The sequence below is a fragment of the Streptomyces sp. WM6386 genome (genome assembly GCF_000972385.1).
Lineage (GTDB): Bacteria > Actinomycetota > Actinomycetes > Streptomycetales > Streptomycetaceae > Streptomyces.
Window position 1 is genome coordinate 57,672 of record NZ_JXTE01000005.1, and the last position, 57,671, is coordinate 115,342.

The window sequence follows — 57,671 nt, forward strand, 5'->3', positions numbered from 1 at the left end:
CGATCGACGTGTTCGAGACCAGCTTGGTCTCGCCGTCCACCACCCGGAACCAGCCGCCGCCGGACGAACCGCCGGTCATCGTGCAGCCGATGCGGTACATCGTCGGCAGCGTCGTGCTGAGCGAGAGACGGCCCGGCTGGTCGATGCACTTGAACATCTTCAGACCGTTGTACGGCGCCGCCTGCGGGTAGCCCCAGGCGCCCATCTTGGCGACCTCGGTCGCGGACGGGGCGGAGAAGTCCACGTCCAACGCGGCTCCGACCGTCTCCTCCAGCGACTTGGCGCCGGACTCCGGCTTCACATGCAGCACCGAGTAGTCGTACGCGGCACCGGCACCGCCGGTCTCCGAGCCGCCCGCGATCCACTCGTTCGAGGTCGACGCCCAGTCCGCCCACCACTGGCCGTACGGCGCGATCTCGGAGGCGTTGGAATTCGTCAGCTGCGCCTCGGACTTGCCGTAGTCGTTGTAGGCCGGGACGAACATGATGTTGCGGTACCAGCCGCCGCCGTCGCCCGCGTGCACGCAGTGGCCGGCCGTCCACACCAGGTTCGACTTGCCCGGGTGGTTCACGTCCTTGACGACCGTGCCCGAGCAGACCGCCGCGCCCTCGGGAGTGTCGAAGAAGATCTTGCCGACCGGGGCCGCGTTCTCGTGGTACGGCGTCTTCTCGGCCGAGGCCTCGACGGGTGCCGGGTCCGGGTCGCTGACGCCCTGGTCGGCCGCCGCGTCCTTCGTCGAGTACGTCTTGTTGGCCTCCTTCGCGGACTTCATCCGCTCCGGCTTCCAGAGGCCCTCGATCACCGGGTTGACGAAGTCCTTGGCCTCACTCAGCCACTTGTCCTTGTCCCAGTCCTTCCAGGCGCCGTCCTTCCACTGGTCGACGTCGATGCCGTGCTCCTTGAGCTTGTCGGCGAGGTCGGCAGGGATCTGGACCTTGTCGTTGCCGCTGTCGGCGGCCTGGGACGTCGTGGCGCCCGCCTTGTCGCTCGCCGTGTCCGAGCCTTCGCAGGCGGTCGCGGTCAGCGCCAGGGCGGCGGCGAGGCCAGTGACGGCAAGAGCGGTGCGCCGCCTGCGACTCGGCGTCGCGGACGTACGTGTGGAACGCATGGTGCGGTAACCCCCGTTGGAGCGATTGGTGTTTCGAACTGCGGTGATGTCATGCGCGCGTCACTCGATCGAGGGGGGTCCGTGCACTGCGCGAACCCCCTTGTCACGCGACAACCCACTATGCCCGTGGAGTTGAGGGCGAACAGCGACGGGGCGGTGAAGGTTTTCGTGAGCCCGGTGAGCCCGGTGAACCGCCCCGTCGCCGCCGCCGTCGTCACTGACCGGCGAACTTCTCGCTGACCGAGTCGTACACGCCCTTGGCCACCTCACCCAGCCGCGGTCCGGCCAGCCAGCCCGCGGTCACCGGGCCGATCGAGGTGTTGGACACCAGCGCCGGCTTGCCGTCCGAACCGGTCGCGACCCAGCCGCCACCGGATGAACCGCCCGTCATGGTGCATCCGATGCGGTACATCGTCGGGTCCGAAGCGTTGAGCGACAGCCGACCCGGCTTGTCCTGGCACTGGTACAGCGTCTGGCCGTCGAACGGCTCCGCCGCCGGGTATCCGGTCGCCGTCATGCTCTGGATCTTCGTCGCGGCCGGAGCCTTGAAGTCCACCGGCAGGGCCGAACCGACCGTCTCCTCCAGCGACTTGCCGGTGCCGCCCTCCTCCGGCGTCACATGAAGCACGGAGAAGTCGTACGAGGCACCGTCACCGCCGGTCGTACCGCCCTGCTCGATCCACTGGTCCGAGGTCTGCGCCCAGTCACTCCACCACACACCGTACGGAGCGACCTCCTCCCGGGAGGCGCCCTCCAGCTCCGCGGTCGACAGGCCCTTGTCGTTGTACGACGGCACGAACGCGATGTTGCGGTACCAGCCGCCGCTCTTGCCCGCGTGGACACAGTGGCCCGCCGTCCACACCATGTTGGATTTGCCGGGGTTGGCCGGGTCCTGCACGACCGTTGCCGAGCAGACCATCTGTCCTTCGGGGGAGTCGAAGAACACCTTGCCCGCCTCGGGGACACTGTCGTGATACGTAGGCGATACGGCCTTCGCGTCCACCGGCGCAGGCTCCGGGTCGGTCACTCCCTGGTCACCGTCGAGGTCGCTGTCGTCGACTTCCTGGTCCGGCTCCTCGGCCTCCCGCATCCGGTCCGGGTCCCACAGGCCCTCGATGATCGGGTTGATGTAGTCCCCGGCCTCGCGCAGCCAGTCGTCCTTGCTCCAGTCCTTCCAGGCGCCGTCCTTCCACTCGTCGACGTCGATCCCGTGCTCCTTGAGCCGGTCCTTGATGTCGTCCGGGATGGTGATCTTCCCGTCGCCCGACGTGGCGGAGGCGGAGGACTCGCCGCCCGCCTCGGCGTCGCCCGAGTCGCAGGCGGTCGCCGTGAGCGCGAGCGCCGAGGCGAGAGCAACGGCGGCCAGCACGGGGGAGGTTCTGCGGCGCGCCCCCCCTTCCCGGCGGACGGTGGACAACGGCCGTATGGATCGCATGATCTGACTCCCCCTGAGGTGAACGAACTAGGCGCTGCGGCCGTGACCCCCACATCGACACCCCGGCGGCTCTGGTCCGTCCGGTGCCGTTCTCCTGTGTGCGCACGGCCTCTTGGAACGGCAACACACACTATGCGCTCGCTGTGGGGGACTCCCGACGGAACGGCAACGGTTCCGTCACGGCAAGGATCTTGAGGCAACCCGTAACCGGGTGAACCGTCCGGGGTTGGTAGCCGTGGGGGCCTGCTGTCTCTGAGCGGTCCCCTGTGCCCGTGGTGCGACTTCGGCTCGCCCGTGGGCGTGGGACGACGGCGGGAGGACGGCGAGACGTGGCCGAGTCTTCGTACGGCGGGTGCGTGTCCGCGGGGGCCCCGCGCCGACAGTCGGCACGCGAGTCGGCGGCGCGCACCTATGCGCGTGCCCTGCCGATCGTGCCCGTGCGGGCGCGTGGACTCACCATCGAGGGCGCGGACGGCCGCCGCTACCTGGACTGTCTCTCCGGCGCGGGGGCCCTGGCGCTCGGGCACAACCATCCCGTGGTGCTGGAGGCCATCCGCAAGGTCCTCGACTCGGGCGCGCCCCTGCACGCTCTCGACCTCGCGACCCCCGCCGAGGACGGCTTCGTCACCGAGCTGTTCCGCACTCTGCCGGCCGGTCTCGTCGACCACGCGCGCGTGCAGTTCTGCGGACCGGGTGGCACGGACGCGGTGGAGGCCGCCTTCAAGCTCGTCCGGGCGGCAACCGGGCGCACCGGCATGCTGGCCTTCACCGGCTCCCGCCACGCCATGAGCACCACGGCACTCGAAACGTCCCAGGAGGCGGCCGACGTCCGCGTCACGAGGCTGCCCTATCCGCAGGACTACCGCTGCCCGTTCGGCGTCTGCGGCACTTGCGGCGCCGAACTCGCCGCCCGCTGGACCGAGTCCCTCCTCGACGACCTCGATTCGGGTGCCGCCGGACCCGCCGGACTGATCGTCGAACCCGTACAGAGCGAGGGCGGAGTCATCCCCGCGCCGGACTCCTGGATGCGGCGCATACGGCAGATCACGGCAGCCCGCTCCATCCCCCTGATCGCCGACGAGGTCCACACCGGCGTCGGTCGCACCGGCGCCTTCTGGGCGGTGGAGCACAGTGGGATCGCCCCCGACGTGATGATCCTCTCCAAGGCCATCGGGGGCAGCCTGCCACTGGCCGTCCTGGTCTACCGCGACGACCTCGACCTCTTCGAACGCGGCGCCCCCACCGACACGTTCCGCGGCAACCAACTCGCCCTGGCCGCGGGCACCGCGACGCTCACGTACGCCCGCGAGAACGGACTCGCCGAGCGCGCGGCGGTGCTGGGGGCGCGGATGCTGTGCCGACTTCGGGATCTGGGGCAGCGGCTTTCGTGTGTGGGGGAGGTGCGCGGCAGGGGGTTGATGCTCGGGGTTGAGTTGGTGGATCCCGAGGTGGGGTTTCGGCAAGCTGAGGCTGAGGCCTGCCGGTGCGGGGCTGCCGAGAGCGCGGCCACCGATGCCCACCCTGCTGCTCCTGAACTCGCCGCCGCGGTCCAGCGGGAGTGTCTGCGACGCGGCCTCATCGTCGAACTCAGTGCCCGCCACGCGAGCGTCGTGCGCCTCCTGCCACCCCTGACCATCAGCGACGAGCAGGCGGACGCGGTGCTCGACAGGCTGTCCGACGCGGTGGAGGCGGTGGCTCGCGGCCACACCTCCCACGGCCAGACGGACACATCGGGACACGCACACCACCGTCACGGCAATCGCTCCGCACGCGTGGGACAGCCCGCCGGCCGATGACACGGATCGCCCGAACGCCCATACGCGCACCGCGGCTTGGACCAACCCCGACCCGCCGCTCCAGCTCCGAAAAGACATCACACCCCCACTCGACTCACCACCGACCAAGACGCCACAGACCGACGCACTCCCACCACCCGACATGACCCCGGCCCGCTCTCACGACCCAGAGCCCGCTCACGAGGAACAGCCTTGAACAGCACCTCCGCACCCGACGGCCCGGTCCACACACCCACCCGAGGCTCCTCCGTCACGGAGACTTCCCGGCAGCCCGAGCCCGGACCGACGGCCGCCGCGGCCCCTCGCCCGCACGAACGGGTTCCGGAACAGGGACGGGGTCCTCAGGAAAGGAAGGCCTCCAGCCGCGGCGATGGCCCTGGTCAGGAACGGGTTGCGGGACAGGTTCCTGGACAGGGCAGGCCCCCCGAGCCGGGAAGCCGTCAGAGCGTCGACCGGCTGCGGGGCACCCTCACGGAACCCCTGGACCATCCCGACCCGCACACCGTGGCCCAAGCCGCAGCCGTGGAGAACCTCCTGCGCTGCTGGGTGCGCGAAACCGACCTCCCCGCCCCCGCCGACGGCACCCTCCGCATCCCCCTGCCCGCCAGCGGCACCGCTCTGCTGGTCCCCGTCCACTACTGGTCCCCGACGGGATGGCACCGCTTCGGCCCTCCCCGCCTGGCTGACGTTCCCCCACAGGCCCCGACCGTCGACGCCGTCACGGTCGCGGCACTGCTCACCAGGGAGACGTCGAACGGGAGCCCCGACGCCCGAGCCCTGGCCGCGGTCTCCAGCCCGGCCCCCGTCACCGAGCCGGCCGCCGTCTGCGCCCCGGCGGGCCAAGCCACTTGCACACGTCTGGACGCCACCGCCGGCACCGACCTTGTCGCACGCGTAGCCGACTCCGTGCGCCGCACCGTCACCTTCATCGACGAGCGCAGAAGGCATCCCTCCGACGAGCCCGATCTCTTCCTCGCCGGCGAACAGGCCCTGGTGCTCGGACACCCCCTGCACCCCGCTCCGAAGAGCCGTGAGGGCCTCTCCGAGACTGAAGCACCTCTCTGCTCACCTGAGTTGCGCGGTTCCTTCCCCCTCCACTGGATCGCTGTCGCTCCCTCCGTACTCGCCACCGACTCGGCCTGGACCGAGCGTGGACGCCCCATCCCGGCGGCACAACTCACGGCACGCCTCGCCGAAACCGCAATGCCCCTGCCCGACGGCCATGCGGCCCTGCCGCTCCACCCCTGGCAGTTGCGGGAAGTCCGGCACCACCCCTCGACCGCGGCCCTGCTCGACGCCGGACTGCTCAGGGATCTCGGAGCACACGGCTCCGCGTGGTACCCCACCTCCTCCGTCCGCACGGTGTATCGCTCCGGTGCCCCCGCCATGCTCAAGCTCTCGCTGGGACTGCGCATCACCAACTCCCGCCGCGAAAACCTCCGTAAGGAACTTCACCGAGGCGTCGAGGTCCACCGTCTTCTGCGCAGCGGGCTCGCCGAGCACTGGCAGGCCTTTCACCCCGGCTTCGACATCGTCCGCGACCCGGCCTGGCTGGCCGTCGACGGGCTGGACGGCAACTCTGTGCCGGGACTCAATGTGATGATCCGGCACAACCCTTTCCGCCCCACGGACGACGTCTCCTGCGTCGCCGGGCTCGTCTCGCCCAGGCCCTACCCCCGGTCGGACAGCACCACGGGCGGTGGGACAGCCGACCCGTCGGCCACACGGTCCCGTCTCGCCGACGTCCTCGCACGCCTCGCCGACCGGACCGGTCGACCGCTGGGTGCCGTCGCCGCCGAGTGGTTCCTGCGCTATCTGGAGCAGGTCGTTCGTCCGGTGCTGTGGCTCGACGCGGAGGCGGGCATCGCCCTGGAGGCGCATCAGCAGAACACGCTGGTTCACGTGGACGGCGACGGTTGGCCCGTGGGAGGCCGTTACCGGGACAACCAGGGCTACTACTTCCGAGAGTCCCGACGCGCGGAACTCGACGCCAGGCTCCCCGGAATCGGCAAGGACAGCGACACATTCGTCTCCGACGAGGTCACCGACGAGCGATTTGCGTACTACCTCGGCATCAACAACGTCCTCGGTCTCATCGGTGCGTTCGGCTCCCAGCGCCTCGCCGACGAACGGCTGCTGCTCGCCGCCTTCCGCCGTTTCCTGAGCGAGGTCGCCTCCGGACCTTCCCGGCTGCGCACCTCACTGCCTGCCCGCCTGCTCGACTCCCCCGTTCTTCGTTGCAAGGCCAACCTCCTGACCCGACTGCATGGTCTCGACGAACTCGTCGGCCCGGTCGACACCCAGTCCGTGTACGTCACCATCGCCAACCCCCTGCACTCGTGATCACCGTCAACCCCCTTCATTCCTGAGGAACATGCCCCGACCCGTCTCCTGAGAGGAGCGTCGCCGTGCCTCCCACCGACGCGAGTGCCGACGCCGGTACCGTCCCCGCCGGCACCGATGCCGCAACCTGCACCAACCCCGGCCCGGCCGACGGCCACACCGCCTTCGGGGCCGGCCCGGGCGTCGCCGATGCCGATCCCCTCCGGGGTATCGACGCCGATCGAGCTTGGGGCTCCGACAGCGAGGACACCCTCGATCTGCGCCTGCCCGACGAACTTCTCGCGCTCATCGCGAACGAATCCTCCGACAACGGTGAGAAACGACGCGGCGCGCACGGCACGGCAGGGCCCGGCTCGACCACCCGGGCCCATGGCGATCTCCTCGACTGCGTGTCCTACTGGGGATCTGTGGCCACGCCCGTGGGGGTGTTCCACCTCGTCCCTGTCCAGGGCGAGCAAGACCTTGCGCTCATCAGCCGCTGGATGAACGACCCCGCCGTCGCGGAGTTCTGGCAGCTGTCAGGCCCCCGGAACCTGGCTGCGAACCACGTGCACGCCCAAGTCGCCGGAGATGGCCGAAGCGTCCCCTGCCTCGGCATGCTGGACGGTACGCCGATGAGCTACTGGGAGATCTACCGGGCCGACCTCGATCCCTTGGCCCGCCACTATCCCGCCCGACCTCATGACACGGGTATCCACCTCCTCATCGGTGCGGCCACGGACCGCGGACGAGGTCTCGGCAGCGCACTGCTCCGAGCCGTCGCCGACCTCGCGCTCGACAAGCGCCCTGCCTGCACCCGTGTCATCGCCGAACCCGCCATGCGAAACACCCCTTCTGTCTCCGCCTTCCTCAGCGCCGGCTTCCGGTTCTCCGCCGAAGTCGACCTGCCCGACAAGCGGGCCGCCCTCATGGTCCGAGACCGATGCCTGCGCGATCTGATGTGACACAACGTCGCATTGGTGTCACTTTTGGTACACCGCTCGTCCCGGCTCGGTTCCCACTCGCGCCGCACCTTTTTCACACTGGGGCGACATCGCCGTGCAGGGCCGGTGCAGGGCTCCGACCGGGCACCCCTGGACCAGCACTGGCCGTCTGTGCGCCGGTGCGCGCCTTCGACCGACACCGCTCGACCGGTCGGCACCCGGTAAGTCCGCGCTCAGCCGGTCCGCGCTTGAGTGTCCGACGGGCCCGCGCACAGCCGACCGATCCCATCCGTAATTGACCGATTCGGAACGAGCCTGACGTACTCCTCTCACATCCGAACCGATCTCAGCTCCGCACAGACTGAGAGTGACCCTGAATCGCCCAATCCCGGCCTCAAGCGAACCCATCCGATCCCCAGCCCCTCCCGCACCCGGCCTTGATCCCGCCCCTCGTCCCCCCTTGGCCTCTCGTTTGTCAGTGGTGGGCCGTAGGGTTGTCGCGCTATGACGAAGCCCTCACTCCCCGAACTCCTGGATGCCGCCGTCGCTGCCGTCGGCGGCATGGAGCGCCCAGGTCAGGTGACCATGGCCGAAGCCGTCGCGGAGGCGATCGACGACGGCTCCCATCTGCTGGTCCAGGCCGGCACCGGCACCGGAAAGTCGCTGGGCTATCTCGTGCCCGCGCTCGCGCACGGGGAGAGAGTCGTCGTGGCCACTGCCACGCTGGCCCTGCAGCGCCAGCTCGTGGAGCGGGACCTGCCACGGACGGTCGACGCGCTGCACCCTCAGCTCCGCCGCCGCCCGGAGTTCGCGATGCTCAAGGGCAGGTCGAACTACCTGTGTCTGCACCGCCTGCATGAGGGCATGCCGCAGGACGAGGAAGAGGGCCTCTTCGACCAGTTCGAGGCGGCCGCGCCCACCAGCAAGCTGGGCCAGGACCTGCTGCGACTTCGCGAGTGGTCGGACCGGACGGAGAACGGCGACCGCGACGACCTCACCCCGGGCGTCTCCGACCGGGCCTGGGCCCAGGTGTCGGTGTCGTCCCGGGAGTGCCTGGGTGCCACGAAGTGCGCGTACGGCGCGGAGTGCTTCGCCGAGATGGCCCGTGAGCGCGCCAAGCTCGCCGAGGTGGTCGTCACCAACCACGCGCTCCTCGCCATCGACGCCATCGAGGGCGCCCCGGTGCTCCCGCAGCACGAGGTACTGATCGTCGACGAGGCGCACGAACTGGTCTCTCGGGTCACCGGAGTCGCCACCGGCGAGCTCACCCCTGGGCAGGTCAACCGCGCGGTGCGCCGGGCGGCGAAGCTCGTCAACGAGAAGGCCGCCGACCAGCTACAGACCGCCGCCGAGGGCTTCGAGCGGCTGATGGAACTCGCGCTGCCGGGCCGCCTCGAGGAGATCCCGGAAGACCTCGGCTACGCCCTCATGGCTCTGCGCGACGCCGCCCGTACCGTCATCTCCGCCATCGGCGCCACCCGCGACAAGTCCGTCCAGGACGAGGACTCCGTACGCAAGCAGGCTCTGGCTTCTGTCGAGAGCGTGCACGACGTGGCGGAGCGGATCACCAACGGCTCCGAGTGGGACGTCGTCTGGTACGAACGTCACGACCGCTTCGGCGCCTCCCTGCGCGTGGCCCCCATGTCCGTGTCGGGCCTGCTGAGGGAGAAGCTCTTCGCGGACCGCTCCGTCGTCCTGACTTCGGCGACCCTGAAGCTGGGCGGCGACTTCAACGGCGTCGGCGCCTCCCTGGGACTGTCCCCCGAGGGCACCGAAGGAGACGACCTCCCGCAGTGGAAGGGCGTCGACGTCGGCTCGCCCTTCGACTACCCGAAGCAGGGCATCCTCTATGTCGCCAAGCACCTTTCGCGCCCCGCGCGGGACGGCGACCGCGCGGACATGCTCGACGAGCTCACGGAACTGATCCAGGCGGCCGGCGGTCGCACCCTGGGCCTGTTCTCCTCGATGCGGGCGGCCCAGCTCGCCGCTGAGGAACTACGCTCCCGCATCCCTGAGTTCCCGATCCTTCTCCAGGGCGAGGAGACCCTCGGTGAGCTGATCAAGAACTTCGCGGCAGACCCGAAGACATGCCTGTTCGGCACGCTGTCGCTCTGGCAGGGCGTCGACGTCCCCGGCCCCAGCTGCCAGCTGGTCGTCATGGACAAGATCCCGTTCCCGCGCCCCGACGACCCGCTCATGAGCGCCCGGCAGAAGGCGGTGGAGGACGCAGGCGGCAACGGCTTCATGGCGGTCGCCGCCACGCACGCGGCGCTGCTCATGGCGCAGGGCGCCGGCCGTCTCGTGCGGGCGTCGGGGGACCGAGGTGTGGTTGCCGTACTGGATCAGCGGCTCGCCACCGCGCGGTACGGGAGCTATCTGAAGGCGTCGCTGCCCGACTTCTGGTACACGACGGACCGTAACCAGGTCCGGAAGTCGCTGGCCGCGATCGACGCGGCGGCGAAGCCGGGCGAAGCGGAATAAGAGCTGGCGTGGCCTGACCAGCGCCGGTCTGGCCACCCACGCCCTGGGAAGACACCGGTCGCCTGGACCGCCGCAGGGCGCCCGCACAGCACTGGGCCCCGGAACCGGCGCAGAGGTCCCGGGGCCCGGTCAGAAGGCGGACCTCGAAGTGGTCCGCCCGCCGCAGCCGTCACACGCGGCGCAGAACTGCCACCACCTTGCCGAGGATGGTCGCGTCATCGCCGGGGATCGGCTCGTACGCGGCGTTGTGCGGGAGCAGCCAGACATGGCCGTCCTCGCGCTTGAAGCGCTTGACGGTGGCCTCGCCGTCGAGCATCGCGGCCACGATGTCGCCGTTCTCGGCGACAGGCTGACGGCGGACCGTGACCCAGTCGCCGTCGCAGATCGCAGCCTCGATCATGGAGTCGCCGACGACCTTCAGGACGAACAACTCGCCGTCACCGACGAGCTGTCGGGGGAGCGGGAACACGTCCTCGACGGACTCCTCCGCGAGGATCGGGCCACCGGCGGCGATACGGCCCACCAGCGGGACGTAGGACGCTGCGGGCTTGCCGGCGGTGTCTGTGGGCTGCGCGGAGGCGGCCTGGTCGGAACCGCGCACCTCGTATGCGCGCGGGCGGTGCGGGTCGCGGCGCAGGAAGCCCTTGCGCTCCAGTGCCATCAGTTGGTGTGCGACCGAGGAGGTGCTGGAGAGGCCGACGGCCTGTCCGATCTCCCGCATCGACGGCGGGTAGCCCCGCCGCTGCACGGAGTCCCTGATGACCTCGATCACCCGGCGCTGCCGGTCGGTGAGCCCCGAGCTGTCCGCCCGGATGCCTGGCGGTCGGCCCGGCAAGGAGCGCTTGTGCCCCTCGGGATTCGTGGCTTCGTTCATCGCATGCACCGGCTCGAGTCGGCCCTGGGAGCGGTCCTGGGCAGTGATGGTGGCACTGTCTGCGGTGGTGGTCACGTCGGCCCCTCTCGATGGTCTCCCTGCTGGACAACGGTAGTTGCTTTCGAAAGGTTGCGCCAAACACACGTTCGAGTGAAAAATCGCGGATTGCCTGCCGCGATCATGTGTCTGGGTGTATGGCTAACGTGATGTCCAGCGGACAAAAGGGCCCTTTGTTGTACTCTTCGCCGCCGAGGTGGGGACCTCATGGGTTGTTGCCCCAGTCTGCCATCCGGTGCTCCGGCGACAGGGCCCCGGTCCTCATCTGCGCGGGAGTCCCACGTCCCCTCCGTGCGGTGCCCACGCTATCTCCGCATGCGCCGCAGCGGTACGCCTGTGCACGAGCGTCCCCGGCGTGGCGGCGTGGTCGTGCGGCACATGCCAATACGGGCGGGACGCGCGCGTACGGCGTGTTTGTGGAGCCGATCCCTACATCTAGTGCTTGGATTGCTACAGCAGCCCAGAAGTTGTGGTCCCCCGGGTCTTCGGGCCCTCGGCGATCGCCTATGCTTGGGGCTGCTTCGAGGGGCCCAAGAGGCCCAGCGAGGCTATTGATTCTGCTGTGAGGAGGGTTGGGACTTCATGCACTGCCCCTTCTGCAGGCACCCCGACAGCCGCGTCGTCGACAGTCGTACGACCGACGACGGCACGTCGATCCGCAGGCGCCGCCAGTGTCCGGACTGCTCCCGTCGTTTCACGACCGTGGAGACGTGTTCGCTCATGGTGGTCAAGCGGTCCGGGGTCACCGAGCCTTTCAGTCGTACCAAGGTCATCAACGGCGTGCGCAAGGCATGCCAGGGACGACCTGTCACCGAGGACGCGCTCGCTCAACTCGGCCAACGGGTCGAGGAGGCGGTGCGGGCCACCGGGAGCGCCGAGCTGACCACCCATGACGTGGGTCTGGCCATACTCGGCCCGTTGCAGGAGCTCGACCTGGTCGCCTATCTGCGATTCGCCTCCGTCTACCGGGCGTTCGACTCGCTCGAGGACTTCGAGGCCGCCATCGTGGAGCTCAGGCAATCGGCGGGACGCCCCGTTGCGGACGACGAGGACCGCGAAGGTGCTGTCACGGGGAGCCAGGAAGACGACCGCGGGTCGGGAGAGGCCGCTCAGGTCCCCGAGCCCGCAGGCGCCGCCGACTGATCGGCGGGTCGGCCCGGTCGCAGACACCGGGGCCGGCCGGACGGCGGCGAACTTAGACCTGTTGCGGGCGGCAGCGAGAGGGTGCCCGCAACACCAGACAGAACACCGTGCCACGGGAACATCGGGGCACTTCAGGGCGTTTTAGCCCGTAGAGGGAGGCGGCATGACAGAGACGGCGAGCGGTCCGGCACGGAGTTCCCGTGCCAAGGGCACCAAGGCGACCAAGGGGCTGCGTATCGAGCGCATCCACACCACCCCCGGCGTGCACCCGTACGACGAGGTGGCCTGGGAGCGCCGTGACGTCGTCATGACCAACTGGCGCGACGGCTCGGTCAACTTCGAGCAGCGTGGCGTCGAGTTCCCCGACTTCTGGTCGGTGAACGCGGTCAACATCGTCACCAGCAAGTACTTCCGCGGTGCCGTGGGCACCCCGCAGCGCGAGACCGGCCTCAGGCAGCTGATCGACCGCATCGTGAAGACGTATCGGAAGGCCGGCGAGGACTACAAGTACTTCGCCTCGCCCGCCGACGCCGAGATCTTCGAGCACGAGTTGGCGTACGCGCTCCTGCACCAGATCTTCAGCTTCAACTCCCCGGTGTGGTTCAACGTCGGTACGCCCCAGCCGCAGCAGGTCTCGGCCTGCTTCATCCTGGCCGTCGACGACTCCATGGAGTCGATCCTCGACTGGTACAAGGAAGAAGGCATGATCTTCAAGGGCGGCTCCGGTGCCGGCCTGAACCTCTCCCGGATCCGCTCCTCCAAGGAGCTGCTGTCCTCCGGCGGCAACGCCTCGGGTCCCGTCTCCTTCATGCGCGGTGCCGACGCCTCCGCAGGAACGATCAAGTCCGGTGGTGCCACCCGTCGCGCCGCCAAGATGGTCATCCTCGACGTCGACCACCCCGACATCGAGGACTTCATCGAGACCAAGGTGAAGGAAGAGGAGAAGATCCGCGCCCTGCGTGACGCGGGCTTCGACATGGACCTGGGCGGCGACGACATCACGTCGGTCCAGTACCAGAACGCCAACAACTCGGTCCGTGTGAACGACACGTTCATGAAGGCCGTGGAGACGGGCGGCAAGTTCGGCCTGACGTCCCGTATGACCGGCGAGGTCATCGAAGAGGTCGACGCCAAGAGCCTGTTCCGCAAGATGGCCGAGGCGGCCTGGGCCTGCGCCGACCCGGGCATCCAGTACGACGACACCATCAACCACTGGCACACCTGCCCGGAGTCCGGCCGTATCAACGGCTCGAACCCCTGCAGCGAGTACATGCACCTGGACAACACGTCCTGCAACCTCGCCTCGCTGAACCTGATGAAGTTCCTCAAGGACGACGGCAAGGGCCACCAGTCCTTCGAGGTCGAGCGCTTCGCCAAGGTCGTCGAGCTCGTCATCACCGCGATGGACATCTCCATCTGCTTCGCGGACTTCCCGACGCAGAAGATCGGTGAGAACACACGCGCGTTCCGCCAGCTCGGCATCGGCTACGCCAACCTCGGCGCCCTGCTGATGGCGACCGGCCACGCGTACGACTCGGACGGCGGCCGCGCCCTCGCCGGTGCCATCACCTCCCTGATGACCGGCACGTCGTACAAGCGTTCCGCCGAACTCGCCGCGGTCGTCGGCCCGTACGACGGCTACGCCCGCAACGCGCAGCCGCACCTGCGGGTCATGAAGCAGCACGCGGACGAGAACACCAAGGCCGTCCGCGTGGACGACCTGGACACGCCGATCTGGGCCGCCGCCACGGAGTCCTGGCAGGACGTGCTGCGTGTCGGTGAGAAGAACGGTTTCCGTAACGCCCAGGCGTCCGTCATCGCGCCGACCGGCACCATCGGTCTCGCGATGTCCTGCGACACCACCGGCCTCGAGCCCGACCTCGCCCTGGTCAAGTTCAAGAAGCTGGTCGGCGGCGGCTCGATGCAGATCGTCAACGGCACCGTCCCCCAGGCCCTGCGCCGCCTGGGTTACCAGGAGGAGCAGATCGAGGCGATCGTCGCCCACATCGCCGAGAACGGCAATGTCGTCGACGCTCCGGGCCTCAAGCACGAGCACTACGAGGTCTTCGACTGCGCGATGGGCGAGCGCTCCATCTCCGCGATGGGCCACGTCCGGATGATGGCCGCGATCCAGCCCTGGATCTCCGGCGCGCTCTCCAAGACGGTCAACCTGCCGGAGACGGCGACCGTCGAAGACGTCGAAGAGGTCTACTTCGAGGCCTGGAAGATGGGCGTCAAGGCGCTCGCCATCTACCGCGACAACTGCAAGGTCGGCCAGCCTCTCTCCGCGAAGACCAAGGAGAAGGAGAAGGTCGAGGTCACGGCGAAGGCCGAGGCGACCATCCGCGAGACGGTCGAGAAGGTCGTCGAGTACCGCCCGGTCCGCAAGCGCCTCCCCAAGGGCCGTCCCGGCATCACGACGTCCTTCACGGTCGGCGGCGCCGAGGGCTACATGACCGCCAACTCCTACCCGGACGACGGTCTCGGCGAGGTCTTCCTGAAGATGTCCAAGCAGGGCTCCACCCTCGCGGGCATGATGGACGCCTTCTCCATCGCGGTGTCCGTCGGCCTCCAGTACGGCGTGCCGCTGGAGACGTACGTCTCCAAGTTCACCAACATGCGCTTCGAGCCGGCCGGTATGACGGACGACCCGGACGTGCGGATGGCGCAGTCGATCGTCGACTACATCTTCCGCCGCCTGGCGCTCGACTTCCTGCCCTTCGAGACGCGCTCCGCGCTCGGCATCCACTCCGCAGAGGAGCGTCAGCGCCACCTGGAGACCGGTTCGTACGAGCCGTCCGACGACGAGATGGACGTCGAGGGGCTGGCCCAGTCGGCTCCGCGCGCCCAGGAACTGAAGGCCGTCGTCACCCCCAAGGCCGAGGTCGAGGCGGCCAAGCCCGCCCCGAAGCAGGCCCACACCAGCGCCGAGCTGGTGGAGATGCAGCTGGGCATCCAGGCCGACGCCCCGCTCTGCTTCTCCTGCGGTACGAAGATGCAGCGGGCCGGTTCCTGCTACATCTGCGAGGGCTGCGGCTCGACCAGCGGTTGCAGCTGATCCGGAGCACATGACCAGGTGAGGGCGGTGGAGCCGGAACCGGCTCCACCGCCCCTTGCCGTTCAGGGGGCCGCGATGCCAGGCCCCTCGGCGTGATCAAGAGAACGGCAGGCACCCGACGTCGATGTGGTGTACCACGTCGGGCGGCGTTGCGTCGCGCATATCTCGTGCTGCTCGACCGTGCGGACTGGTGCGAGACTGCCCGAGCCGGACTCGTTGCCGGTGACGGGGGGTTGACGTGGCTCGCGAGGGTCGCGGCGGACTGGAGCTCAAGGGGTGGGAACTCAGGAGTCCGGGCACCGGCACCCCTTGATCAGGGCCGGTGCGCCTGCCCCATGACCCGCGTGTACCCCGCCGGGTCGTCCTCGAAGCCATGGATGCCGGGGCGCAGCTCCCACGTTCCGGACCCGTCCCGCACGAACTCCGCCACCGTCGCCGCGGTCGCCCCGAGGACACTGCCGAAGTCGTCTTCGGTGAGCACGGTGTATCCCTCGCGGATCCGCAGCGCCGGGTTGAGCACACCGACGAACGTCCGGTCCGCGGAGCGCTGTTGGATGACGACACCGACGACCACGCGCGCGTACCGGCTGTCGAGCCGGTCGAGCTCCAGGGTCATGACCTCGTCCCAGCCGAAGCCCTTGCCGTCCTTGCTGTCCCGATTGAGGGTGATGGTGCCGTCCGGGGAGCGACTGTCGAAGTGCACCGCATAGGCGGGATCGCCGTACGGATCCGCCTCCAGGTAGGTTGCGGCGACGATGTCCAGATCGGTGGCAGCGCTCCCCACCGGACTCGGATCCCACTTCAGCGAGACCTCGACCTTGCGGATCCCCTTGTTGAGGGCGTTCACCAGGTTTCCCCTTCCCCGTGTCCACGGTCCGAACTGCCAGGCAGCCGGAGCCGGTTGTCCATCCTGCCACGCGCGCGTACCGCTCGCGGGAGAGATCTCTGTCGGAGCGTGACCTGGGCCACGCTGCGTGGCCTTACGATGGCGCGGTGCTGGTCAAGTGGATTCGCTGCACCGTGGTGGACCGCCGCGGCTTCGAGCGCGGGCAGCGGAAATGGGCGGGGCTTCTGGGGGAGCCGGGGTTTCGGGGACAGGGCGGAGGCTGGAGCCGGGGGCGGCCCGGAGTGGCGCACATCTTCTCCTTCTGGGAGAGCCGTTCCTTCTACGACTCCTTCATGGCCCGTTCCCACGACCGGCTTGCGTCCACGCAGTCGGGCACGTTCAAGGACGCGCAGGTCAAGCTCTTCGACTACCGCTTCGACGTGAAGACCGGCTTCGAACCGCGCTTCACGGACACCGACCTGGTACGGGTCGCCCACTGCCGGGTCCACGGGGAGCGAGCCGAGCACTTCTCGCTGATGCAGGAGAAGGTCTGGAATCCCGCCATGGCAGGCTCGCCCGGAATGATCCGCGGCTTGTTCGGTGAGGCGCCGGGCCACGAGTTCCTGGTGCTGTCGATGTGGCAGTCGGCCGCCGAGCACGGCAAGTACCGCACGGAGCGAGTCGAGCGCCTCGCACTGCGCGCCCAGACGGAGGCGGACGTGGCGTCGTTGACGGGCGACATCGTGGAGCTGGAGCCGAGCTGGACGGTTTGAAAACCGGACTGTTAATCGTGCGCCCTGGTGTGGCCCATGGTGCAGGAAATGTGTGACCTACGCCGTATGGAGGCCGTACGGGTGCTCGATCGGCCCTCACTCGATCTAGGGTCTTGGCATGGCACGACCACGGCGCATCGTCCTTGTCCGGCACGGCGAGTCAACGGGCAATGTTGATGACACCGTGTACGAACGCGAGCCAGACCACGCTCTGGCGCTGACCGAGCGGGGCTGGCAACAGGCCGAGGAGACCGGCAAACGGCTGCGCGAGGTGTTCGGCCGCGAGCGGATCAGCGTGTACGTCTCCCCGTACCGCCGCACCCACGAGACGTTCCGCGCCTTCCACCTCGATCCCGAACTCGTACGCGTGCGTGAGGAGCCCCGGCTGCGTGAGCAGGACTGGGGGAACTGGCAGGACGGTGACGACGTACGCCTGCAGAAGGCCTACCGGGACGCCTACGGCCACTTCTTCTACCGCTTCGCCCAGGGAGAGTCCGGGGCCGACGTGTACGACCGGGTCGGCGGCTTCCTGGAGAGCCTGTTCCGCAGCTTCGAGGCCCCCGACCATCCACCGAACGTCCTGCTGGTCACCCACGGCCTCGCGATGCGCCTGTTCTGCATGCGCTGGTTCCACTGGACCGTCGCGGAATTCGAGTCCCTGTCGAATCCGGGGAACGCGGAGATGCGGATGCTCGTTCTCGGGGACGACGGCAAGTACGCGATTGACCGGCCCTTTGAACGTTGGCGTGACCCGGAGCCCTACGGGATCAGCGGATAGAGTGGCAGAGCGATGACCGCTGACTCCTCTTCCGACGGGCGCCTGGACCGCGCCCTGTCCAGCCTGCGCGGACTCGCGGTCGGGGACGCGCTGGGCTCACAGTTCTTCGTGCCGGTGAACTATCCGCTGCTGAAGCGCCGAGAGTTGCCGCCCGAGCCCTGGCAGTGGACGGACGACACCGAGATGGCCTGCTCCGTGGTGGCCGTCCTGGGCGCCCACCACCGGATCGATCAGGACGCGCTGGCCCACTCCTTCGCCCACCACCACGACTTCGACCGTGGCTACGGTCCCGCCGTCAACCGTCTGCTGCGACTGGTCCGGGAGGGCGGCGACTGGCGTGAGCTCGCCGCCGCGCTCTTCAACGGGCAGGGGTCCTGGGGCAACGGCGCCGCGATGCGGATCGCCCCCCTGGGAGCCTGGTACGCGGACGACCCGGAGCAGGCGGTCCACCAGGCTGAGATCTCCGCCTACCCCACGCATCAGCATCGCGAGGCGGTGGTGGGCGCCATGGCCGTCGCCGCGGCGGCCTCGTTGGCTGCGGCCCCCGGAGGACCGCCCAGCCCTGAGGCCCTCCTCGACGGAGTCATCGCGCTCGTCCCGAAGAGCGCCGTCGGAGCGGGCCTGCGACGCGCCCGCGACATGCTCGACTACGGCGACGCGGGGACGGTCGCGGCCGTGCTGGGCTGCGGACGGCGCACGACGGCTCATGACACGGTGCCTTTCGCCCTCTGGTCGGCAGCCCGGTCCCTCGGGGACTACGAGGAGGCGTTCTGGTCGACCGCTCAGGTGGGCGGCGACGTGGACACGACCTGCGCCATCGTGGGCGGGGTGATCGCCGGGGGCAAGGCGGGGACACCGCCTGCCGCATGGGTGGAGCGCACCGAGGCGCTGCCGGAGTGGGTGCCGGCCGCTGTCTGAGGCCTCACTGCATCCACCTGCATTAAACTCTCTGTGCGTGTCGGGAACTCTGCGTGACCGTGTGCTCGTTGTCGTGACATCCGCTGTGTGAGCCATGGGGGCGCGCAGGCAGGTGACACACGAGGGGCGCAGGGGGTGATCATGCGGTTCATGTCGTTCATGCCGGGCTCGCGGTCCTCCAGGCCGCGGTGGCCATCGTGACCGGGGCGTGGGCCGTACGGCGGCGCGCCGCCTGCGTCTCGTCGCGTCCCGTGTGCGGAGTGCGGATGACCGGAGCGTCGTCCTCGCCGTCGGCTCACTGGACGAGGTCCGGCCATCCGCGCCCCTGCGCGGGCCCGGTGGAGTCAGCCGACTCCGGGGCCCGCCGTGCCCGCGAGGGCCTCCAGGTCGCTCTTGCGGACCCGGATGACCAACCAGGCGGTGGCCAGGGCGAGTACGGCCATCGAGGCCGCGGCGACGAACCCTGTCGAGATGCCCTGGGTGAGCACTTCGTGTCCCCAGGGAGCGGGCAACTCGTGGGTCTTGGCGAACTCCGCCTTCTGCTCAGGCGAAGCGTCGGCCATGAACTGAGGCAGTTGCTTCTCGGCCTCGTTCTTGCTGGCCGTGCCGAACACCGTCGTCAGGATGGACAGCCCGAGCGACCCGCCCACCTGCTGCGTGGCGTTGAGCAGTCCGGATGCCGCGCCCGCCTCGTGCTGGGCGACCCCGGAGACGGCGGTGATCGTCAACGTGACGAAGTTCAGGCCCATGCCGAAACCGAAGACCAGCATTGGACCGAGCACCCCGCCGGCGTACGAACTGTCGGAGCTGATGAAGGTCTGCCAGAACAGTCCGACCATCGAGAGCGCCGAACCGACGATCATGAACGGCTTGGGTCCGAGCACCGGCAGGAACCGCTGGGAAAGGCCCGCTCCGAGGGCGATCACGACCGTCACAGGCAGGAACGCGAGACCTGCCTCGATCGGGGTGTACCCCAGCACGTTCTGCACGAAGAGCACGATGTAGAAGAACATGCCGAACATCGCCGCGGCCAGGCTCAGCATGATCACGTACGTGCCCGAGCGATTGCGGTCGGCGAACATCCTCAGCGGTGTGATCGGCTCCTTCGCCCGGGTCTCGATGAAGAGGAAGGCGACGAGCAGCACGATCGCCGCGCCGAACGACCCGATGGCCAGACTGTCCCGCCAGCCCTGGTCCGCGGCGCGGATGAAACCGTAGACGAGGGACGCCATGCCCGCAGTCGAGGTCAGTGCGCCGGCGATGTCGAAGCGGCCGGTGTGCCGTTCGGACTCGCTGATGTACAGCGGCGTGAGGACGGCGATCAGGACACCGATCGGTACATTGACGAAGAGCACCCAGCGCCAGTCGAGCCACTCGGTGAGCATGCCGCCCGCGAGCAGGCCGATCGCGCCGCCGCCCGCGGAGACCGCTGCGAACACTCCGAACGCCCTGTTCCGTTCCGGGCCTTCGGGGAACGTGGTGGTGATGAGGGCCAGCGAGGTGGGCGACGCGATCGCGCCACCGACACCCTGCAGGACGCGCGCGGCCAGCAACTGCCAGGGCTCCTGGGCGAGTCCGCCGAGCAGCGAGGCGAAGGTGAACAGCAGGATGCCGGCCATGAAGACCCGGCGTCGGCCGAGGATGTCACCGGCTCGGCCGCCCAGGAGCAGCAGCCCGCCGAAGGTGAGTGTGTACGCGCTGACGACCCAGGTGAGGTCGGTGGTGCTGAACTTGAGAGCGTCTTGAATGTGCGGGAGGGCGATGTTCACAATCGTCGCGTCGAGGACCACCATGAGTTGGCAGGCTGCGATGACGGCGAGCGCGATGCCGGGGTGTCCTTCCCGGCGGGCCGCACCTGGCTTCTGTTCCTTGATCAACTGAGAGGTTGTCACTATGGGTCCCCCACAAGTGCGTTAGTGAACGCTCGCGTTCACTGTCGCGTCAACCGTAGTGAGTCCTTCATAGTGAACGCAAGCGTTCACTTACGTTCTCGTCATGCGGCGTATCCCCCGTTGTCGCCGCGCACCGTCCCCGTATCCCCGGAATCCCCGCCTCCTCTGCTCGCTGGAGTCACTCAGATGGTTACCTCGCGCTGGACGGCCGCCCCCGTTCAGGCGGCCTCCCTCCGTCGGCGCGGCGCCGTGCTCGAACGCGCGATCCTCGATGCCGCACTGGAACAGCTAAGTACGGTCGGCTGGAAGGGCCTCACGATGGAGGGCGTCGCCGCCGGCGCCCAGACCGGCAAGGCCGCGGTCTACCGGCGCTGGCCGTCCAAGGAGGACCTCGTCGCCGATGCCCTGCAGGCCGCGCTGCCGATCATCGAGACGGCTCCCGATCTTGGCGGCGTGCGCGAGGACCTCCTCGAGCTGTGCCGGCAGGCGCGTGAGGCGATGTACTCGCGCCCCGGCTTCGCGATCCGTGCCGTGATTCACGAATGCGATCCCATCCAGGCGGAGCGTTTTCATGGCGTGATCTTCGACGGGGTCGTCGAGCCGACCATCAGGTTGCTCCGTGAGGTCATCACCCGTGGAATCAAGCGACAAGAGGTCCGCTCCGACGCGGCGAACAGCTATGTCTTCGATGCCATACCGGCGATGATGATGTACCGATCAAAGATGTGCGGAAGCGAATGGAATGATCGGGATCTCGAGGAGATGATCGACCAGCTGATGGTTCCCCTGCTGCGGACGAGTGACGGTTGAACGTGGCTCGGGCCGGGGGTGAAAGGGCTCGGGTAAACCAGGGTGTCGCCGGGAGATCCAGGCGGCGTACGCTAAGGGCGCCATGCCGTACGAACCACCTACACACACTGTTGAGCGCTCCCTCCGTGCCACGACCGGAGCGAAGGTCATTGCCGGTGTCGACGAGGTGGGGCGCGGCGCGTGGGCCGGCCCCGTCACCGTCTGCGCGGCGATCACCGGTCTGCGCCGCCCCCCCGAAGGCCTCACCGACTCCAAGCTGCTCACCGTCAAACGGCGCACCGCGCTCGACGTGGAGCTCCGAAAGTGGGTGACGTCGTACGCCCTCGGGCACGCCTCCCCGGAGGAGATCGACACCCTGGGCATGACGGCCGCTTTGCGACTGGCGGCGGTCCGGGCCCTGGAGGTCCTGCCGGTCCGGCCGGACGCCGTGATCCTCGACGGCAAGCACGACTATCTCGGGGTCCCCTGGAAGGTCCGCATGGTGATCAAGGGTGACCAGTCGTGCGTGGCTGTCGCGGCGGCCTCGGTGATCGCCAAGGTTCAGCGCGACAAAATGATGGCCGAACTGGGTATCGACCATGCAGACTTCGGATTTGCGGACAATGCCGGGTATCCGTCGCCCGTGCACAAGGCCGCGCTGGAGGAGCGGGGACCCACCCCGTACCACCGGATGTCGTGGGCGTATCTTGATGCGCTGCCCCAGTGGCGGCACCTCAAGAAGGCCCGCAGCTGGGCGGACGGGCGCGTTCCGGAGATCGAGGGCCAACTCGGATTCGATTTCTGACCGTTCCGCTCGTACCTATGTGCCACCCGCCGACGCGAGTCGCACCAACGTTTGATAGAAGTCAGCCATGCCTCTCCCTCCCGAGGAGCCTCAGATTCACGAGAGTGCCCAGGGTCCCCGCGCCACTTCGGCCAGTGGCCGTACCGCGCCGACCCCCCGTCCCGTACCCGGCCCCCGGCCCGCGGCGCATCCGCGTCCCGGCCGTCCCGGCCCCCTCCGGCCCTCGCCTCCGGTGCAACGCACGCCGCATGACGTGGCCGCCAAGCCCGGACCGTCGGGTCCGGCTGCCCACACCGCCGCCGCTCCCGCTCCGGCATCCCCGCAGATCCAGCTGATCCCGGCCTCCGCCGAAGGCGCGCTCGACGCAGCCGAGGAAGCCGTGGACCTGCTGCTGGATTCAGGTCGTGCCCCCGGCGAGGTGCTGGTGATCACCACCGGCGAGCAGCACCCGTGGGCCACCCACGAGCTGACCTTCGGCGAAGCCTCCTACTGGGCCCAGCACGACGCTGGCGACGACGTCTTCTACGCCGACGCCTCCGCAGTGGGCCGTGCCACCACACGCCCCGTGGTCGTGGTCGCCGTCAACAGCGGTCCCGACTCCTCTGCCGCGACCGTTCTGCCCCTGGCGCTTGGCCGGGCCGGCGCCCTGCTGATCGTCTGCGGCGACCCGCAGCAGATCAACTCGGTGCTGGGCGCGGGCGTCTGAGCCCGTTCGCGCACGTCCCGGGGACGCGGGGTGACGCAGGCGCCGCTTCGGCGGCACCTGCGCAGCGGGGGTTTTGTCGTGCGCGGACGATCGTGGGGATGGTCCGCGCACGTCTCGTCCGCCCTCGCTCGAGTGCACCCTGAGGCTGTGGGGGAGTTGTGCCGTCGGCCCGCAGCGCAGGATCGGGGTGGGCCCGGCGATCGCTGGGCGCGCCGCCCGATGCTCCTCGCGTCCGCCCGTCGTACGCCGTACCAAGGCGCGTGCCGTTCGAAGCCGTATGCCGTGCGCGGCTGATCGCGAAGCGAACCGGAGCGATCCGTAGGCATGCTCAACCGGACCGCTCCATAGGCTCGGGACCGGAGCGTTCCCCGACCTCTGATCCGCAAGGGTCGGTCGGGGTGCTCCGGTGGTTCTTCAGCGGGCTGCCGCGCGGCGCAGGACTTCCGAGGCGGCACCGCCGGTGCGGGGCAGCGCGGGCGGCGCCTGGGAGAGGGCGAAGGGCTCCGGTATCGAGTCGGAGTTGGGCCGGCGGCCGCCGCGGCCCTCGCCGAGAACCTGCCAGCCGTCACGGGTCAGCGTGATGTACGCGCCACAGCGCAGCCCGTGCAGCGTGCAGGCGTCCCGCAGGCCCCACATCCACGCGCCGTCCTCTTGCGTCCAACGCGCGTCGCCATCCCGGCAGTAGAGCAGCACGGCGGTGCGCACCGGAGTGCGGCGCCGCAGGTCGTGCGGGATGACCCGGCGCAGCTGTGCGAGCAGCGTGTTGCGGAACATCCAGCCGTCGGCAGGGGCCGGGCGTCGGGTGAACGAGGCACTCGCGCACAGCCGCTCGTCCGGATCGAGCACGGCCACGATCGCGGTCGCCGGCTTCGGGCGATGCCGGGAGTGCAGTCCGCTGACGACCTCCCGGGGGTTGCGCAGCAGGGGAATTCCGGCTGCGGCCCACTCCGCGGGTTCGAGCATGCGGGTCAGCGGGTTGTTGGATGCGGCGGACAGGTCGGCAGACGTCGACGTGGATGCCGCGGAGGACGGAGCGAATCCGAAGGTCACGGTCCTCCCTTCGGCTACGCGCCCACACTGCGGGCGGGGTCGGATTCGGGGGAACGCACGCCGCAGCAGAGCCCTACCGGACCACGGGCGAGCCGTGCGGGGAGCGGACCTCAATTCTTCCTGTCGAACTTGGTTGCGGCAACGAGCAATTGGGGCCACCGACCGGAATCTGCCGGTGTGTGGTTTATATCCCTACCCGGCGAAGTGCCGTGTGACGCCCGGGACATCCGCGCACCTCAGAGAGGTGCGGACTCCTGAGGTACCAGGCAGATGGTGTGTGCCGCCGGAGGCCGGGTTCCGCGACGCGGTGTCATCAACCCTGTACGGCCAGCACCAGCGGCAACACCCCCTGCGCACCGGCCCGCCGGAGCATCCGGGCGACCACCGCGAGGGTCCAGCCCGTCTCGGTGAAGTCGTCCACGAGGAGGACGGGACCCCCGGCTTCGGCCAGCGCGGCGGACAGGGCGGCCGGCACAACGAGGGCTCCGTCGAGTGCCTTGAGGCGCTGGGCGCTGTTGCTCCGGGACAGCGGGGGCGCCTCGCCCGCGTACTCCACCGACCCCAGAAGTGGCAGTCGACCGACCTCCGCGATGCGCGCACCGAGGGAGTTGATCAGCTGAGGCCGGGTGCGCGAGGGGATGGTGACGACACCGACGGGCCGTGACTGGGCGTCCGGTGTCCCCGGAGCCCAGCCGCCCGGGCCCCTGGCCCAGTCGGTCAGCACGCCCACGACCGCCTTCGCGATGTCGTCGGGCACCGGACCGTCCGGGGCCTGGGGGGCGAACATCGGTCGTAGCCTGTTTCCCCATCCGATGTCCGACAGGCGGCCCAACGCCCGTCCGGGTGAGGTCTGTTCGCCTGCGGGAATGCGACCCTTCAGCTCGACACCGATCGCCGGCAGCCCGGTCGGCCACATGCGGCGCGGCTCGACCTCGACACCCGCCCGGCCCAGGTCGACGCGTGCGGCGTCCAGTGCGGCCGTCGACGTGTCCGCGGTGAAGCGCGTGCCCGCGCAGTTGTCGCAGCGTCCGCACGGCTTGGCCCCCTCGTCGTCCAGTTGGCGCTGCAGGAACTCCATCCGGCAGCCCGTCGTGGACGCGTACTCGCGCATCGCCTGCTGTTCGGCCTTGCGCTGCCGGGCGACCCATTCGTACCGCCCCGCGTCGTAGGCCCACGGCTCCCCGGTGGCGACCCAGCCGCCCTTGACCCGGTGCACCGCCCCGTCCACGTCCAGGACCTTGAGCATGGTCTCCAGCCGGGAACGGCGCAGCTCCACCAGCGGCTCCAGCGCGGGCAGCGACATCGGTCCGGTCGCGCGGGTGAGGACGTCGAGCGTGCGGCGCACGAGGTCCTCAGAGGGGAAGGCGAGAGAGGCGAAGTACTCCCAGATCGCCTCGTCCTCCTTGCCCGGCAGGAGGAGCACCTCGGCGTGTTCGACGCCGCGTCCGGCGCGGCCCACCTGCTGGTAATAGGCGATGGGGGAGGAGGGCGAGCCCAGGTGGACCACGAAGCCGAGATCGGGCTTGTCGAAGCCCATGCCCAGGGCGGAGGTGGCGACCAGGGCCTTGACCCGGTTGGCCAGCAGGTCGTCCTCGGCCTGCTGACGGTCGGCGTTCTCCGTCTTGCCCGTGTACGAGGTGACGGTGTGGCCCCGTTGCCGGAGGAAGGCGGTGACCTCCTCGGCGGCGGCCACGGTGAGGGTGTAGATGATGCCGGAGCCCGGCAGTTGGTCCAGGTGGTCGGCCAGCCAGGCCATCCGGTGCGCGGCATCCGGTAGCGGCAGGACGGCCAGACTCAGGCTCTCGCGGTCCAGCGGGCCGCGCAGGACCAGGGCGTCCGAGGTGGCCCCGGTGCCGAGCTGCTCGGCCACGTCGGCGGTCACGCGCGCGTTGGCGGTGGCGGTCGTCGCCAGCACGGGGACGCCGGGCGGGAGGTCGGCGAGCATGGTGCGCAGCCGCCGGTAGTCCGGGCGGAAGTCGTGGCCCCAGTCGGAGATGCAGTGGGCCTCGTCCACCACGAGGAGTCCGGTCGCGGCGGCCAGCTTGGGCAACACCTGGTCGCGGAAGTCAGGGTTGTTCAGCCGCTCGGGGCTGACGAGCAGGACGTCGACCTCGCCGGCCGCGATCTCTGCTTGGACCGTGTCCCACTCCTCTGTGTTGGAGGAGTTGATGGTCCGTGCGTGGATGCCGGCGCGGGCCGCGGCGTCGACCTGGTTGCGCATCAGCGCGAGAAGCGGCGAGACGATCACGGTGGGGCCGCTGCCCCGGGAGCGCAGCAGCGACGTCGCCACGAAGTACACCGCGGACTTGCCCCAGCCCGTGCGTTGTACGACGAGGGCCCGCCGTCCGTCGGCCACCAGCGCCTCGATCGCCCGCCACTGGTCCTCCCGCAGCCTGGCCGTGCCCGTGGGGTCCCCGACGAGACGGGCGAGAACCGCGTCGGCGGCCACTCGGAGATCGGCGTTGCTCGTGTGCTCCATGCGTCCATACAACAGGACGCCACTGACAATCCGGGCCCGGACGGCTCGGGGCGGGGGTGCTGGGTGGAGGCGCCTGTGGACGGGGTGTCGCGGTCGAGACCGAATTGACGTGTCCCTGGTCGGGGTTATCCACAGGGCGAAGCGGAACTTCATGATCCGCGAGATTGTCTGCGCATGACGAACCACAGCGAAACGACTGGATCCCCCGAAAACGGCGACGCGGCGGGACAGGAGCCGCGCGCACCCCACGGTGCGCAGGGCGGGCATGCGACGCCCATGGGCCACCTCGACTGCACCACGTACGACGGCCACGGCGCCGAGCATCAGGTGACGCTGCGCACCCCGGCCGAACTGGCCGACGCCCTGCCGTATCTGCTCGGATACCGCCCCGAGGACAGCATCGTCCTGGTCGCCCTCCATGACAGGGGCGGACGGGGCCGCTTCGGGGGCCGGGCCCGGCTCGGCATCCCCGGCAGCGCCGACGACTGGCCCGCCGTGGCGCGACAGCTGGCCCACGGGCTGGTCACCGGCAGTGAACGCAGGGGAGCCCGGCCCGAGCAGATGGTCGCCTACCTCTGTCAGGAGCCCGGGAAGGGCGAGTCCGGCAGGCAGGTGATGGAGCGCCTGAGGGGCCTCGCCCAGAAGCTGCGCGTCGAGTGCGGCCTCCTCGACGTACCGGTGATCGAGGCGCTGTGCATTTCGGACGGCCGCTTCTGGTCCTACTGCTGCGGAAGCGAGGAATGCTGCCCGCCCGAGGGGGAGGCGATGGGCCTGCCCGGTACGTCCGTCCTGGCGGCAGCCGCCACCTACGCCGGGCTCCAGGTGCGCGGCACCCTCAGGGAGTTGCGGGGCAGGCTGCTGCCCTGGGAAAATGCTTCCGCCCTGGCTCAGGAGATCGCCCTGGACACGGGCAGTATGGCGATCGTCCCGAGGATCCTCGACGGCGCGAGCCGTACGGGCGTGGCAGAGGAGACGCTGCAGCTGGCGAGGCAGCTCATGCAGCGTTACGCGCTGGCTCCGGCCGTGTCCGGCACGCTCACGGAGGATCTCCGCGACGATCAATTGCTCGACCACGACGAGGCCGCCACGCTCATTCTCGGTCTGCAGGACCGCACCACTCGCGACCGCGCGGCCGAGTGGATGGAGGGCGACGAGGCCGTCCTCGCACTCCGGCTGTGGCGGGCACTGGCCCGGCGCTGTGTCGGCCCGTACGGCGAACACGCCGCCGCACCGCTCACCCTTGCCGGGTGGGTCGCCTGGTCCACCGGCGACGACCTGGAGGCCAGGGAGGCCTTGGCCATGGCGCTCGGCGCGGACCCCGACTACCTCTTCGCGCGGTTGCTGCACCAGGCCTGCAACGAGGGCCTGGACCCGGAGTCGATCCGCCGCTGTCTGCGCGCGGAACGGGGGGACAGGGAACAGCCGGACTCCGGAAGTCCGGAGGGCCTGGACGCGGACGACGTGGACGGACCTGCATCCTGCGCCCCACCGGCTACCGGACGCCGACGCAGGACGCGATCCGGTGACGCCGCGGACGCCGGCGGGCAGGGACCCGGAGTGAACGGTTCCCGTCCTCGTGCGTCGGCGGCGGGAGGCGCGAGGCCGCTGGCCGCGCGGGTGAACCGCACGCGGAAGAGGGCGGTGCGGAGTCGGGGCGGTGACACCGACGGGGACGTGTGAGCGGGTGCAACTGGTGGGCAGGTCTATGCCGGTGCCCAAGGTTCTCGGGATGTCCGGACCTGAGCCCTCGGTACGTCCGCACGCCCGCCCACGTTGCTGGCCAGGGGCCTTGGCGGACCCGGACACCGCCCTTCAGCACGTCAGCCCACATCGGCGTCCAAGGGCCGTGGCCGACCGGACCCCCGACTTCTGGATGCGGCCGACCTGACACCCGCCGCCAATCGGTCGGCTCGGCCCGTCACAGGCGTGACCCCGAGGAGGCCTGCTCCGTTCACCTGAGTGGCGGAACGCCTGGACGGGCCTTGCCGGTGTGCCGCTCAGGCCGTTCAGGAACCTCCATGCCGACGCCGACCACGCCCGAGGCGCACAGAGCGCAGAAGAAGCCGCCCATGTATCAGCCGACTCCGCCCTCCACCGTCGACGACAACCGCTCCGCCGCGGGCGGGCCAGGGCCGCAGACCGGCCTGCCACCGCACGTGGACGCCGCCGACCGGCACGAACGGGAAGGTCCGAGTGGCCCCTCTGCCTCCTCCGGCCAGGACCGATACGCGTCCACGTCGTCCGAGGGGGTGCCTTCCGCCTGGCCGACGGGACGGGTCGCACGTCCTCGTCCGATGACGGCTCCGAGCCAACTCCACTCATCGGAGGCGCACCCGGACGGCCACCCGGGTTCTGCGATGCCTCCGGCCTCGGTGCTCTCCTGGGAGGCGAACCCTGACGGCCGCCCTGGTCCTGCGATGCCCTCGGCCACACGCCCCTCGTGGGAGGCCGACCCGGCCGATCGCCCCAGCCAGGCGAGGGAGCCGGGCCCGCCCGCCTTGAGGGAGGAGAACCCGTCCTTTCTGTCAGGCTCGTCCCCCGCCCGATCGGCAGGTCGGCCGCACCACTCAGGTCCGTCGGCCGGCGAAAGGCCCACCTCTCCGCCTCCCACGGGTCACCGCTCGGCACCACTCCAGCCCACCGGCCAGTCAGGTGGCCCGCCCGCTTCACCTGGTCGTGGCAGCCCCCTTCCACCCCGCCGCCCCGTCGACCTGCCGGCCACCCACACCGCCCTCATCTGCGTCGCTCTCCCGGGCCTCGCGATCTCCACGGAACAGGGGCAGTTGACCGGGCGGGGGCTGGAGGGGTTCTACCGAGCCGGTCGACGCGTGCTGTCCCGTTGCCAGGTCCGAGTGGCCGGACGCGAACCCGTCGCGGTCCAGTCGCGCATGACCACGGCCGACAGCGCCCGTTTCCTGGGAACCGTTCGGACCTCCGCGCACACGGGCCCGGACCCGGACGTCGTCGTCGAGCGCGTCCGTCACGCGGACGGCACGGAGCGGATCACTCTGTACAGCGCGGCCCTGCGCCCGCTGCGCCTACCGGTCGAGGTGGCTCTCGGAACGGACCTGGCCGACCTGGGGGCGATCGCGAGCGGCACCCCCGGACCCGAACTGCCCGCGAGCGTCCACGACTCCGGCCTGCGCTGGTCCTCTCCCGCCGGCAACTCGTCGATCACGGCGAACCCGCAGCCCACCGACGCGCTGGCCTCGGCCGGGTTACTGCGCTGGGAGTTCGTCCTGCCCCCGGGAGGCAGTACGAGCGTGGAACTGCGGGTCCGACCGGACAGTGCGGGGCCGGTGCGGGCCGTGGGCCGGGCGGTGACGAGTCCCCTCGCTCCCGCACGGGCGGCGGGCGACGATCCCCGAGTCCGGGAACTGCTCCGGACGAGCATCGAGGACCTCCAGGCGCTGCTCCTGCGGGACCCCGCACATCCCACCGACACATACCTGGCCGCCGGAGCCCCCTGGCGCTGCGGCCTGGCCCCGGCCGAGGCGCTTGCCGCGGCCCGAATGCTCCTGCCACTCGGTACCCGGCTCGCCGCGGGCACCCTGCGCACCCTTGCCCGCACCCAACTCCGGGGCCCGGGAGAGCAGTCCGGCATGATTCCCGGGCCCAGACGCGACGCGGGCACTCACCTCCCGCCGAGCTGTACCGGTACGGAAGCCACGCTGCTCTTCCCGGTGCTCCTCGCGGAGGCCCGCCGCTGGGGACTTCCCGATCCCGACACGGAAGAACTGCTGCCCACGGCCGAACGCTGTCTGACCTGGCTGCGGACCACCGTGGGCGACGCCCCCTACCTGAGCGACCCCCAGCCCGCCGGCCCGGTCCGTTGCGAGACACAGGCTCATGCCCATCGCGCCGCGCTGCTCGGCGCCGATCTGTTGGACGCCTGCGGCAGACCGGGCGGTGCCGGGCTGCGGCAATGGGCCCAGGAACAGCGGACCGCCTTCCGGGAGGAGTTCTGGATCGACGACCTGGGCGGTGGCCGGCCCGCGGCCGCCCGCGCTCCGGACGGCCGACTCGTGCCACACCTGGGCGCGGCAGCCGTCCACCTCCTCGACACGGGTCTGCTGGGCGGGGGTGAGCGGGCGTCCGGGCTGCTCGACAAGGTGCAGACCGAACAGCTGGCCCGGCTGCTCGGCGGCCCCGCCATGGACTCGGGCTGGGGATTACGCGGTCTGGGTGCAAAAGAGACGGGGTACAACCCGTTCGGCCACCGCGGGGGAGCCGTGCGCACCCACGAGACGGCCGTAGCCTGCGCCGGTCTGGCCGCCGCCGGCTACGAGAAGGAGGCGGCCTCTCTGCTGCGGGGCACACTGGCGGCGGCCGAGGCCTTCGGCCACCGGCTGCCCGACATGTACGCGGGGGAGCAGCGAACCGACGGGAGCGCCCCCGTCCCGCATCCGGCGGCGTGCCGGCCCGCGGCCACGGCGGCGGCAGCGGGCGTGCTGCTGCTGACCACACTCGCGGGCATCCGGCCCGACGCCCCTGCCGGGACCGTCACCCTGCGCCCGGTGCGCAGTGCACCGCTGGGCGAGATCGTCCTGACCGGACTGCGGATCGCGGGTGCCCCGTTCTCCGTACGGGTCGGCCGCCTGGGCCTCGCCATGGTCGAGGAGGCTGCCGACGGGCTGCAACTAGGCGTGTGACCTCGTACGACGTGCCGCCGCGCGGCGGCAGGGAGGACGGTGGCACCCGCTCGAGCCGCAGTGGATCAGACATCGATGCGGCCAACGAAGGGAGTGTTTATCGTCAGGCAGACGACTATGATCGCCGCATGCCCTACGACCCGTCAGCCTTTCCGCCCTTCGCCGTCACCGTGGACCTGGTCGTGCTGACCGTGCGCCGCCATGCCCTGTGCGCGCTGGCGGTGCGCAGGGGCGAGCCGCCATTCCAGGGACGTTGGGCGCTCCCCGGCGGTTTCGTACGGGCCGACGAGGACCTGTCGCAGGCCGCGGCCCGCGAGCTGGCCGAGGAGACCGGGCTGCGCGCCCACGAGCCGGCCGTCCCCGTGCAGGACAACGGCGCCCACCTGGAGCAGCTCGCGACGTACGGCGACCCCAAGCGGGACCCCCGGATGCGGGTGGTCAGCGTCGCCCACCTCGCGCTCGCCCCCGACCTGCCCGCGCCCCGCGCGGGCGGCGACGCCAGCAACGCCCGCTGGGCGCCGGTCGAGGAGTTGCTGCAGCAGGGCGGTTACGGGCGCGACGGCGAACCGGTCGCGCCGCTCGCCTTCGATCATGCCCAGATCCTGGCCGACGGCGTGGAGCGCGCCCGTTCCAAGATCGAGTACTCGTCGCTGGCGACGGCGTTCTGTCCCACCGAGTTCACCGTCGGCGAGCTGCGCCGTGTTTACGAAGCGGTGTGGGGAGTGGCGCTGGACCCGCGCAACTTCCACCGCAAGGTGACGGGTACACCGGGCTTCCTCGTCCCCACCGGCGGCACCACCACCCGTCAGGGCGGACGCCCTGCCCAACTCTTCCGGGCCGGCGGCGCCACGCTGCTCAACCCGCCGATGCTGCGCCCCGAAGTGTGACGACCGCTCAATCTCCTTGCCGACGCCGCGAGACGTGACGCCACCGCCGCGGCCCAGACCGACCGGCCTCGCCGGCAGCCGCCGAACACGGGTCCGGCCGGGCCGGATTTCCGCTTGCGGAGCGAGCCTTGCGATGCCCGCAAAACTGGACATAGCGCGCTATCTTGCTACGGGTGATCCAGGCCTTCGGACTGACCAGCAACCCCCGCAAGGAGCTTCCGCCCGCCGTCGACGACGTCTCCTTCGAGGCACGCGCGGGCCGCGTCACCGCGCTGCTCGGCGCTCCGGGGTCGGGCAAGACGACAGCACTCAGACTCATGCTCGAACTCCAACAAGGCCGCGGGATCACCTACTTCAGAGGACGCCCCCTGCGCCGGATCGCCCACCCGTCACGCGAGGTCGGCGTGGTCCTCGGCGATGTGCCGGGGCACCCCGCCCGCACGGTTCGAGGCCATCTGCGCATGCTGTGCGCCGCCGCGGGCGTCCCGGTGCGCCGCGCCGACGAAGTGCTCGAGGTCGTCGGTCTCGTCAGCCTGCGCGAGGAACGCCTCGGCACTCTCTCGCGCGGAATGGACCGTCGCCTCGGTCTGGCCTGCGCCCTGCTGTCCGACCCGCACACACTCGTCCTCGACGATCCCGCCGACGGGCTCTCCGTCCGTGAGGGCCGCTGGCTGTACGGCACGCTGCGCGCCCACGCGTCCCAGGGCGGCACGGTCCTGATCACCGCGACCGACCCCAAGGAGGCCGCCCGCACCGCCGACCGGATCGTCACGCTCGAGGAAGGCCGCCTCGTCGCCGATCAGGAGTCCGCCGATTTCTCCCGCACCCGACTGCGCCCACGCGTCGCCGTCAGGACCCCGCACGCCGCCCGCCTCGCGACCCTGCTCACCAAGGAGGCCCGCACGGCACAACGCTCCGTCGAGGTCGTACGGGAGGGCGGCAGCCGCCTCTCCGTGTACGGCAGTACCTGCGCCGACGTCGGCGAGACAGCGTTCCGCCACGGCATCCTCGTACACCAACTCGCCGACGAGGTGGGCGACATGGGTCCCGGAGCTGGAGTGGCCCCGCCGGACGCACCGCAGGCGGCCCAGGGCGGGCACCGGCTCGAAGCGATCCGGGAGCCCGACACCGCCGCACACGGTCCGGCCTCAGTCACTGCACCCGGAACAGCGGAAGCCCAGCCGAAACCGTCTGCCGACGAGCCGCGATCCGGCGCGGCAGCATTCAGTCCCGAAGTCCAGGCCGGGGCCGACCGGTCGCCGTCGACCGTCGTTCGCGAGGGTCACCTCGATCCGTGTGGAGCACGGGAGGCGCCGCCGTCGTTCGCACAGGACGGTCAGGCCGGCCAGGGGGGAGCCGATGAGGCGCCGTTCGTCGCCGCGGCCGAGCACTCGGGAGCCCACGGAACTGACGGTGCGGGGGCAGCCGATGTCAGCGACCGGCCGGCGACGTCCGCGCATGCCTCAGGCGACGACGTGACCGCTCGGCAATCCTCCGCCTGTGCCGCACCCCACCCGGCCAAGGGCGTCTCACCTCAGCGCCCCACGCGACCTGGAGCCGCTGCCGGAGTCACCACCCTCAACGCCCTCTCCGAACTCCCGCCCCCCATCTCCGTCCGCCCCGCTCCCAGCCCGTTGCGCCCGCTGCGGTACGAGTTGCGCCGTGCCGCCGGTGTCGGGACCGGGTTCCTCGCCGGGGCCGCCGTGCTCGTCGTCTCCGCTCTGACCGCCGTACTCCTCGCCCGTGTCGGCCATACCCCGCACCACCGCCTGCTGGCCGCGTGGCCGCAGGAGCTGCCGTTGCCGCCCGCGGCGCTGGGCGCGGGGCTGCTCGGGGCGTTCGCCTTCGGCGACGAGTTCCGCCACCCCGCCCTGGCGGCGGACCGCGGCACCGTGCCCCGTCGACTGGGGCTGCTCGCTGCCAAACTCGTCGTCTCCGCGGCCACCGCGCTGCTGCTGGCCTTTCTCACGCTGGGCTGCGACGCCGAAGTGCTCTATCTCCTCTACGGACGAGAGCTCGCGCAGGTTCCCGCCGATTGGCTGCCGCTGAGCGCGAGTTGGTTCGGGCTCGTGGTCGGGTGCGCCTGGGCCGGTGTGCTGGCCGCCGGGATTTTCCGGTCCACCACGGCCGGGCTGGCGGCGGTGGTCGCGGTCCCCGTCCTGGTCGTACCTCTCGTACAAAAGGCCTTGGAAGGACCGGCTGTGCGGACGGCGGCCGGGTTTCCAGTGCGGCTGCGCGAAGGGCTCCTGCTGCAGTGGCCCTTCGGTGGAGAGCGCTATCTTTCCGCTGCGGCGCGCATGATCGCCCAACCCGTGGGTGGTGCGCTCACGTTGTCGTTGATGGCTCTGCTCTGCGCATATGTGCTCACGACCCTGCGAAGCAGGGTCCGATGACGACCGTCCGTGCCCGTCCGGTCCTGCTCTGCGCACAACTCCCCGTGGAAAGCCCATTTCTTTCCGATAAGGCGTCAATTGCGACGGGGTGAGCGATCACCCTTTCGTGTGCTTTTCACCAAAGACCTCAAGGCAGTTGAGGACGGCGCCGACAAAGGATCCGTGAGTACCCTTGCGCACACCATGATGACCGCCGCCCGCTCCGCAGACTCCGGCCTCGCCGGCCCGGGCGAACTCGACCGCTACCCCTATACCGAGGCGCCTGCCGCCGACCGTCTCGGGGTGTCCGCCTGGGACGCCGCGGACCCCGAGCTGGGCCGGGTGGGCCGACGCGCCGCGGGCAGCCGTGGACGCGGACTGCACGGCCAACTCGTCCAGCAGCTGGGCCAGATGATCGTCTCGGGCGACCTGGGTGCCGACCGCCCGCTGGTGCCCGAGGAGATCGGCCAGCGTTTCGAGGTCTCCCGCACCGTCGTCCGTGAGTCCCTCCGCGTCCTGGAGGCCAAGGGCCTGGTCAGTGCCCGTCCGAACGTCGGCACGCGCGTGCGCCCCGTCAGCGACTGGAACCTGCTAGACCCGGACATCATCGAGTGGCGGGCCTTCGGGCCCCAGCGCGACGACCAGCGCCGCGAGCTGAGCGAGCTGCGCTGGACGATCGAACCGCTCGCCGCGCGTCTCGCCGCCGGGCATGGACGTGACGACGTCCAGCAGCGGCTCTCCGACATGGTCGAGATCATGGGGCACGCCATGGGCCAGGGTGACGGGCTCACCTTCTCCCGTGCGGACGCCGAGTTCCACTCCCTGCTCATCCAGGTCGCGGGCAACCGCATGCTGGAGCACCTTTCGGGAATCGTCTCGTCGGCCCTTCAGGTCTCCGGCGGCCCGGTCACGGGATGTGAGCGGCCGAACGAGGCGTCGCTGGTGCAGCACGGCAGGATCGTCGACGCCCTCGCCACCGGCGACGGGACGGCGGCCGAGGCGGCCGTACGGCAGCTGCTCACCATTCATCCTGAGGTCGAGCGCGTGGTGCCGGCGCCGCGCGAGCACTGACCACACACCGCGGGCGGTACGGCCGGAGGGTGTCTCCCCCTCCTGGGCATCGTTCGGCCGGTGAACCGTCCCCCCGTCGGACCCCGCAGGATCCTTCGGAATCCTGCGGGGTCCGACGGTGTGACAGGGCAGTTTCTTCCGTGAAGCGCCCACTGGTGACCTCGTCTGTCCGTGTCTGACCGTTTTTGAACGCTTACGGGGTGTGACTCGGGCCACGCAGATTGGGCGTAACGCTTGTGGAAACAACGCGATGACCTAAGAGGTGACAGCCGCGGAGGGAATACGGACGCCGTAAAAGGCGCTGTGCATCTTCCCGGCCCCCGCCCGCACCGTCGGCCCATCCACACGGCCGGTGGTCGGTTCCTGTCCATCCTGGACGGGGCCGGAAGCCGTTTTCCAACGTTCCGAGAGGTTGTTCGTGTCGGCCAGCACATCCCGTACGCTCCCGCCGGAGATCGCCGAGTCCGTCTCTGTCATGGCTCTCATTGAGCGGGGAAAGGCTGAGGGGCAGATCGCCGGCGATGACGTGCGTCGGGCCTTCGAAGCTGACCAGATTCCGGCCACTCAGTGGAAGAACGTACTGCGCAGCCTCAACCAGATCCTCGAGGAAGAGGGTGTGACGCTGATGGTCAGTGCCGCGGAGCCCAAGCGCACCCGAAAGAGCGTCGCAGCGAAGAGTCCGGCCAAGCGCACCGCCACCAAGACGGTCGCCGCGAAGACGGTGACCACGAAGAAGGCCACCGCCACCGCCACCCCGGCGGCGCCCGCCGCCGAGGCCTCCGTCGAGGACGAGGCGCCCGTGAAGAAGGCCGCCGCCAAGAAGACGACGACCGCCAAGAAGGCGGCCGCGAAGAAGACCGTCGCCAAGAAGACGGCGGCGAAGAAGACGACCGCCGGCAAGGACGACGCCGAGGCCACCGAGGACGAGGCCCTCGAGGAGGTCAAGCCCGGCGAAGAGGAAGAGGAGGGCGGCGAGACCAAGGGTTTCGTCCTCTCCGACGACGACGAGGACGACGCGCCTGCCCAGCAGGTCGCCGTGGCCGGTGCCACCGCCGACCCCGTCAAGGACTACCTCAAGCAGATCGGCAAGGTCCCGCTGCTCAACGCCGAGCAGGAGGTCGAGCTCGCCAAGCGCATCGAGGCCGGTCTGTTCGCCGAGGACAAGCTGTCCAACGCCGACAAGCTGGCTCCGAAGCTCAAGCGTGAGCTGGAGATCATCGCCGAGGACGGCCGTCGCGCCAAGAACCACCTCCTGGAGGCCAACCTCCGTCTGGTGGTCTCCCTGGCCAAGCGCTACACCGGTCGCGGCATGCTCTTCCTGGACCTGATCCAGGAGGGCAACCTCGGTCTGATCCGCGCGGTCGAGAAGTTCGATTACACCAAGGGCTACAAGTTCTCCACGTACGCCACCTGGTGGATCCGTCAGGCGATCACCCGCGCCATGGCCGACCAGGCCCGCACCATCCGTATCCCGGTGCACATGGTCGAGGTCATCAACAAGCTCGCGCGCGTGCAGCGCCAGATGCTCCAGGACCTGGGCCGCGAGCCCACCCCGGAGGAGCTGGCCAAGGAACTCGACATGACCCCCGAGAAGGTCATCGAGGTTCAGAAGTACGGCCGCGAGCCCATCTCGCTGCACACCCCGCTCGGCGAGGACGGCGACAGCGAGTTCGGTGACCTCATCGAGGACTCCGAGGCCGTCGTCCCGGCCGACGCGGTCAGCTTCACGCTGCTGCAGGAGCAACTGCACTCCGTGCTGGACACCCTGTCCGAGCGCGAGGCCGGCGTGGTCTCGATGCGCTTCGGTCTCACCGACGGTCAGCCGAAGACCCTCGACGAGATCGGCAAGGTGTACGGCGTGACGCGCGAGCGTATCCGCCAGATCGAGTCCAAGACCATGTCGAAGCTGCGCCACCCGTCGCGTTCGCAGGTGCTGCGCGACTACCTCGACTAGGTCGCGGTCGTACGACGTCGAAGGCCCGGTTCTCCTGGTGGGAGCCGGGCCTTCGCGCTGAGCGGGTGCGCGTCGCGCCGACGTGGATCACTCTGGGTGTCCCATGACCACCCCAGAGTGAGGATCATGCATGCGTCGTCCATTTGCCCGGGCACTGAACGGGTCGCTGGTCCTGGCGGCCGCGGTGGGTGCCATACCGCTGGTGTCAGCCGCCCCTGTTGCCGCCGACAGCGTCGTCGTCGGCGGGTTTCCCGTCGACATTTCCGAGGGGCCGTGGACCGTGGCGCTGTCCAGCCGTGACCGCTTCGGAGGTACTCGCGCGGGGCAGTTCTGCGGCGGTGTGGCCGTCAGCAGGACCGTCGTGCTCACCGCGGCACACTGTCTGAGTGGGGACGTGCTGGGGGCGCCGCCGAACCGGGTGCGCGATCTCAAGGTCATCGCGGGCCGTACGGACCTGCTCTCGGACCAGGGGCAGGAGATCCCCGTCCGCGACACCTGGGTGAACCCCGGATACGACACGAGCACCAACGCCGGGGACTTCGCGGTCCTCAGACTCGCCGAGCCCCTGGCGAGCAACTCCGTCGTCACGATGGCGCCCGCCGGAGACGCGGCCTACGAGCCAGGGACGGCCGCCATCGTCTACGGCTGGGGTGACGCCACGGGAGGTGGTGACTATGCGCACAGTCTGCGGGCGGCACACGTGCATGTGCTGGCCGACGCCCTCTGTGAGCGGGCCTACCCGGGCGACACCGATGGCACCTATACCGCCGACGCGATGTTGTGCGCCGGGGAGGAGGAGGGTGGTGTCGACGCCTGCCAGGGGGACAGCGGCGGGCCGCTGGTCGCGCAGGGGAAGTTGGTCGGGCTGGTGTCCTGGGGGAGTGGCTGCGGTCGCCCGGGCAGTCCAGGCGTCTATACGCGCTTGTCCGACGTCGTACGGACGCTGGGGTGGGGCAGCGGCCTGCGGGGGCCGCACACGGCCCCCTGACGGAGCCTGAGAGCCATCTGCCGGATACGCGGCGCGGGCGGCCGCCCCTGTTTCAGGGGCGGCCGCCCGCGTGCCGGCCTGTGCCGACGCTGGCTCGTCGTGGACGCGAGGTGTCAGCGTTCTTCTTCGTTGGAGGATGCCGGAACGGTAGTCAGCCGCTCCGTCTCGTCCTGTATCTCAGCGGCGATCTTCTTGAGTTCCGGCTCGAACTTGCGGCCATGGTGGGCGCAGAAGAGCAGTTCACCGCCACTGAGCAGGACGACGCGCAGGTATGCCTGGGCGCCGCAGCGGTCGCAGCGATCGGCGGCCGTCAACGGGCTCGCGGGGGTCAGAACAGTAGTCACGTCGCCTCTTCTCTAGCTCGACGAGCTGTCGTACCAGGGTCAACATCCAACCAGCCCCAAAACGTTCCCGCTCAGGGCTTCTCCTCGAAAAAAATCTTCGAGTCCGGCTGTCTGCTGCCGGTTGGCGGCGAATGTGCCGTATTGCGTGTCTATGTGTCTTACGGGTTCGCTCTTGTTGTCAATGTCCGTCCTCCCGGCTGGGTTGCCGGTTGTTCATGAGGACGTGCCCGGAGCCTAAATGGTTCATGCCTCGAAGGGAACGTGATATGTACTTCACTCCATCGAGGGATCGAACACGTATGCGACTCTGGACTATCGTGAGTTCAGGTGAGGGTGGCGTTACAACGGCTCTACCAGGCCTCGGTACCCTCTTGGCGGCGACCGAAGCCGCGCCCTTACCCACAAGGGCCACATCTGAAATTCAGCGAGGAGCGAACCGCGTGACCGCCGAGACGTCCGTGCCGTCCACAGCGCTGCTGGCAGGAGCAGACCGGGACGGTTCCAACTACACCGCGCGGCACCTCCTCGTCCTCGAGGGGCTCGAGGCCGTGCGCAAGCGCCCGGGTATGTATATCGGCTCGACCGACAGTCGAGGCCTGATGCACTGCCTCTGGGAGATCATCGACAACTCCGTGGACGAGGCCCTCGGGGGCTACTGCGACCACATCGAGGTCATCCTGCACGATGACGCCTCGGTGGAGGTCCGGGACAACGGCCGGGGCATCCCGGTCGATGTCGAGCCCAAGACCGGCCTGTCCGGCGTCGAGGTCGTCATGACCAAGCTGCACGCCGGCGGCAAGTTCGGCGGAGGGTCGTACGCGGCCTCCGGCGGCCTGCACGGCGTCGGTGCCTCCGTGGTGAACGCCCTGTCCGCGCGGCTGGACGTCGAGGTGGACCGCGCCGGGAACACGCACGCGATCAGCTTCCGGCGCGGCGTACCCGGTGCCTTCGCCGCAGTCGGTCCCGACGCCAAGTTCGAGACCGGCGGACTGCGCAAGACCAAGCGGGTCCCCAAGACCCGCACCGGTACGCGCGTGCGGTACTGGGCCGACCGGCAGATCTTCCTCAAGGACGCCAAGCTGTCCTTGGAGAACCTCCACCAGCGTGCCCGTCAGACCGCGTTCCTGGTGCCGGGGCTGACCATCGTCGTCCGTGACGAGTTCGGTCTCGGCGAGGGCGGCAGCAAGGGAGAGGAGTCCTTCCGCTTCGACGGCGGCATCAGCGAGTTCTGCGAATACCTCGCCACCGACAAGGCGGTTTGCGACGTCCTCCGTTTCTCCGGCCAGGGCACCTTCAAGGAGACCGTGCCGGTCCTGGACGAGCATGGACAGATGACGCCCACCCAGGTCACCCGGGAGCTCGACGTCGACGTCGCCATGCGCTGGGGCACGGGCTACGACACGACCCTCAAGTCGTTCGTGAACATCATCGCCACCCCCAAGGGCGGCACTCACGTCGCGGGCTTCGAGACCGCCGTGGCCAGCACAATGAACGAGGTGCTGCGCGGCAAGAAACTGCTCCGCGTCGCCGAGGACGACATCGTCAAGGACGACGCCCTGGAGGGCCTTACGGCGGTGGTGACGGTGCGACTGGCCGAACCGCAGTTCGAGGGTCAGACGAAGGAGGTCCTCGGCACCTCGGCGGCCCGCCGCATCGTGAACACCGTGATCGCCAAGGAGCTCAAGGCGTTCCTGACGTCCACGAAGCGGGACGCGGCGGCACAGGCCCGGGTCGTCATGGAGAAGGCGGTCGCTGCCGCACGCACGCGTATCGCGGCCCGCCAGCACAAGGACGCGCAGCGCCGGAAGACGGCCCTGGAGTCCTCGTCGCTGCCTGCCAAGCTCGCCGACTGCCGCAGCGACGACGTCGACCGCAGCGAGCTGTTCATCGTCGAGGGAGACTCCGCGCTCGGTACGGCGAAGCTGGCCCGGAACTCCGAGTTCCAGGCGCTGCTGCCGATCCGCGGCAAGATCCTCAACGTCCAGAAGTCGTCCGTGACCGACATGCTCAAGAACGCCGAGTGCGGTGCGATCATCCAGGTCATAGGAGCGGGGTCGGGCCGGACCTTCGACATCGACGCGGCCCGCTACGGCAAGATCATCATGATGACCGACGCCGATGTGGACGGCTCGCACATCCGGACCCTGCTGCTGACGCTGTTCCAGCGCTACATGCGGCCGATGATCGAGGCGGGCCGGGTGTTCGCGGCGGTGCCGCCGCTGCACCGCGTCGAGCTCGTCCAGCCCAAGAAGGGGCAGGACAAGTACGTCTACACGTACTCGGACCGAGAGCTGCGCGACAAGCTCATGGAGTTCCAGACGAAGGGCGTTCGGTACAAGGACTCCATCCAGCGGTACAAGGGCCTCGGTGAGATGGACGCCGACCAGCTGGCCGAGACGACGATGGACCCTCGCCACCGCACTCTGCGACGCATCACCCTCTCCGACCTGGAGGCCGCCGAGCAGGTCTTCGACCTCCTGATGGGCAATGATGTGGCGCCGCGCAAGGAGTTCATCTCCAGCTCGGCGGCGACGCTGGACCGCTCGCGCATCGACGCGTAACGCTGGGCTTGGGCCGGGAACCCGGACCGGCGATGCCGGAGCGGGCCCCGGCCGGGCTTGGCGAGGCCGGGCCGAGGGGCGCGGCTGCGCTGGGAGTGGTCGCCCAGGGCTGGCGACGTCGCCGAGCTCGGTCTGGGTGTGTCCGAGGTGTGCCTTTGGTTCATCGAGAGGCGCACGGGCGCTTCCGGCTGGGCGCGAGGCGACGGGAACGGTCGGTGTCGGCCGACGTCGGGTCGCCCGCCTACGAATGGCTCGCGGCAGCGTCTCTCCACCCGTGGGTGGACGCCGCCGCTCTCGCGGATCCACCCACGATCCACCCCTGATCCGATCTTCTGACCTGCGAATTTCCGTAGCTTCGAAGGCGTCGGCAGCGCCCGCTGCCGGCACTGACCTTCTTTGCTCACGGAGGCTCTGATGTCCGGGCTGGTCGACGCGTTTCTGATCGTGGCCGTGGTCGCCCTGGTGATCGCGCGCCAGTTCCGCGCGCAGCAGATCGACGCGGGTCGGCGCTGGTGGCTGCTGCCCGTCGTTCTGGGCGTCGTGGCGCTGCGCGAGCCCGGCATCGTCGATGCCCATCACCACACGGCGTCGGTCGTCCTGCTCACCGCCGAGCTGCTCATCGGTCTGGCCACCGGAGCCGCCTGGGCCTGGACCACCCGCATATGGACGGAGCCGGACGGAGCCGTGTGGAGCAAGAGCACCAAGGCGAGCGGCATGGTCTGGTTCGTCGGCATAGCCCTCCGCGTCGGCCTCTACGCCCTGGGTGCCGCACTGGGCGTCCACCAGGAGTCGTCCGCCCTGCTCCTCGCCCTGGCAGCCACGCTGCTCGTCCGCTCGGGGATCCTCGCCCTTCGTGCTCAGTCCCTGCACACGGCTCCCGCACAAGGCGCGGCGTACGGTGACGGCATGCCCCGGCCCGCATGGAAGGAGCGTGTGTGACGGAGAACGCCTGGACACGCTGGCCTTCCCGGGAGGCGCTGGGCCGTGACGGCGCCGCGCGATCCCGACGGCTGATCGGCCGGGTCGTGCGGCTGTTGGTGATCGGCATGCTGCTGTGGGGTGCGTACGACAGGACTCACGTCCATGGATGGGGCGTGGTCGGGGCCGTTGCGGGAGTTCTGCTGACCGCCTTCGTCGCCTGGGCGTTCTGGCGCGCCACGCTCGCGCACCGGCTCCTGCCGTCGCTCGCGCTCATCGCCGTGCTGGTGGGGATCGCGGTCGTGTGGCAGGCCGCCGACTTCACAACGGTGGCTCTCGTCATCTGGTGCGGTTGTGCCATCAGCGCCCTGGAGCGGCTGACCCTCGTTGCCGCGCTGCCCGTGACGGCGGTCTCCCTCGCGGCCTTCGCCGCGATGAACAACGACGTGTGGCTGACGACCGCGGTGACGGCGGCCGGACTGGCGCTCGCCGGCTATACCCTGCGCCTCGACGCCGAAGCCCGTGGCAACGCCCAGCGGCTGCTGGCGCAGGAGCGGGCCGCGCGGGTGGCGGAGGCGGAGTCGGCGGCCCTCGCGGAACGGGCCCGCATCGCACGGGAGATCCACGACGTGCTGGCGCACAGCCTCTCGGCGCAGCTCGTGCATCTGGAGGCCGCCCGGCTTCTGATCGAGCGGGGCGTCGACCGGGAGCAGATCCTCGAGCGGGTCGTGGCGGCACGGGGGATGGCGCGGGACGGGCTTGCCGAGACCCGGCAGGCTCTCTCGGCGCTGCGCGGTGATCTGACGCCGCTGGAGGACTTCCTGGCCCAGCTCGTGGAGACGACCGCCGATGCCGAGGTCACCATTACGGGTGAGCGCAGGGGCCTGTCGGCCGAAGCCTCGCAGGCTGTCCGCAGGGTGGCCCAGGAGGCGCTGACCAATGTCCGCAAGCACGCTCCGGGCGCCAAGGTGCGGCTGAGGCTGGACTACGGCGAACATCAAGTGACCCTGGGCGTACAGGACTCGGGAGGATCGCCGGGTGAACTCACCGCTGTGGGGGCCGGGTACGGTCTGCTGGGTATGCGGGAGCGTGCCGAACTGCTCGGCGGTTCGCTGGAGGCCGGGCCGGACGAGGAGGGGTTCGTGGTGACGCTGAAGGTGCCCGTATGACGGAGGAGGTCCAGGGCAGGACCGCGCGGGTGGTGGTCGCTGACGACCAGACCGTCGTCCGGGAGGGCATCGTGATGCTGCTCGGATTGCTGCCCGGCGTCGAGGTCGTCGGCGCGGCAGGAGACGGGCACGAGGCGGTGCGGCTCGTGGCCGAACTCGCCCCGGACGTGGTGCTGATGGACCTGCGTATGCCCCGTTGTGACGGCGTGGAGGCGACCCGGCGGATCCGGACCGAGCACCCCGGTACCCAGGTGGCGGTGCTCACCACGTACGCGGACGACGAGTCGCTGTTCCCGGCGCTGCGAGCCGGTGCGCGCGGCTATCTGACGAAGGACGCGGGAGGGGACGAGATCGTCAGGGCGGTGCACAGTGTGCTGTCCGGGGACGCCGGGCTGTCGCCGAGCATCCAGCGGCGGTTGCTGGAGCGGTTGTCGGACCCCGTGCCGCAGTCGGCCGAGCCGGTGGAGGCGCCGGACGGGCTCACGGGGCGGGAGACCGAGGTGCTGGTGCTGATCGCCGATGGGCTCAGCAACCAGGAGATCGCCAGAAGACTTCATGTCTCCACCGCGACCGTGAAGACGCACATCAACAACCTGTTCGCCAAGACAGGGCTCAAGGACCGGGCGCAGGCGGTGCGTTACGCGTATGCGAAGGGACTTGTGCGGCCTCCGGCGGGTTGAGTCACCTGATGGGGTGAAGCGCGAGGGGAAGAAGAGTCGGGGATCTTCCCGTTCTGTCCATCCTTGGGCATGCAGTCAAGCAACGGTCGTCCCCGCGACGGCGGGGGTGGTCCCGAAAGTGCGGCCGAACACCACGACGGTCGTGACCCGGCACTCGCCGAGGCGCCCGAAGCCGTGAGGTACGAGGACCCCTGGTACGACGCACTCGCCTCCGGCTGGGGCGAGTTGGGCGGTGCCGGTGCGCCTGTGCCGTTGCCCGTTGCTCAGGCCGGGCGGGCGCAGCGGGAGGAGGAGGCGGCGGCTGCGGACGTGTACCTCCAGGTGCAGGGCAGTGCGGCCTTCCAGGAGGTGCGCGGCCGGTACCGGAGGTTCGTCGTGCCGGCGTGCGTCGTGTTCTTCGGCTGGTATGTGGGGTACGTCGTGACCGCGACGACCGCGCCCGGGTTGATGGCACGGCCGGTGGCGGGTGCGGTGAACGTGGCGATGGTCGCTGGGCTGGGGCAGTTCCTCACCACCTTCCTGCTGACGTGGGCGTACGCCCGGCACGCGCGGCTGCGCAGGGATCGGGCGGCACTGGAGCTGCGTTGGGACACCCAGGAGCTGACACGGGGCATCCGGGGCGGTGCTTCGTGACGGGCAATCATCAGACGCTGGCGTTACTGCTGTTCAGCGCGTTCGTCGCGGTCACGCTGGCGATCACGACGTGGGTGAGCCGCAACCGGCATGGTTCGGCGGAGGAGTTCTACGCGGGGGGTCGCCTTTTCTCACCGATGGAGAATGGTTTTGCCATCGCGGGCGACTACATGTCGGCGGCATCCTTCCTGGGCATCTCCGGTCTCATCGCGCTCTTCGGGTACGACGGGATGCTGTACTCGGTGGGCTTTCTCGTGGCGTGGCTGGTGGTGCTGTTCCTGGTCGCCGAACTGGTGCGCAACTGCGGGCGGTTCACGCTGGCCGACGTGGTGGCGGCGCGGATGCGTGAGCGGCCGGTGCGGATCGCGGCGGGAACTTCCTCGGTCACGGTGTCCGTTCTGTATCTGGTGGCGCAGATGGTGGGCGCGGGGAGTCTGGTCGCCCTGCTGCTCGGTGGTACCAGCGAGGCCGCGCAGACCTGGACGGTCATCGGGGTCGGCGCGCTCATGGTGATCTATGTGTCGTTGGGAGGGATGCGGGCCACCACATGGATTCAGATCGTGAAGGCGGTCCTGCTCCTCAGCGGCACGATCGTGTTGACCGTGCTCGTTCTGGTGCGGTTCCACGGCAATTTCGACCAGCTGTTGCTCACCGCGGCCGAACGCAGCGGGCACGGCGAGAAGTTCCTGGCACCCGGGCTCAAGTACGGCGAGGACTGGACCGCACGCTTCGACTTCATGAGCCTGGGACTCGCGCTCGTCCTGGGCACGGCGGGGCTGCCGCACATCCTCTCGCGCTTCTACACCGTGCCCACGGCGCGGGCCGCACGCCGTTCGGTGGTCTGGTCGATCGGGCTCATCGGCGGCTTCTATCTGATGACGATCGTCCTCGGTTTCGGGGCGGCCGCGATCGTGGGGCCGGAAGCCGTGCGCGGGTCCAACGCGGCCGGGAACACGGCCGTACCCCTGCTCGCCCTCGACCTGGGCGGAGGCACGGACTCCACAGGCGGAACGGTTCTGTTCGCGATCGTCGCCGCCATCGCCTTCGCCACGATCCTCGCGGTCGTCGCCGGGGTCACCCTCGCCTCCTCCGCATCCGTGGCTCACGACCTGTACGCGTCGCTGCGGCGGCCGAACGCGAAGCCCCGCAGCGAGGTCGCCGTGGCGCGCGTCGCCGCCGTCGGTATCGGCGTGGTGGCGATCGGGCTCGGCCTCCTGGCCCGCGACCTCAACGTCGCCTTCCTGGTCGGGCTCGCCTTCGCGGTCGCCGCGTCCGCCAATCTGCCTGTGCTGCTCTACTCGCTGTTCTGGCGCGGCTTCACCACTCGGGGCGCGGTGTGGGCGGTGTACGGCGGGCTGATCCCGGCCGTGGTGCTCGTGCTGCTGTCGCCGGTGGTGTCGGGAAGCCCCGCGTCCCTGTTCCCGGGGGTCGACTTCCAGGTCTTCCCGTTGCAGAACCCCGGCCTCGTCTCGATCCCGCTGGGCTTCGTCGCCGGCTGGCTCGGGACGGTCACCTCGGCGGAGGTGGCGGACGAGGCCAAGCACGCGGAGACCGAGGTGCGGTCGCTCACGGGGGCGGGAGCCGCCTAGGTCGTCGAGACGACGACGGGGTGACATCCGTAAGAGGGGAGGGCACGGTTCCCTTCCCCCGCCCCCACGGGCCGTGCCCTCAGGCGCGGGTCGCCCACACGTAACGGTGTTCCGGGCGGCCCGCGTCGCCGTATTTGAGGGTGAGACGGGCGCGTCCCGTGCGTTCCAGGAGCTTCAGATAACGCTGTGCGGTCTGGCGGCTCACTCCGGTCCGTTCGGCGATCTCCTGGGCCGACAGGGGCCCTTCGGCGTTCATCAGGGACTGCCGTACGAGCTCCGCGGTCGTGGGGGAGTGGCCCTTGGGCAGGTCCGGCTCCGACGGCGCCGACAGGGCGCCGAAGATGCGGTCCACCTCGGCCTGTTCCGCCTCGCCGCCGCCGTCGAGGGTGCGGCGCAGCTCCGCGTACGCCTCCAGCTTGGCGCGCAGTCCCGCGAAGGCGAACGGCTTGACCAGGTACTGCAGCGCGCCCTGCCGCATCGCAGCCTGCACGGTGGTGATGTCCCGGGCCGCCGTCACCATGATCACGTCGGTCTGGTGGCCGCGGCGGCGCATCTCCTGGACGACCGACAGACCCGTCTCGTCGGGCAGGTAGTGGTCCATGAGGACCAGGTCGAGCCGGGGCAGCAGCTCCACCTGGCGCAGCGCCTCCGCCGCGCTGTGCGCCTCGCCCGCCACATGGAAGCCCGGCACCTTCTCCACATAGGCGGCGTTGACTCGCGCAACACGTGTGTCGTCGTCCACGACAAGGACCTCGATCATCACGACTCCTCCTCGACGACTGTGGGTACGGTGAGCGCCGGTTCCAGGTCGGGGCCCGCCAGTGCCTCCGGCAGGACGACGGTGAACTCCGCACCCCCGCCGTCGGCCTCGGTCACGGTCGCGCTGCCGCCCTGGCGCTCGGCCAGCCTGCGCACCAGTGAGAGCCCGATGCCGCGCTTGCCGTGTGCCGGCGGCTTCTTCGTGGACCAGCCCTCGGTGAAGACCAGTTCACGGTGTTCCGCGGGGATCCCCGGCCCCGTGTCACGCACTCTGAGGACGGCGGTACGTCCCTCGGCGCGCAACTCGACCTCCACGCGCGCGTGCGGTTTGCCCGCGACGGCGTCCAGCGCGTTGTCCACCAGGTTGCCGACGACCGTGACGATGCCGCGGGGATCGATCAGCTGATCGGGAAGCCAGGTCCGGTCCGAGATCCACAGCGCGACCGCGCGCTCCGCCGCGACGGTCGCCTTGCCGACCAGCAGGGCCGCGAGCAGCGGGTCCCTGATCTTCTCGGTGACCTGCTCCGCGGTGGCGCGATGGTCGCCGACCACCTCTCCGACGAACTCCACGGCGTCGTCGTACATCTCCAGTTCGAGCAGGCCGAGGACCGTGTGCATCCGGTTGGCGTGCTCGTGGTCCTGGGCGCGCAGGGCGTCGATCAGACCGCGCGTCGAATCGAGCTCCCGGCCCAACTGCTCCAGTTCGGTACGGTCGCGCAGGGTGGCGACGGCGCCGCCGTCGTCGGTGGGCATGCGGTTGGCGATCAGGACCCGCTGGCCGCGCACAGTGAGCAGATCGGTGCCGGTCACCCGGCCGGCCAGTACGTCGGTCGTACGGCCCTCGCCGAGCGCCTCGTCCAGAGAGCGGCCGACGGCCTCGTCGCCGATGCCGAGCAGGCGTCGCGCCTCGTCGTTGAGGAGGCGGATACGACCGCTGCGGTCCAGAGCGACGACGCCCTCCCTGATGCCGTGCAGCATCGCCTCGCGCTCCGCGAGCAGCGCCGAGATGTCGGAGAAGGCCAGGTCACGGGTCTGCCGCTGGACCCGCCGGGAGATGAGCCAGGCGGCAAGCGCGCCGACGGCCAGGGCACCGCCCGCGTAGGCGAGCAGCCCCGGGATCGCGTGGATCAGCCGGGCCCGCACGCTGTCGTACGCGATGCCCACCGAGACCGCGCCGATGATGTCGCCGTCGCTGTCGCGCAACGGCACCTTGCCGCGGGCCGAGCGGCCCAGGGTGCCGTCGTCGATCTCCATGACCTGCTCGCCGGCCAGCGCCCGCGCGGGGTCGGTGGAAACGATCCCGCCGATCTGCTGCCGGTCGGTGTGCGACCAGCGCACGCCCCTGGTGTTCATGATCACGACGTACTCGGCCTCGGTGGCCTTCCGGATCCGCTCGGCCTCCACCTGCACCGGTCCGTTCACCGACGGCGAGGTGCTCTGCAGGTCCTTCGCGATCTGCGGCTGCTCGGCGGTTGTCTGCGCGATCGCGAGGGCCCTGCGCATCGCCTGGTCGTCCAGCTGGTCGCTCAGCGGCGCGAGGAAGAGCCCGGTCGCGAGCACCGTGACCCCCGCGGCGATCGCGAGCTGCATCAGCAGCAGCTGCGAGAACATCCGCCGCGGCAGACCGAGGCGGAGGCGTCGTGCGGGGGGAGTGGGGCTCATACCCATGACGGTACGCGGACGGGTACGAGCTGCCGTAGGGGTGTGGCGTGGATCTCTTGATCAATACATGGAGGCCGTACGACCGTCACCGCACGGAAGCCGTACGCCCAGGTCAGCTCGCGAGCGCTGTCGACGTTGACAGCTCGCGCACCGCCACCACGTCCATCCGCGCGGGCGAGCCCAGCACCGACGTCCCGCAGCTCTCCGCGCGGGGCGGCTGGGACGCGCTCTGGGCCACGGCGACCCGCCAGTGGCGCCCGTCGACGTGCGCGACGGTCACCTCCCAGCGCGGTGCCGCGCCATCCATCCGTACGACGCTCAGCGCGTCCGCCGTGTACTCGCCCGCCACCGTGCGCACCGCCAGCTCCGCCGCCTGGCCGGGCCGCTCCCAGGCCGAGCCTCCGCGGCAGCCCTCCACGACGATCCGTCCGTCCTGGACGCTGTGCAGGATCTCCTTGACGGCATGGGCCCCGACCCGGCCGTACGCGTAGCCGTACGGCAGGACGAGCAGCGTCGGCGAGAAGCGATGTCCACCCAGATGGGTGACCTCCCAGACCCCCTCGACCCCGGACGCGGACAGCTCGGCGGCCAGGGGCCGGCCGAGGAGCGCGCAGCAGCGGTCACGCTTGCCGTTCGTGCAGACGAGCGTGAGCGGGTCACCTGTGTGGGGCCGTCCGTCGAGCGCCGAGCCGAAGCTCTGGTGGTCACCGGCGCCCAGTGCGGCGAAGTCGAGATCGAGCAGGCGCCGCGGGTCGCCGACCTCGGCGCTGTGCAGCCAGACGTGCCCGGGAGCCGTGTGGGACGCGTACACCCGGCGCACGGACGGCGTACCGCAGTCCGCGTGCCGCCCGGGGCGGCGGATGAGCGCGATCCGTACGCCCGTGCCCTTCGCCGCCCGCTCCAGGGCGCGGCCGAGCGAGGGGTCCAGATGACTCGAGGTGAGCGCATGAGCGCCCCACGGACCGGGCTGTTCGAGGAGCAGCCAGGTCTTCGCGGTCGCCGCGGTCCCGGAAATGGGCTCGTCGAGGTCGCGGGAGACGGATACACACGTACTCACAGAGGTGAGCCTAACCTGACTTGGCTCGGGGCGACTTCCGGCGGGTGCCGGTGTCCCGCTATGGCAGCGCTTGAGGTGGCTTGGTGCCTACGTAGAGACCGCTCGGTCGCATGCGCAGCGGGCGCTCCCCGTACTCCTCCAGGGTGTGGGCGATCCAGCCCGCCGTACGGGCGACAGCGAAGATCGTCTCGCCGGCCGTGGCGGGCATCCCGGAGGAAACGGTGAGCACGGCGAGGGCCAGGTCCACGTTGGCGTGCAGCGGGGTGTGGCGGGCGGTGGTGGCCACCACGTCGCGGGCCGCGGCGAGGGCGGGCGCGGCGCGGGGGATCTCCTCCAGGAGGTCGAACAGGGCACGCGCGCGTGGATCCTCGCCCGGGTAGAGGCGGTGGCCCAGTCCCGGAATGCGGCGTCCGGCCCGCAGCTCGTCCGCGATCACGGGGCCCGCGTCGCCGCGGTCGAGCACGTCCAGCAGCAGCCGGTGGGCGAGCCCGCTGGCCGCGCCGTGCAGCGGGCCCTCGAGCACGCCGAGTCCGGCGGAGACGGCCGCGTAGGCGTGTGCGCGGGCCGAGGCGGCGACCCGCACGGCGAGGGTGGAGGCGGCCAGGTCGTGGTCGACGAGCAGGCCCAGGGCGGTGTCCAGGGCGCGCAGGGACGCCTCGTCGGGCTTGCGCGCGCTGAGCCGCGCCCAGAGGCGCTCGGCCAGCGAGCCCTCGTCACGGTGGCCGATCCGCACCGGTGGCAGGGCGGCGACGAGGGTGGGGATGAGGATGCGCGCGGTGCCCAGCACAGCGCTCTCGGACAGGTCGAAGCGCAGCGGGTCCGCGGTCGCGGCGGCGATCGCCGCGACCCGCAACCGGTCGGTGGGCGAGGTGTGTTCGGGCAGTGCGTCGACGGCTCGTCGAGCGACGGAGACGGAGGTGTCGGGGGCCGTGAAGGCCGCGCCGGGAAGCATCCGCCCCGTCCACAGCCACTCGGCGATCTCCTCGTAGGAATGGCGCGCGGCCAGTTCAGTCGCGTCGACGCCCCGGAAGTAGTACCGGTCCGTGTCGATGAGCGTGATGCGGGTCCGCACGGACAGCTCGCCGCCGGAGCCCGAACTCCCGCCGCTGTCCCGCCTGTTGCGCCGGGCGAGCGCCTGTACCTCCTTGGCGTCGAAGGTGCTGCCGCGGCCGCCGGGCACACGTCGGCTGCCGAGCTGACCGCGGCTCACATAGGCGTAGACGGTCTCGGGCTTCACGCCGAGCAGCTCGGCGGCCTCCTTGGTGGTCAGCCGCCGTCCCTCGAGGTCGGGAACGGGTTCGTGATCGCTCATGAGGTCACCGTATCGGCGTTGAGTTCATATTGATTCAATCAATATTGACAGTAGTTAAGTCAATCATGGACAGTTGAATCAAGTCCAGGGAGGAAACATGTCCGTCAACAGGACCGCAGCCACCCTCGTCGACGTACCGCGAGGACTCGCGGGTGTCGTCGTCACCGACACGGAGATCGGTGATGTCCGGGGGCTCGAGGGCTTCTATCACTACCGCCAGTACTCGGCCGTCGAACTCGCGCAGACCCGCGGCTTCGAGGACGTCTGGCATCTCCTGGTCCACGGCGAACTGCCGGACGCCGAACGTGGCGCCGCCTTCGCCGCCGAGACCGCCGCGCTGCGCCGGCTGCCCGACGAGGTACGGGCGGCGCTGCCCGCCGTCGCGGCGGCGAGCGCGGTCTCCGGCCCGCTCGCCGGGATGCGCACGGCGCTGTCGCTGCTGGGCGCGGCGAAGGGATTTCGCCCGGTGTACGACATCGACGCGGACGAACGTCGGCGGGACACAGTCGTGGCGGCCGCGGCCGTGCCGACCCTGCTCACCGCGCTGCACCGGCTGGGGCAGGGGCTGGAACCCGTGGAGCCGCGCGAGGACCTGTCCTACGCGGCCAACTACCTCTCCATGTTGACGGGTTCGGAGCCGGATCCACGCTCCGCCCGGGCGATCGAGCAATACTTGATCTCAACCATTGATCACGGCTTCAATGCATCAACCTTCACGGCGCGCGTCATCACCTCGACGGGTGCGGATGTCGCGGCGTGTCTCGTGGGTGCGGTCGGGGCGCTGTCGGGGCCGTTGCACGGCGGTGCGCCCAGTCGTGCGCTGGACACCCTCGATGCGATCGGTACGCCTGACCGTATCGATCCCTGGATTCGCGAACGAGTCCTCGCCGGCGAGCGCATCATGGGCTTCGGCCACGCCATCTACCGCACCGAGGACCCGCGCTCCCGCATGCTGCGCGAGGTCGCCGAGCGGTTCGGCGGCCCGCGCGTCGCCTTCGCCGTCGAGGTCGAGCGTCAGATCGAGGCCATCCTGGCCGAACTGAAGCCCGGTCGCGAACTCCACACCAACGTCGAGTTCTACGCGGGCGTGGTCATGGAACTCTGCGGCCTGCCCCGCGAGATGTTCACCCCGACCTTCGCGGCGGGGCGGGTGGTGGGCTGGAGTGCCAACATCCTGGAGCAGGCGCAGGATTCGAAGATCATCAGGCCGGTGGCGCGGTATGTGGGGCCGGGGGCGCCGGTGGCGGTGCCGTTGACGGCCTGATCCGAGGTGGTGTTACGTGTCCGCCCCGGAGGCAGGCGGTCATGTCGTGCGGTACAGGTTGGCGTGGGCCCGCTCGAATACGTCGGGACACTGGCGCCGATGGTGCTGCCCCAGAGCTGGGGTGCGCGTCCACGGCCGTGTCATGACAAGGCCCGGCGTCGTGTCGATGCCGGGCCGCAGATGTTTCGGCCGGTGCTGGGGCCGACGGTGCCCCGGCTGACTGGATCGCCGTGCTGCTGTCCTTAAGCGTCCGGGATGTCGTTTTTCGCCCGCACCAAGGTCTCGCGCGTGATGATCACGATCCGCTCGTAGTCGGCCCGGGCGGCGTCGGCGGGAAGCTCGGGGTCGAGCTCCTCGGTTGCTTCTCGCCCGATGACGGCGAAGCTGCCGTCGCTCAGTTCGAAGATGTCCGGGCATGTCTGGCCCGAACCACTGCCACGTTCGCGAGGCGAAGCGCCGACTCGACGTACGATCTTCAAGTCCGTTCCTATATCGGTCTAGGGACGGGCCGGCACACGCGCAGGGCGACGCGCGGGCTGATGACCTCTCCAGCGTCCATGTAGCTCATGTGGTGGGGCCCACGGATGCCAGAGAGCCGCATCCTTGTGGGGTTGGCGGCCCTACGCAGCACAATGGGAGCCCGTGCGGGATGTTTACCTCGCGCAGGCTCTGGGTAGAGTAGCGGCTCAGCCGGTCACGCGTCTTCTGTACACGCGGCATCGACGAGCAACCGCTTAGTCCTCGGGTGCTTCGCCGATCACCCACCACTCGTCGAAATCGCCGTCGTTCTGGTCCTGGCTCAGCCGGTCCATCTCCTCCACCAGTCCGTCCATCATGCGGCCCAGCTCGGCTTCCTTCGATGCCTCGGGCAGGCTCTTGCGGTGGTGACGGGTCGCTGACCAGTACTCCCTGAAGACATCGTTCCGGCATATCACCCGAAGGTGTCCATAGAGTTCCGTGATGCTCCATGCGCCGATGCGGTGGTAGTAGAGCGCGTTGACGTACAGGACGTTCGCGAACAGGTACTGGCGCTGCCTCTCCGGCGGGATGTCGGTCTCGTACGTGTCCAGCACTGAGGCCAGGGCCGGATCGTCCATGGCCTTGCACAGCAGGTCGAAGTGGAGACGGTGCTGCTCGGTGAGTGCGGCATGCTTGCGATGACGTGAGCTCCGTTCCGCGACGGCGTTCGCGGCGCTCGCCAGCTTCGCCTTCGTTACGGAACCGAACTCCCGTATCCCAAATTTCTGTGTGGCCATGTCAACAACCCCCGAATCAGGCGGCCGTCCGCCGGTCGTCGGGGTGCGGGTCGACGGGAGGGGACCGGCGAGCGATGGGCGGCGCTTGCCGTCTCCCAGAATGCCGAGCGGCTCTGATCGGCGGGGAGGCGGAGAGGAGGCGCACGGAAGGAAGCGAGGGTCGCACGCACCGGCGCCTTGCCCAACGTCTGCCCCGCAAGTGCTGCTAACAATCGTTCACTTCACGGTCATTCTTCCGGCTCGTATCCTGGTCCGGCATTCAATCCTCGTACGTGCGCCGGGCCCACGATCCGGTGCACGCATCGGTGTCAGAGAGGTCGCACGTTGAGTCAGCCGAGCCTCAGCCGTCGGCAGATCCCGGTCGTCGTCCTTGCCGGATTCCTCGGTTCCGGCAAGACCACCCTCCTCAACCACCTCCTGCACCGCAGCGGAGGCAGTCGTATCGGTGCGATCGTCAACGACTTCGGGGCCATCGAGATCGACGCCATGGCCGTCGCGGGCGCCCTGGGCGACTCCACCGTCTCCCTCGGCAACGGCTGCCTGTGCTGCGCCGTCGACGCCGAGGAACTGGACGTGTACCTCGAACGGCTTGCCCGTCCGGACACCGGCATCGACGTGATCGTCATCGAGGCCAGCGGGCTCGCCGAACCCCAGGAACTCGTGCGCATGGTGCTCGCGAGTGAGCATCCGGGGATCGTCTACGGCGGACTCGTCGAGGTCGTCGACGCCGCCGAGTTCGACGACACCCGCGCCAAGCACCCCGAGATCGACCGGCATCTCGCCCTCGCCGACCTCGTCGTGGTCAACAAGCTCGACCGGGCGGCCGACGGCGAGCGCGTCCTGGGACTCGTACGGTCCCTCGTCGACCGTGCCGCCGTGGTGCCCGCCGCCTACGGCCGCATCGACCCCGAGTTCCTCTTCGACTGCCGGCCCGGCGAGGAGCGGATCGGTCAGCTCTCCTTCGACGACCTGCACCATCACGGGGACGAGATGCACGAGGGGCATCTGCACTCCGCGTACGAGAGCCTCTCCTTCGTCTCCGAGACGCCGGTGGATCCGCGCCGGCTGATGCGGTTCCTCGACAGTCGGCCCGAGGGGCTGTACCGGATCAAGGGGTACGTCGACTTCGGCGCGTACGACACCCGGAACCGTTACGCCGTCCATGCCGTCGGGCGGTTCCTGCGCTTCTACCCGGAGCCCTGGCCCGCGGACGCCGGGCGCCTCAGCCAGCTGGTCCTCATCGGCTCCGGTATCGACGTGCCCGCGCTCGGCAAGGAACTGGAGGAGTGCGGGAGCGACGCCCCGCACACCGCCGACGAGCACGGAATGTGGGGCGTCCTGCGCTACGTACAGGATCCCGAAGAAGACCTTCAGGACCCCGCGTTCTAGACCGGTCCCGCCACCACCGACACCGTCTTCGCCAGCGACACCCCTGAACCGTCACGGCGCGGGTCGATCTCCGGCAGGTCCGCCGGTGTGCCGTTCTTCTGCGCGGCGCGGGCCGGTACGGCACCCGCCCAGGCCAGGGACAGACAGTCCTCGCCCTTAAGGAACCGCTGGCAGCGGACACCGCCGGTGGCGCGGCCCTTGCGCGGATACTGGTCGAACGGGGTCAGCTTGGCCGTCGTCTGGACGGAGTCGTCCAGCGTGCCGCGCGAGCCCGCGACCGTGAAGACGACCGCGTCCACGGCCGGGTCCACCGCGGTGAAGCAGATGACCTTTGCGCCGTCCGTGAGCTTGACGCCCGCCATGCCTCCCGCGGGCCGGCCCTGCGGGCGGACCTGCGCGGCCTGGTAGCGCAGCAACTGCGCGTCGTCCGTGATGAAGACCAGGTCCTCCTCACCGGTGCGCAGCTCGACCGCGCCGACGATCCGGTCACCGTCCCTCAGCGTGATGACCTCCAACTCCTCCTTGTTGGACGGATAGTCGGGCACCACACGCTTGACCACACCCTGCTCCGTGCCGAGCGCCAGCCCCGGCGACGACTCGTCGAGGGTCATCAGGCAGACCAGTGTCTCGCCGTCCCCCAGGGAGACGAACTCCGTCAGCGGAGCCCCTCCGGCGAGGTTCGGCGCCGACGCCGTATCCGGCAGTTGCGGCAGGTCGATGACGTTGATCCGCAGCAGCCGGCCGCTCGACGTCACCGCGCCCACCTCACCGCGCGCGGTCGCCGGGACCGCCGAGACGATCACGTCGTGCTTCACGCGCCGGCTGTCCGCGTCCTCCGGGAAGGGTTCGCCGTTCGCCGTACGGGCCAGCAGACCCGTCGAGGACAGCAGCACCCGGCACGGGTCGTCCGCCACCTGCAGCGGAACGCCGACCGCGGGGGCCACCGCTCCCGCCTCCAGCAGGACCGTACGCCGGTCGGTGCCGAACTTCTTGGCCACCGCCGCCAGTTCGGTGGAGACCAGCTTGCGCAGTTCCGTGTCCGAGTCGAGGATCCGGGTCAGCTCCTCGATCTCCGCGTTGAGCCGGTCCTTCTCGGACTCCAGCTCGATGCGGTCGAACCTGGTGAGGCGGCGCAGCGGCGTGTCCAGGATGTACTGCGTCTGGATCTCGCTCAGCGAGAAGCGTTCCATCAGGCGCTGCTTGGCCTGCGCGGAGTTGTCGCTGGAGCGGATGAGGCGAATGACCTCGTCGATGTCGACGAGCGCCGTGAGCAGGCCCTCCACCAGGTGCAGACGGTCACGGCGCTTGGTACGGCGGAACTCGCTGCGCCGGCGCACGACCTCGAAGCGGTGGTCGAGATAGACCTCCAGGAGCTCCTTGAGGCCCAGCGTCAGCGGCTGGCCGTCCACCAGCGCGACGTTGTTGATGCCGAAGGACTCCTCCATCGGCGTCAGCTTGTACAGCTGCTCCAGGACCGCCTCCGGCACGAAGCCGTTCTTGATCTCGATGACCAGGCGCAGGCCGTGCGCACGGTCGGTGAGGTCCTTGACGTCGGCGATGCCCTGGATCTTCTTCGAGCCGACCAGGTCCTTGATCTTGGCGATGACCTTCTCCGGGCCGACCGCGAAGGGCAGTTCGGTGATGACCAGACCCTTGCGGCGGGCCGTGACGGTGTCCACCGACACCGTGGCGCGGATCTTGAAGGTGCCACGGCCCGTCTCGTACGCGTCCCGGATGCCGGCCAGGCCGACGATCCGGCCGCCGGTGGGCAGGTCGGGGCCCGGGACGTACTTCATCAGGGTCTCGAGATCCGCGTTGGGGTGGCGGATCAGATGGCGGGCGGCCGCGATGACCTCGGAGAGGTTGTGCGGGGGCATGTTCGTGGCCATGCCGACCGCGATGCCCGACGCGCCGTTCACCAGCAGGTTCGGGAACGCGGCGGGCAGCGCCACCGGCTCCTGCTCCTGGCCGTCGTAGTTGGGGCCGAAGTCGACCGTGTCCTCGTCGATCGACTCGGTCATCAGGCTCGTCGCCTCGGCCTGCCGGCACTCGGTGTACCGCATGGCGGCCGGCGGGTCGTCGTTGCCCAGCGAACCGAAGTTGCCGTGGCCGTCGACCAGGGGAACGCGCATGGAGAAGGGCTGCGCCATGCGCACCAGGGCGTCGTAGATCGACGCGTCGCCGTGCGGGTGCAGCTTGCCCATGACCTCGCCGACGACACGGGCGCACTTCACATAGCCGCGATCGGGGCGCAGGCCCATCTCGTTCATCTGGTAGACGATGCGGCGGTGCACCGGCTTGAGGCCGTCGCGGGCGTCCGGCAGGGCGCGGGAGTAGATGACCGAGTACGCGTACTCGAGGAAGGAGCCCTGCATCTCGTCGACGACGTCGATGTCGAGGATCTTCTCCTCGAACGAGTCGTCGGGCGGCGGGGTCTTCGTGCTTCGGCGGGCCATCGCTGCCGGCTCCTCTTTTCTGGTCGCTCGCCTTCGGGTCGCGCCCCTTCGGCTCACTCTTGCTGAAGCGTGAACGGGATCTGACGCGGACCATTGTGGACCGCGGCACTGACAACGCGGACGACGACCCGGCGTCAGCCGTCCCGCCGGGTGTTCACTCGTACGGCACGCGGCCCCCGCCCGCAGGCTACGGGATCTCGCTGTCGGCGTACGACCACCGGGAACTTCACCGGCGCTCCGCACGCTTGCATACAGTGGCAGGACCGGCAGAAAAACGCGGTTCAGATCAACCGCACCGCCATCGAAGGGACGTACATGCCCATGGGTCACACGGCCACAGACCAGGCAGGCACCGGAGGCCTGACAGCAACGGAGCACCGCCTGGCCAACGGGCTGCGCGTGGTGCTCTCCGAGGACCACCTGACCCCGGTCGCGGCGGTGTGCCTCTGGTACGACGTCGGCTC

The 57,671-nt window shown here is 69.8% G+C and carries 43 protein-coding genes (2 of these 43 cut by a window edge); 28 read left to right on the top strand and 15 right to left on the bottom strand.

Annotated features, from left to right (window positions below):
- Both TN53_RS04560 and TN53_RS04565 read right to left on the bottom strand, forming a co-directional pair.
- A protein-coding gene (locus TN53_RS04560; protein WP_046257034.1) for a trypsin-like serine peptidase crosses the window boundary here: on the bottom strand, nt 1-1,108 show its 5' portion. 95 nt of this gene lie to the left of the window's left edge; 1,108 of the gene's 1,203 nt are visible here — the first part of the coding sequence; the start codon lies at nt 1,106-1,108; its stop codon lies off the left edge, out of view.
- Nucleotides 1,109-1,322: 214 nt separating this feature from the next.
- Nucleotides 1,323-2,543, bottom strand: coding sequence for a trypsin-like serine peptidase (locus TN53_RS04565; RefSeq protein ID WP_046257035.1), 1,221 nt, complete (start codon nt 2,541-2,543; stop codon nt 1,323-1,325).
- Between the two features lie 329 nt (nt 2,544-2,872).
- Between TN53_RS04565 and TN53_RS04570 the strand changes: the two genes are divergently transcribed.
- From TN53_RS04570 to TN53_RS04585, 4 genes are all read left to right on the top strand, one after another.
- Nucleotides 2,873-4,339: a diaminobutyrate--2-oxoglutarate transaminase family protein gene (locus TN53_RS04570; protein ID WP_046257036.1), complete on the top strand. Its 1,467-nt coding sequence runs from the start codon at nt 2,873-2,875 to the stop codon at nt 4,337-4,339.
- A 456-nt stretch (nt 4,340-4,795) separates the two neighbouring features.
- Complete coding sequence (locus tag TN53_RS04575) at nt 4,796-6,682, top strand: IucA/IucC family protein (RefSeq protein ID WP_095046298.1); 1,887 nt, start codon at nt 4,796-4,798, stop codon at nt 6,680-6,682.
- Between the two features lie 65 nt (nt 6,683-6,747).
- Complete coding sequence (locus tag TN53_RS04580; protein WP_046257037.1) at nt 6,748-7,626, top strand: GNAT family N-acetyltransferase; 879 nt, start codon at nt 6,748-6,750, stop codon at nt 7,624-7,626.
- 483 nt (nt 7,627-8,109) lie between these two features.
- A complete protein-coding gene (locus tag TN53_RS04585; protein WP_046257038.1) occupies nt 8,110-10,086 on the top strand; it encodes an ATP-dependent DNA helicase in 1,977 nt (658 codons plus the stop codon).
- A gap of 169 nt (nt 10,087-10,255) precedes the next feature.
- On the opposite strand, the gene lexA is transcribed toward TN53_RS04585, so the two are convergent.
- Nucleotides 10,256-11,035, bottom strand: coding sequence for a transcriptional repressor LexA (gene lexA / locus TN53_RS04590; RefSeq protein WP_046257039.1), 780 nt, complete (start codon nt 11,033-11,035; stop codon nt 10,256-10,258).
- A gap of 564 nt (nt 11,036-11,599) precedes the next feature.
- On the opposite strand from lexA, the gene nrdR reads away from it, so the two are divergent.
- Together nrdR and TN53_RS04600 are read left to right on the top strand one after the other, a co-directional pair.
- On the top strand, nt 11,600-12,160 hold the full coding sequence (nrdR, locus tag TN53_RS04595; protein WP_046257040.1) for a transcriptional regulator NrdR: 561 nt from the start codon (nt 11,600-11,602) through the stop codon (nt 12,158-12,160).
- Between the two features lie 163 nt (nt 12,161-12,323).
- A complete protein-coding gene (locus TN53_RS04600) occupies nt 12,324-15,218 on the top strand; it encodes a vitamin B12-dependent ribonucleotide reductase (protein ID WP_046257041.1) in 2,895 nt (964 codons plus the stop codon).
- A gap of 313 nt (nt 15,219-15,531) precedes the next feature.
- On the opposite strand, the gene TN53_RS04605 is transcribed toward TN53_RS04600, so the two are convergent.
- Nucleotides 15,532-16,065 carry a TerD family protein gene (locus tag TN53_RS04605; RefSeq protein WP_046257042.1) on the bottom strand — a complete coding sequence of 178 codons (534 nt, stop codon included), beginning with the start codon at nt 16,063-16,065 and terminating at the stop codon, nt 15,532-15,534.
- A gap of 146 nt (nt 16,066-16,211) precedes the next feature.
- Here TN53_RS04605 and TN53_RS04610 point away from each other — a divergent pair, with 146 nt between their 5' ends.
- The 3 genes from TN53_RS04610 to TN53_RS04620 all read left to right on the top strand — a co-directional run bounded on the left by TN53_RS04610 (nt 16,212) and on the right by TN53_RS04620 (nt 18,513).
- On the top strand, nt 16,212-16,817 hold the full coding sequence (locus TN53_RS04610; RefSeq protein ID WP_046257043.1) for a YdbC family protein: 606 nt from the start codon (nt 16,212-16,214) through the stop codon (nt 16,815-16,817).
- Between the two features lie 118 nt (nt 16,818-16,935).
- Nucleotides 16,936-17,595, top strand: coding sequence for a histidine phosphatase family protein (locus tag TN53_RS04615; protein ID WP_046257044.1), 660 nt, complete (start codon nt 16,936-16,938; stop codon nt 17,593-17,595).
- A 12-nt stretch (nt 17,596-17,607) separates the two neighbouring features.
- Entirely contained in the window at nt 17,608-18,513 is a 906-nt protein-coding gene (locus TN53_RS04620) for an ADP-ribosylglycohydrolase family protein (protein ID WP_046257045.1), read from the top strand.
- A 344-nt stretch (nt 18,514-18,857) separates the two neighbouring features.
- Here the strand turns inward: TN53_RS04620 and TN53_RS04625 are convergent, their stop codons facing one another.
- A complete protein-coding gene (locus TN53_RS04625) occupies nt 18,858-20,405 on the bottom strand; it encodes an MFS transporter (protein WP_046257046.1) in 1,548 nt (515 codons plus the stop codon).
- A 186-nt stretch (nt 20,406-20,591) separates the two neighbouring features.
- Between TN53_RS04625 and TN53_RS04630 the strand changes: the two genes are divergently transcribed.
- From TN53_RS04630 to TN53_RS04640, 3 genes are all read left to right on the top strand, one after another.
- Nucleotides 20,592-21,215: a TetR/AcrR family transcriptional regulator gene (locus TN53_RS04630; protein ID WP_046257047.1), complete on the top strand. Its 624-nt coding sequence runs from the start codon at nt 20,592-20,594 to the stop codon at nt 21,213-21,215.
- An 82-nt stretch (nt 21,216-21,297) separates the two neighbouring features.
- Nucleotides 21,298-21,999, top strand: coding sequence for a ribonuclease HII (locus TN53_RS04635; protein ID WP_046257048.1), 702 nt, complete (start codon nt 21,298-21,300; stop codon nt 21,997-21,999).
- Nucleotides 22,000-22,066: 67 nt separating this feature from the next.
- Nucleotides 22,067-22,705: a hypothetical protein gene (locus TN53_RS04640; protein ID WP_095046291.1), complete on the top strand. Its 639-nt coding sequence runs from the start codon at nt 22,067-22,069 to the stop codon at nt 22,703-22,705.
- Nucleotides 22,706-23,119: 414 nt separating this feature from the next.
- On the opposite strand, the gene TN53_RS04645 is transcribed toward TN53_RS04640, so the two are convergent.
- On the bottom strand, nt 23,120-23,755 hold the full coding sequence (locus tag TN53_RS04645) for a hypothetical protein (protein WP_046257050.1): 636 nt from the start codon (nt 23,753-23,755) through the stop codon (nt 23,120-23,122).
- 313 nt (nt 23,756-24,068) lie between these two features.
- Complete coding sequence (locus tag TN53_RS04650) at nt 24,069-26,234, bottom strand: RecQ family ATP-dependent DNA helicase (protein ID WP_046257051.1); 2,166 nt, start codon at nt 26,232-26,234, stop codon at nt 24,069-24,071.
- A gap of 174 nt (nt 26,235-26,408) precedes the next feature.
- Here TN53_RS04650 and TN53_RS04655 point away from each other — a divergent pair, with 174 nt between their 5' ends.
- The 7 genes from TN53_RS04655 to TN53_RS04685 all read left to right on the top strand — a co-directional run bounded on the left by TN53_RS04655 (nt 26,409) and on the right by TN53_RS04685 (nt 38,158).
- Nucleotides 26,409-27,914: a DUF4192 domain-containing protein gene (locus TN53_RS04655; RefSeq protein ID WP_095046292.1), complete on the top strand. Its 1,506-nt coding sequence runs from the start codon at nt 26,409-26,411 to the stop codon at nt 27,912-27,914.
- Between the two features lie 1,055 nt (nt 27,915-28,969).
- The gene (locus tag TN53_RS04660) at nt 28,970-30,886 is read left to right on the top strand and encodes a glycogen debranching N-terminal domain-containing protein (protein ID WP_420719080.1); all 1,917 of its coding nucleotides are present in this window, start codon (nt 28,970-28,972) and stop codon (nt 30,884-30,886) included.
- A gap of 128 nt (nt 30,887-31,014) precedes the next feature.
- Nucleotides 31,015-31,773 carry an NUDIX hydrolase gene (locus TN53_RS04665; RefSeq protein WP_046257053.1) on the top strand — a complete coding sequence of 253 codons (759 nt, stop codon included), beginning with the start codon at nt 31,015-31,017 and terminating at the stop codon, nt 31,771-31,773.
- A gap of 173 nt (nt 31,774-31,946) precedes the next feature.
- Entirely contained in the window at nt 31,947-34,166 is a 2,220-nt protein-coding gene (locus TN53_RS04670) for an ABC transporter ATP-binding protein (RefSeq protein WP_046257054.1), read from the top strand.
- Nucleotides 34,167-34,328: 162 nt separating this feature from the next.
- Nucleotides 34,329-35,216, top strand: coding sequence for a FadR/GntR family transcriptional regulator (locus TN53_RS04675; RefSeq protein WP_095046293.1), 888 nt, complete (start codon nt 34,329-34,331; stop codon nt 35,214-35,216).
- A gap of 418 nt (nt 35,217-35,634) precedes the next feature.
- On the top strand, nt 35,635-37,170 hold the full coding sequence (locus TN53_RS04680; protein WP_046257133.1) for an RNA polymerase sigma factor: 1,536 nt from the start codon (nt 35,635-35,637) through the stop codon (nt 37,168-37,170).
- A gap of 130 nt (nt 37,171-37,300) precedes the next feature.
- Entirely contained in the window at nt 37,301-38,158 is an 858-nt protein-coding gene (locus tag TN53_RS04685; protein WP_046257056.1) for a serine protease, read from the top strand.
- A gap of 113 nt (nt 38,159-38,271) precedes the next feature.
- Here the strand turns inward: TN53_RS04685 and TN53_RS04690 are convergent, their stop codons facing one another.
- The gene (locus TN53_RS04690) at nt 38,272-38,502 is read right to left on the bottom strand and encodes a DUF7455 domain-containing protein (RefSeq protein WP_046257057.1); all 231 of its coding nucleotides are present in this window, start codon (nt 38,500-38,502) and stop codon (nt 38,272-38,274) included.
- Nucleotides 38,503-38,942: 440 nt separating this feature from the next.
- Between TN53_RS04690 and TN53_RS04695 the strand changes: the two genes are divergently transcribed.
- The 6 genes from TN53_RS04695 to TN53_RS04720 all read left to right on the top strand — a co-directional run bounded on the left by TN53_RS04695 (nt 38,943) and on the right by TN53_RS04720 (nt 46,052).
- Entirely contained in the window at nt 38,943-41,063 is a 2,121-nt protein-coding gene (locus TN53_RS04695) for a DNA gyrase/topoisomerase IV subunit B (RefSeq protein ID WP_046257058.1), read from the top strand.
- Between the two features lie 414 nt (nt 41,064-41,477).
- A complete protein-coding gene (locus TN53_RS04700) occupies nt 41,478-42,002 on the top strand; it encodes a DUF1453 family protein (protein ID WP_046257059.1) in 525 nt (174 codons plus the stop codon).
- Nucleotides 41,999-43,150, top strand: coding sequence for a sensor histidine kinase (locus TN53_RS04705; RefSeq protein ID WP_046257060.1), 1,152 nt, complete (start codon nt 41,999-42,001; stop codon nt 43,148-43,150). The genes TN53_RS04700 and TN53_RS04705 overlap by 4 nt, the downstream gene beginning before the upstream one ends.
- Complete coding sequence (locus tag TN53_RS04710) at nt 43,147-43,830, top strand: response regulator transcription factor (RefSeq protein ID WP_046257061.1); 684 nt, start codon at nt 43,147-43,149, stop codon at nt 43,828-43,830. The genes TN53_RS04705 and TN53_RS04710 overlap by 4 nt, the downstream gene beginning before the upstream one ends.
- Nucleotides 43,831-43,899: 69 nt before the next feature.
- On the top strand, nt 43,900-44,463 hold the full coding sequence (locus tag TN53_RS04715; protein ID WP_046257062.1) for a DUF485 domain-containing protein: 564 nt from the start codon (nt 43,900-43,902) through the stop codon (nt 44,461-44,463).
- Complete coding sequence (locus tag TN53_RS04720) at nt 44,460-46,052, top strand: cation acetate symporter (protein ID WP_046257063.1); 1,593 nt, start codon at nt 44,460-44,462, stop codon at nt 46,050-46,052. Before TN53_RS04715 ends, TN53_RS04720 begins: the two co-directional genes overlap by 4 nt.
- Nucleotides 46,053-46,131: 79 nt before the next feature.
- Here the strand turns inward: TN53_RS04720 and TN53_RS04725 are convergent, their stop codons facing one another.
- The 4 genes from TN53_RS04725 to TN53_RS04740 all read right to left on the bottom strand — a co-directional run bounded on the left by TN53_RS04725 (nt 46,132) and on the right by TN53_RS04740 (nt 50,842).
- The gene (locus TN53_RS04725; protein ID WP_046257064.1) at nt 46,132-46,812 is read right to left on the bottom strand and encodes a response regulator; all 681 of its coding nucleotides are present in this window, start codon (nt 46,810-46,812) and stop codon (nt 46,132-46,134) included.
- Nucleotides 46,812-48,473, bottom strand: coding sequence for a sensor histidine kinase (locus tag TN53_RS04730; RefSeq protein ID WP_199924512.1), 1,662 nt, complete (start codon nt 48,471-48,473; stop codon nt 46,812-46,814). Before TN53_RS04730 ends, TN53_RS04725 begins: the two co-directional genes overlap by 1 nt.
- A 112-nt stretch (nt 48,474-48,585) precedes the next feature.
- The gene (locus TN53_RS04735) at nt 48,586-49,530 is read right to left on the bottom strand and encodes a sucrase ferredoxin (RefSeq protein WP_046257066.1); all 945 of its coding nucleotides are present in this window, start codon (nt 49,528-49,530) and stop codon (nt 48,586-48,588) included.
- Between the two features lie 58 nt (nt 49,531-49,588).
- Complete coding sequence (locus tag TN53_RS04740) at nt 49,589-50,842, bottom strand: citrate synthase (RefSeq protein ID WP_046257067.1); 1,254 nt, start codon at nt 50,840-50,842, stop codon at nt 49,589-49,591.
- Nucleotides 50,843-50,939: 97 nt separating this feature from the next.
- Between TN53_RS04740 and TN53_RS04745 the strand changes: the two genes are divergently transcribed.
- The gene (locus TN53_RS04745; RefSeq protein ID WP_046257068.1) at nt 50,940-52,106 is read left to right on the top strand and encodes a citrate synthase/methylcitrate synthase; all 1,167 of its coding nucleotides are present in this window, start codon (nt 50,940-50,942) and stop codon (nt 52,104-52,106) included.
- A 242-nt stretch (nt 52,107-52,348) separates the two neighbouring features.
- Here TN53_RS04745 and TN53_RS04750 read toward each other — a convergent pair whose 3' ends face one another.
- Nucleotides 52,349-52,585 (bottom strand): hypothetical protein, encoded by a 237-nt coding sequence (locus TN53_RS04750; protein ID WP_046257069.1) that lies wholly within the window; start codon nt 52,583-52,585, stop codon nt 52,349-52,351.
- A 255-nt stretch (nt 52,586-52,840) separates the two neighbouring features.
- Entirely contained in the window at nt 52,841-53,362 is a 522-nt protein-coding gene (locus tag TN53_RS04755; protein ID WP_046257070.1) for a DUF6082 family protein, read from the bottom strand.
- Between the two features lie 324 nt (nt 53,363-53,686).
- On the opposite strand from TN53_RS04755, the gene TN53_RS04760 reads away from it, so the two are divergent.
- Nucleotides 53,687-54,751 (top strand): CobW family GTP-binding protein, encoded by a 1,065-nt coding sequence (locus tag TN53_RS04760; RefSeq protein ID WP_046257071.1) that lies wholly within the window; start codon nt 53,687-53,689, stop codon nt 54,749-54,751.
- Here TN53_RS04760 and TN53_RS04765 read toward each other — a convergent pair.
- A complete protein-coding gene (locus TN53_RS04765) occupies nt 54,748-57,207 on the bottom strand; it encodes a DNA gyrase/topoisomerase IV subunit A (RefSeq protein ID WP_046257072.1) in 2,460 nt (819 codons plus the stop codon). The two genes, TN53_RS04760 and TN53_RS04765, sit on opposite strands and share 4 nt — an antisense overlap.
- 315 nt (nt 57,208-57,522) lie before the next feature.
- Between TN53_RS04765 and TN53_RS04770 the strand changes: the two genes are divergently transcribed.
- Nucleotides 57,523-57,671, top strand: partial view of a M16 family metallopeptidase gene (locus TN53_RS04770; RefSeq protein WP_046257073.1) — the 5' portion only. Its footprint extends 1,246 nt past the window's final position; only the first 149 of its 1,395 coding nucleotides appear in the window; its start codon is at nt 57,523-57,525; the stop codon falls past the right edge of the window.

Excerpts from the sequence above, each read along its gene's own strand:
- TN53_RS04700 (WP_046257059.1), top strand. The coding sequence starts at position 41,478 with ATGTCCGGGCTGGTCGACGCGTTTCTGATCGTGGCCGTGGTCGCCCTG.
- TN53_RS04710 (WP_046257061.1), top strand. The coding sequence starts at position 43,147 with ATGACGGAGGAGGTCCAGGGCAGGACCGCGCGGGTGGTGGTCGCTGAC.
- TN53_RS04630 (WP_046257047.1), top strand. The coding sequence starts at position 20,592 with ATGGTTACCTCGCGCTGGACGGCCGCCCCCGTTCAGGCGGCCTCCCTC.
- TN53_RS04655 (WP_095046292.1), top strand. The coding sequence starts at position 26,409 with ATGACGAACCACAGCGAAACGACTGGATCCCCCGAAAACGGCGACGCG.
- TN53_RS04615 (WP_046257044.1), top strand. The coding sequence starts at position 16,936 with ATGGCACGACCACGGCGCATCGTCCTTGTCCGGCACGGCGAGTCAACG.
- TN53_RS04650 (WP_046257051.1), bottom strand. The coding sequence starts at position 26,234 with ATGGAGCACACGAGCAACGCCGATCTCCGAGTGGCCGCCGACGCGGTT.
- TN53_RS04565 (WP_046257035.1), bottom strand. The coding sequence starts at position 2,543 with ATGCGATCCATACGGCCGTTGTCCACCGTCCGCCGGGAAGGGGGGGCG.
- TN53_RS04740 (WP_046257067.1), bottom strand. The coding sequence starts at position 50,842 with ATGAGCGATCACGAACCCGTTCCCGACCTCGAGGGACGGCGGCTGACC.
- TN53_RS04620 (WP_046257045.1), top strand. The coding sequence starts at position 17,608 with ATGACCGCTGACTCCTCTTCCGACGGGCGCCTGGACCGCGCCCTGTCC.
- TN53_RS04745 (WP_046257068.1), top strand. The coding sequence starts at position 50,940 with ATGTCCGTCAACAGGACCGCAGCCACCCTCGTCGACGTACCGCGAGGA.
- TN53_RS04725 (WP_046257064.1), bottom strand. The coding sequence starts at position 46,812 with ATGATCGAGGTCCTTGTCGTGGACGACGACACACGTGTTGCGCGAGTC.
- TN53_RS04665 (WP_046257053.1), top strand. The coding sequence starts at position 31,015 with ATGCCCTACGACCCGTCAGCCTTTCCGCCCTTCGCCGTCACCGTGGAC.
- TN53_RS04600 (WP_046257041.1), top strand. The coding sequence starts at position 12,324 with ATGACAGAGACGGCGAGCGGTCCGGCACGGAGTTCCCGTGCCAAGGGC.
- TN53_RS04635 (WP_046257048.1), top strand. The coding sequence starts at position 21,298 with ATGCCGTACGAACCACCTACACACACTGTTGAGCGCTCCCTCCGTGCC.
- TN53_RS04585 (WP_046257038.1), top strand. The coding sequence starts at position 8,110 with ATGACGAAGCCCTCACTCCCCGAACTCCTGGATGCCGCCGTCGCTGCC.
- TN53_RS04730 (WP_199924512.1), bottom strand. The coding sequence starts at position 48,473 with ATGAGCCCCACTCCCCCCGCACGACGCCTCCGCCTCGGTCTGCCGCGG.
- TN53_RS04685 (WP_046257056.1), top strand. The coding sequence starts at position 37,301 with ATGCGTCGTCCATTTGCCCGGGCACTGAACGGGTCGCTGGTCCTGGCG.
- TN53_RS04755 (WP_046257070.1), bottom strand. The coding sequence starts at position 53,362 with ATGGCCACACAGAAATTTGGGATACGGGAGTTCGGTTCCGTAACGAAG.
- nrdR (WP_046257040.1), top strand. The coding sequence starts at position 11,600 with ATGCACTGCCCCTTCTGCAGGCACCCCGACAGCCGCGTCGTCGACAGT.
- TN53_RS04715 (WP_046257062.1), top strand. The coding sequence starts at position 43,900 with ATGCAGTCAAGCAACGGTCGTCCCCGCGACGGCGGGGGTGGTCCCGAA.
- TN53_RS04640 (WP_095046291.1), top strand. The coding sequence starts at position 22,067 with ATGCCTCTCCCTCCCGAGGAGCCTCAGATTCACGAGAGTGCCCAGGGT.
- TN53_RS04765 (WP_046257072.1), bottom strand. The coding sequence starts at position 57,207 with ATGGCCCGCCGAAGCACGAAGACCCCGCCGCCCGACGACTCGTTCGAG.